Origin of the sequence: Brevibacillus sp. SIMBA_040, assembly GCF_046535075.1 — a bacterium.
Classification (GTDB): Bacteria; Bacillota; Bacilli; order Brevibacillales; family Brevibacillaceae; genus Brevibacillus.
The window spans coordinates 1-57671 of sequence record NZ_JAWRXI010000004.1 but is presented as its reverse complement, the minus strand read 5'-3'; the positions used below and the strand labels follow the sequence as shown (position 1 = coordinate 57671).

At 47.5% G+C, this 57671-nt stretch carries 64 protein-coding genes and 1 other RNA gene (1 of these 65 running past the window's edge); 46 read left to right on the top strand and 19 right to left on the bottom strand.

What is annotated here, in order from left to right; translation table 11 throughout:
* The 4 genes from SB752_RS08175 to yajC all read left to right on the top strand — a co-directional run.
* On the top strand, positions 1–781 hold the 3' end of the coding sequence (locus tag SB752_RS08175; RefSeq protein WP_410715193.1) for a SpoIID/LytB domain-containing protein. It extends 1166 nt beyond the left edge of the window; the window shows 781 of its 1947 coding nt (coding positions 1167–1947); its start codon lies beyond the left edge, outside the window; it ends in the stop codon at positions 779–781.
* Positions 782–822: 41 nt separating this feature from the next.
* Positions 823–1851 carry a tRNA preQ1(34) S-adenosylmethionine ribosyltransferase-isomerase QueA gene (gene queA / locus SB752_RS08170; RefSeq protein WP_410715192.1) on the top strand — a complete coding sequence of 343 codons (1029 nt, stop codon included), beginning with the start codon at positions 823–825 and terminating at the stop codon, positions 1849–1851.
* Between the two features lie 124 nt (positions 1852–1975).
* Positions 1976–3106, top strand: a complete 1131-nt coding sequence (tgt, locus tag SB752_RS08165) for a tRNA guanosine(34) transglycosylase Tgt (protein WP_410715191.1) — start codon at positions 1976–1978, stop codon at positions 3104–3106.
* A gap of 15 nt (positions 3107–3121) precedes the next feature.
* Entirely contained in the window at positions 3122–3445 is a 324-nt protein-coding gene (gene yajC / locus SB752_RS08160) for a preprotein translocase subunit YajC (RefSeq protein ID WP_410715190.1), read from the top strand.
* 51 nt (positions 3446–3496) lie between these two features.
* Here yajC and SB752_RS08155 read toward each other — a convergent pair whose 3' ends face one another.
* On the bottom strand, positions 3497–3898 hold the full coding sequence (locus tag SB752_RS08155; protein ID WP_212964796.1) for a TIGR04086 family membrane protein: 402 nt from the start codon (positions 3896–3898) through the stop codon (positions 3497–3499).
* 134 nt (positions 3899–4032) lie between these two features.
* Between SB752_RS08155 and corA the strand changes: the two genes are divergently transcribed.
* Entirely contained in the window at positions 4033–5010 is a 978-nt protein-coding gene (gene corA, locus SB752_RS08150) for a magnesium/cobalt transporter CorA (RefSeq protein ID WP_410715189.1), read from the top strand.
* A gap of 70 nt (positions 5011–5080) precedes the next feature.
* Positions 5081–5794 (top strand): DUF421 domain-containing protein, encoded by a 714-nt coding sequence (locus SB752_RS08145; protein WP_410715188.1) that lies wholly within the window; start codon positions 5081–5083, stop codon positions 5792–5794.
* Positions 5795–5796: 2 nt separating this feature from the next.
* On the opposite strand, the gene spoVB is transcribed toward SB752_RS08145, so the two are convergent.
* A complete protein-coding gene (gene spoVB / locus SB752_RS08140; protein ID WP_410715187.1) occupies positions 5797–7383 on the bottom strand; it encodes a stage V sporulation protein B in 1587 nt (528 codons plus the stop codon).
* Between the two features lie 86 nt (positions 7384–7469).
* On the opposite strand from spoVB, the gene SB752_RS08135 reads away from it, so the two are divergent.
* From SB752_RS08135 to SB752_RS08095, 9 genes are all read left to right on the top strand, one after another.
* Positions 7470–7706 (top strand): post-transcriptional regulator, encoded by a 237-nt coding sequence (locus SB752_RS08135; RefSeq protein WP_410715186.1) that lies wholly within the window; start codon positions 7470–7472, stop codon positions 7704–7706.
* Between the two features lie 199 nt (positions 7707–7905).
* Complete coding sequence (secD, locus tag SB752_RS08130) at positions 7906–9144, top strand: protein translocase subunit SecD (protein WP_410715185.1); 1239 nt, start codon at positions 7906–7908, stop codon at positions 9142–9144.
* The gene (gene secF, locus SB752_RS08125; protein ID WP_410715184.1) at positions 9134–10057 is read left to right on the top strand and encodes a protein translocase subunit SecF; all 924 of its coding nucleotides are present in this window, start codon (positions 9134–9136) and stop codon (positions 10055–10057) included. Before secD ends, secF begins: the two co-directional genes overlap by 11 nt.
* Positions 10058–10141: 84 nt before the next feature.
* Positions 10142–11023, top strand: coding sequence for a cation diffusion facilitator family transporter (locus SB752_RS08120; RefSeq protein ID WP_410715183.1), 882 nt, complete (start codon positions 10142–10144; stop codon positions 11021–11023).
* A 101-nt stretch (positions 11024–11124) separates the two neighbouring features.
* Positions 11125–13479, top strand: coding sequence for a single-stranded-DNA-specific exonuclease RecJ (gene recJ, locus SB752_RS08115; RefSeq protein WP_410715182.1), 2355 nt, complete (start codon positions 11125–11127; stop codon positions 13477–13479).
* A 13-nt stretch (positions 13480–13492) separates the two neighbouring features.
* Positions 13493–14005 carry an adenine phosphoribosyltransferase gene (locus SB752_RS08110; protein ID WP_410715181.1) on the top strand — a complete coding sequence of 171 codons (513 nt, stop codon included), beginning with the start codon at positions 13493–13495 and terminating at the stop codon, positions 14003–14005.
* Positions 14006–14464: 459 nt separating this feature from the next.
* Positions 14465–16633, top strand: coding sequence for a RelA/SpoT family protein (locus SB752_RS08105; protein ID WP_410715180.1), 2169 nt, complete (start codon positions 14465–14467; stop codon positions 16631–16633).
* Positions 16634–16704: 71 nt separating this feature from the next.
* Positions 16705–17142 carry a D-aminoacyl-tRNA deacylase gene (gene dtd / locus SB752_RS08100; protein WP_410715179.1) on the top strand — a complete coding sequence of 146 codons (438 nt, stop codon included), beginning with the start codon at positions 16705–16707 and terminating at the stop codon, positions 17140–17142.
* A gap of 22 nt (positions 17143–17164) precedes the next feature.
* A complete protein-coding gene (locus SB752_RS08095; protein ID WP_410715178.1) occupies positions 17165–17713 on the top strand; it encodes a short-chain dehydrogenase in 549 nt (182 codons plus the stop codon).
* A gap of 113 nt (positions 17714–17826) precedes the next feature.
* Here SB752_RS08095 and SB752_RS08090 read toward each other — a convergent pair whose 3' ends face one another.
* On the bottom strand, positions 17827–19686 hold the full coding sequence (locus SB752_RS08090; protein WP_410715177.1) for an N-acetylmuramoyl-L-alanine amidase family protein: 1860 nt from the start codon (positions 19684–19686) through the stop codon (positions 17827–17829).
* A gap of 241 nt (positions 19687–19927) precedes the next feature.
* Between SB752_RS08090 and SB752_RS08085 the strand changes: the two genes are divergently transcribed.
* The 7 genes from SB752_RS08085 to SB752_RS08055 all read left to right on the top strand — a co-directional run bounded on the left by SB752_RS08085 (position 19928) and on the right by SB752_RS08055 (position 27688).
* A complete protein-coding gene (locus SB752_RS08085; protein WP_289135424.1) occupies positions 19928–20098 on the top strand; it encodes a hypothetical protein in 171 nt (56 codons plus the stop codon).
* A 100-nt stretch (positions 20099–20198) separates the two neighbouring features.
* Positions 20199–21716, top strand: a complete 1518-nt coding sequence (locus tag SB752_RS08080) for a coproporphyrinogen III oxidase (RefSeq protein ID WP_410715452.1) — start codon at positions 20199–20201, stop codon at positions 21714–21716.
* 471 nt (positions 21717–22187) lie between these two features.
* Positions 22188–23468 carry a histidine--tRNA ligase gene (hisS, locus tag SB752_RS08075; protein ID WP_410715176.1) on the top strand — a complete coding sequence of 427 codons (1281 nt, stop codon included), beginning with the start codon at positions 22188–22190 and terminating at the stop codon, positions 23466–23468.
* 24 nt (positions 23469–23492) lie between these two features.
* Positions 23493–25283, top strand: a complete 1791-nt coding sequence (gene aspS / locus SB752_RS08070) for an aspartate--tRNA ligase (protein ID WP_410715175.1) — start codon at positions 23493–23495, stop codon at positions 25281–25283.
* A 52-nt stretch (positions 25284–25335) separates the two neighbouring features.
* Positions 25336–25517: non-coding RNA, 6S RNA (ssrS, locus tag SB752_RS08065), on the top strand.
* A gap of 68 nt (positions 25518–25585) precedes the next feature.
* On the top strand, positions 25586–26341 hold the full coding sequence (locus tag SB752_RS08060) for a tRNA threonylcarbamoyladenosine dehydratase (protein WP_410715174.1): 756 nt from the start codon (positions 25586–25588) through the stop codon (positions 26339–26341).
* A 6-nt stretch (positions 26342–26347) separates the two neighbouring features.
* Positions 26348–27688, top strand: a complete 1341-nt coding sequence (locus SB752_RS08055; RefSeq protein WP_410715173.1) for a replication-associated recombination protein A — start codon at positions 26348–26350, stop codon at positions 27686–27688.
* A 34-nt stretch (positions 27689–27722) separates the two neighbouring features.
* On the opposite strand, the gene SB752_RS08050 is transcribed toward SB752_RS08055, so the two are convergent.
* A complete protein-coding gene (locus SB752_RS08050) occupies positions 27723–27896 on the bottom strand; it encodes a hypothetical protein (RefSeq protein ID WP_410715172.1) in 174 nt (57 codons plus the stop codon).
* A 104-nt stretch (positions 27897–28000) separates the two neighbouring features.
* Between SB752_RS08050 and cymR the strand changes: the two genes are divergently transcribed.
* The 8 genes from cymR (at position 28001) to SB752_RS08010 (ending at position 35136) form a co-directional block, all read left to right on the top strand.
* The gene (cymR, locus tag SB752_RS08045) at positions 28001–28420 is read left to right on the top strand and encodes a cysteine metabolism transcriptional regulator CymR (protein ID WP_410715171.1); all 420 of its coding nucleotides are present in this window, start codon (positions 28001–28003) and stop codon (positions 28418–28420) included.
* A 41-nt stretch (positions 28421–28461) separates the two neighbouring features.
* The gene (locus SB752_RS08040; RefSeq protein WP_410715170.1) at positions 28462–29610 is read left to right on the top strand and encodes a cysteine desulfurase family protein; all 1149 of its coding nucleotides are present in this window, start codon (positions 28462–28464) and stop codon (positions 29608–29610) included.
* Positions 29611–29846: 236 nt separating this feature from the next.
* Positions 29847–29915: a DUF4183 domain-containing protein gene (locus SB752_RS08035; RefSeq protein WP_410715451.1), complete on the top strand. Its 69-nt coding sequence runs from the start codon at positions 29847–29849 to the stop codon at positions 29913–29915.
* A gap of 182 nt (positions 29916–30097) precedes the next feature.
* The gene (locus SB752_RS08030; protein ID WP_410715169.1) at positions 30098–31762 is read left to right on the top strand and encodes a methyl-accepting chemotaxis protein; all 1665 of its coding nucleotides are present in this window, start codon (positions 30098–30100) and stop codon (positions 31760–31762) included.
* Positions 31763–31846: 84 nt separating this feature from the next.
* Entirely contained in the window at positions 31847–34111 is a 2265-nt protein-coding gene (recD2, locus tag SB752_RS08025; protein WP_410715168.1) for an SF1B family DNA helicase RecD2, read from the top strand.
* Between the two features lie 81 nt (positions 34112–34192).
* Positions 34193–34681, top strand: a complete 489-nt coding sequence (locus SB752_RS08020) for a PRC-barrel domain-containing protein (RefSeq protein WP_410715167.1) — start codon at positions 34193–34195, stop codon at positions 34679–34681.
* 25 nt (positions 34682–34706) lie between these two features.
* Positions 34707–34913, top strand: a complete 207-nt coding sequence (locus SB752_RS08015; protein ID WP_049737968.1) for a hypothetical protein — start codon at positions 34707–34709, stop codon at positions 34911–34913.
* A gap of 28 nt (positions 34914–34941) precedes the next feature.
* Positions 34942–35136, top strand: coding sequence for a hypothetical protein (locus SB752_RS08010; protein WP_410715450.1), 195 nt, complete (start codon positions 34942–34944; stop codon positions 35134–35136).
* Positions 35137–35214: 78 nt separating this feature from the next.
* On the opposite strand, the gene SB752_RS08005 is transcribed toward SB752_RS08010, so the two are convergent.
* Positions 35215–35901, bottom strand: a complete 687-nt coding sequence (locus SB752_RS08005) for a TerC family protein (RefSeq protein ID WP_410715166.1) — start codon at positions 35899–35901, stop codon at positions 35215–35217.
* A gap of 375 nt (positions 35902–36276) precedes the next feature.
* Here SB752_RS08005 and SB752_RS08000 point away from each other — a divergent pair, with 375 nt between their 5' ends.
* The 10 genes from SB752_RS08000 (at position 36277) to SB752_RS07955 (ending at position 46023) form a co-directional block, all read left to right on the top strand.
* Positions 36277–37341 carry an AI-2E family transporter gene (locus SB752_RS08000; RefSeq protein WP_410715165.1) on the top strand — a complete coding sequence of 355 codons (1065 nt, stop codon included), beginning with the start codon at positions 36277–36279 and terminating at the stop codon, positions 37339–37341.
* A gap of 104 nt (positions 37342–37445) precedes the next feature.
* Positions 37446–37574, top strand: a complete 129-nt coding sequence (locus SB752_RS07995; protein ID WP_410715164.1) for a hypothetical protein — start codon at positions 37446–37448, stop codon at positions 37572–37574.
* A gap of 82 nt (positions 37575–37656) precedes the next feature.
* The gene (alaS, locus tag SB752_RS07990; RefSeq protein ID WP_410715163.1) at positions 37657–40305 is read left to right on the top strand and encodes an alanine--tRNA ligase; all 2649 of its coding nucleotides are present in this window, start codon (positions 37657–37659) and stop codon (positions 40303–40305) included.
* A 114-nt stretch (positions 40306–40419) separates the two neighbouring features.
* Positions 40420–40680 (top strand): IreB family regulatory phosphoprotein, encoded by a 261-nt coding sequence (locus tag SB752_RS07985; RefSeq protein ID WP_007727936.1) that lies wholly within the window; start codon positions 40420–40422, stop codon positions 40678–40680.
* 10 nt (positions 40681–40690) lie between these two features.
* Complete coding sequence (ruvX, locus tag SB752_RS07980) at positions 40691–41107, top strand: Holliday junction resolvase RuvX (RefSeq protein ID WP_410715162.1); 417 nt, start codon at positions 40691–40693, stop codon at positions 41105–41107.
* A 7-nt stretch (positions 41108–41114) separates the two neighbouring features.
* On the top strand, positions 41115–41405 hold the full coding sequence (locus SB752_RS07975) for a DUF1292 domain-containing protein (RefSeq protein WP_410715161.1): 291 nt from the start codon (positions 41115–41117) through the stop codon (positions 41403–41405).
* Positions 41406–41595: 190 nt separating this feature from the next.
* The gene (mltG, locus tag SB752_RS07970; RefSeq protein WP_410715160.1) at positions 41596–42696 is read left to right on the top strand and encodes an endolytic transglycosylase MltG; all 1101 of its coding nucleotides are present in this window, start codon (positions 41596–41598) and stop codon (positions 42694–42696) included.
* A gap of 70 nt (positions 42697–42766) precedes the next feature.
* On the top strand, positions 42767–43414 hold the full coding sequence (locus tag SB752_RS07965; protein ID WP_410715159.1) for an O-methyltransferase: 648 nt from the start codon (positions 42767–42769) through the stop codon (positions 43412–43414).
* Positions 43415–43452: 38 nt separating this feature from the next.
* Positions 43453–44094, top strand: a complete 642-nt coding sequence (gene udk, locus SB752_RS07960) for a uridine kinase (RefSeq protein ID WP_103110822.1) — start codon at positions 43453–43455, stop codon at positions 44092–44094.
* A gap of 99 nt (positions 44095–44193) precedes the next feature.
* On the top strand, positions 44194–46023 hold the full coding sequence (locus SB752_RS07955; protein WP_410715158.1) for a peptidoglycan D,D-transpeptidase FtsI family protein: 1830 nt from the start codon (positions 44194–44196) through the stop codon (positions 46021–46023).
* Here the strand turns inward: SB752_RS07955 and SB752_RS07950 are convergent.
* Complete coding sequence (locus SB752_RS07950; RefSeq protein ID WP_410715157.1) at positions 45935–46426, bottom strand: Mov34/MPN/PAD-1 family protein; 492 nt, start codon at positions 46424–46426, stop codon at positions 45935–45937. The genes SB752_RS07955 and SB752_RS07950 overlap by 89 nt on opposite strands.
* A 288-nt stretch (positions 46427–46714) precedes the next feature.
* Between SB752_RS07950 and SB752_RS07945 the strand changes: the two genes are divergently transcribed.
* From SB752_RS07945 to SB752_RS07930, 4 genes are all read left to right on the top strand, one after another.
* Positions 46715–47779, top strand: coding sequence for an HD-GYP domain-containing protein (locus SB752_RS07945; protein ID WP_410715156.1), 1065 nt, complete (start codon positions 46715–46717; stop codon positions 47777–47779).
* A gap of 202 nt (positions 47780–47981) precedes the next feature.
* A complete protein-coding gene (locus SB752_RS07940; protein ID WP_410715449.1) occupies positions 47982–48548 on the top strand; it encodes a GNAT family N-acetyltransferase in 567 nt (188 codons plus the stop codon).
* Between the two features lie 172 nt (positions 48549–48720).
* Positions 48721–49149 carry an immunity 22 family protein gene (locus tag SB752_RS07935; protein ID WP_410715155.1) on the top strand — a complete coding sequence of 143 codons (429 nt, stop codon included), beginning with the start codon at positions 48721–48723 and terminating at the stop codon, positions 49147–49149.
* An 83-nt stretch (positions 49150–49232) separates the two neighbouring features.
* On the top strand, positions 49233–49709 hold the full coding sequence (locus tag SB752_RS07930) for an SRPBCC family protein (protein WP_410715154.1): 477 nt from the start codon (positions 49233–49235) through the stop codon (positions 49707–49709).
* Positions 49710–49766: 57 nt separating this feature from the next.
* Here the strand turns inward: SB752_RS07930 and SB752_RS07925 are convergent, their stop codons facing one another.
* From SB752_RS07925 to SB752_RS07905, 5 genes are all read right to left on the bottom strand, one after another.
* Complete coding sequence (locus SB752_RS07925) at positions 49767–49967, bottom strand: hypothetical protein (protein WP_410715153.1); 201 nt, start codon at positions 49965–49967, stop codon at positions 49767–49769.
* 21 nt (positions 49968–49988) lie between these two features.
* A complete protein-coding gene (locus SB752_RS07920) occupies positions 49989–50354 on the bottom strand; it encodes a potassium channel family protein (protein WP_410715152.1) in 366 nt (121 codons plus the stop codon).
* A 118-nt stretch (positions 50355–50472) separates the two neighbouring features.
* On the bottom strand, positions 50473–50970 hold the full coding sequence (locus tag SB752_RS07915; RefSeq protein WP_410715151.1) for a hypothetical protein: 498 nt from the start codon (positions 50968–50970) through the stop codon (positions 50473–50475).
* 38 nt (positions 50971–51008) lie between these two features.
* Positions 51009–51419, bottom strand: coding sequence for a hypothetical protein (locus SB752_RS07910; protein ID WP_410715150.1), 411 nt, complete (start codon positions 51417–51419; stop codon positions 51009–51011).
* Between the two features lie 118 nt (positions 51420–51537).
* Positions 51538–51669: a hypothetical protein gene (locus SB752_RS07905; RefSeq protein WP_410715149.1), complete on the bottom strand. Its 132-nt coding sequence runs from the start codon at positions 51667–51669 to the stop codon at positions 51538–51540.
* Here SB752_RS07905 and SB752_RS07900 point away from each other — a divergent pair.
* A complete protein-coding gene (locus SB752_RS07900; protein WP_289135521.1) occupies positions 51668–52045 on the top strand; it encodes a sigma-70 family RNA polymerase sigma factor in 378 nt (125 codons plus the stop codon). The two genes, SB752_RS07905 and SB752_RS07900, sit on opposite strands and share 2 nt — an antisense overlap.
* Positions 52046–52071: 26 nt before the next feature.
* On the opposite strand, the gene SB752_RS07895 is transcribed toward SB752_RS07900, so the two are convergent.
* The 8 genes from SB752_RS07895 to SB752_RS07860 form a co-directional block, all read right to left on the bottom strand.
* Positions 52072–52203 carry a DUF5131 family protein gene (locus SB752_RS07895; protein WP_410715148.1) on the bottom strand — a complete coding sequence of 44 codons (132 nt, stop codon included), beginning with the start codon at positions 52201–52203 and terminating at the stop codon, positions 52072–52074.
* A gap of 23 nt (positions 52204–52226) precedes the next feature.
* Entirely contained in the window at positions 52227–52358 is a 132-nt protein-coding gene (locus SB752_RS07890; protein WP_410715147.1) for a DUF5131 family protein, read from the bottom strand.
* Positions 52359–52732: 374 nt separating this feature from the next.
* The gene (locus tag SB752_RS07885) at positions 52733–52816 is read right to left on the bottom strand and encodes a YjcZ family sporulation protein (RefSeq protein WP_410715448.1); all 84 of its coding nucleotides are present in this window, start codon (positions 52814–52816) and stop codon (positions 52733–52735) included.
* Between the two features lie 483 nt (positions 52817–53299).
* The gene (locus SB752_RS07880; RefSeq protein WP_410715146.1) at positions 53300–53503 is read right to left on the bottom strand and encodes a hypothetical protein; all 204 of its coding nucleotides are present in this window, start codon (positions 53501–53503) and stop codon (positions 53300–53302) included.
* 119 nt (positions 53504–53622) lie between these two features.
* A complete protein-coding gene (locus SB752_RS07875; RefSeq protein WP_410715145.1) occupies positions 53623–54507 on the bottom strand; it encodes an IS3 family transposase in 885 nt (294 codons plus the stop codon).
* On the bottom strand, positions 54447–54773 hold the full coding sequence (locus SB752_RS07870) for a helix-turn-helix domain-containing protein (RefSeq protein WP_410715144.1): 327 nt from the start codon (positions 54771–54773) through the stop codon (positions 54447–54449). The genes SB752_RS07875 and SB752_RS07870 overlap by 61 nt, the downstream gene beginning before the upstream one ends.
* A 261-nt stretch (positions 54774–55034) precedes the next feature.
* Positions 55035–56573, bottom strand: coding sequence for a multicopper oxidase family protein (locus tag SB752_RS07865; protein WP_410715143.1), 1539 nt, complete (start codon positions 56571–56573; stop codon positions 55035–55037).
* Positions 56574–56747: 174 nt separating this feature from the next.
* On the bottom strand, positions 56748–56942 hold the full coding sequence (locus SB752_RS07860; protein ID WP_410715142.1) for a hypothetical protein: 195 nt from the start codon (positions 56940–56942) through the stop codon (positions 56748–56750).
* A gap of 372 nt (positions 56943–57314) precedes the next feature.
* Here SB752_RS07860 and SB752_RS07855 point away from each other — a divergent pair.
* Positions 57315–57671, top strand: a 357-nt coding sequence (locus tag SB752_RS07855; RefSeq protein WP_410715141.1) for a transposase, incomplete at its 3' end; no start/stop codon positions are given.

Genomic DNA, 57671 nt, shown 5'->3' with positions numbered 1-57671 from the left:
GGGCAAGCCAGCCGAGTCTCTGTTTTACTCAAACGCAGGCGGTATGACGGCTGATGGCACAGAGGTCTGGGGGAATCCGGTTCCTTATTTGCGTCCTGTGACGAGCGATGATACATACCCAATGGAAAGAGCAAACGTGTGGTATCGCGTGGAGTTGTCGGATGGTTCAACCGGTTACGTACGAAATGATCTAGTATCAGTGACCGGTGCTGCAAATGGCAAAGGCCAACGCACAGCTGTCATTACAACAGCGAATACAAATTTGCGCTCAGGACCGAGCACCACGCTTCACCGTGTGTTGTCCACATTGCCAAATGGCGCTGAGGTTGCGATCCTCTCGGAAGAAGCAGAGGAAAATGCCTATTCTTGGACGCGAGGTCCTTATACCGTCGCAGAAATTACGGCAATGCTTAATGCGAGTCAGGATAAATACAAGGCTCCGCGTATTCCTGGGAGTGTCACAAGCCTGAAGGTTACAGCCCGAGGACCTTCTGGACGAGTGATCGCGATGGAGGCAAATGGAAAACCGATTGCTGCACCATCGCCGGATACATTCCGTTCGATATTCCAGCAGGGGAGCACTCCGCTTCGTAGCACGAAGTTCGATGTAGAGGTCGTCCAAAACAGCAATCAAACAGGCCCACTGTTTTTGTTCCGCGGTACAGGATATGGACATGGTCTGGGTGTATCGCAATATGGAGCTCGTGCAATGGCGGAGAATGGGTATGACTATAGGCAGATCTTGCAACACTATTACCAGGATGTGACAATCGAGAAATAAGTCCATTGCCACATGATCTGACATAAAGGGAGTAACGATTCGTGGACGTGCAACAATTTGATTTTGAACTGCCGGAGCATCTGATTGCCCAGCAACCTCTAGAAGATCGGACTTCATCCAGATTGCTTGTTTTGCAAAAGCAGACTGGAGATATCAAGCATCAGCGCTTTACCGATCTGATCGATCATCTAAAGCCTGGCGATGTACTTGTCATGAATGACAGTCGCGTATTACCGGCCAGATTGATTGGGGAAAAGGCTGAGACAGGGGCGAAAATTGAAATACTCCTGCTTAAATCTCTCGGGGACGATCGCTGGGAGACCTTGGTAAAGCCAGGAAAGCGTATGAAGCCAGGTACGGAAGTTGTTTTTGGAAATGGGCTATTACGCTGCGTGTGTGAAGAGGTAACAGAAACGGGGGGACGGATTGTTCGTTTTCTGTACGAGGGAATTTTTTATGAAATTCTTGATCAGTTAGGCTCGATGCCATTGCCCCCGTATATTCACGCACAGCTGGAGGACAGCGAGCGGTACCAAACGGTGTATGCACGGGAGAGAGGCTCGGCGGCCGCACCGACAGCAGGTCTTCATTTCACGAAGCCGTATTTGGAGAAAATCGCTGCCAAAGGAATTCAGCTCGCGTACGTGACACTGCATGTCGGTCTGGGGACTTTTCGCCCGGTAGCAGCAGACTCTGTTGAGGAGCATGTGATGCATGCAGAGTATTACGAGATTCCCGAAGAAACAGCCGAACTGGTGAACCGGGCAAAAGCAGAGGGAAGACGGGTCATCGCGGTTGGAACTACTTCGTGCCGGACATTGGAGACAGTCGGGCGTGCCCATGGAGGAAAGCTCGTCGCGACATCTGGCTGGACCGACATTTTCATTTATCCGGGGTATACCTTTTCCATCCTTGACGGGCTTTTGACGAATTTTCACTTGCCGAAGTCCACTCTTGTAATGCTGGTAAGTGCACTGGCTGGCAAAGATCATGTCATGACTGCCTACAAAACGGCAGTGCAGGAAGAATATCGCTTCTTTAGCTTCGGAGACGCGATGCTCATTCTTTAAATATTAAAAAATGTGAGCACCCACCTGTATAAGTGCATCCTTATGAGTCAGGTGGGTTTACTTCACCCGGAAGTTTTTCTATAATAGGAAAGACTTACATACATAGCTTGGGGAGTGCAATGATTTGGCTGTACGCTACGAATTAATCAAAACATGCAAGCAAACAGGTGCACGTCTCGGTAAACTACATACTCCTCACGGGACCATTGACACCCCTGTCTTTATGCCAGTAGGCACACAGGCAACGGTGAAAACGATGAGTCCAGAGGAACTGAAAGCAATCGGAGCGGGCATTATTCTCAGCAACACGTATCATCTGTTTCTTCGTCCTGGGCATGAAATTGTCAGAGAAGCGGGCGGTTTGCACGGATTTATGAATTGGGACCGTGCCATTCTGACTGACTCTGGCGGATTTCAAGTATTTAGCTTGAGTAACCTGCGCAAGATCACGGAGGAAGGCGTTTCTTTCCGTTCTCACCTTAACGGAGAAAAGCTGTTCATTGGTCCGGAAGAGGCTACACAGATTCAAAATGCACTAGGTGCGGATATCTTTATGGCGTTTGATGAGTGTGCTCCGTATCCAGCTGAATACGATTATGTGAAGCAATCTATGGAGCGGACGACGCGCTGGGCTGAGCGTTGCTTGAAGGCGCATTCACGCCCTGATGAGCAAGCTTTGTTCGGTATCGTCCAAGGTGGTATGTTTAACGATTTGCGTGCGCAAAGTGCCCGTGATCTTGTTTCTATGGATTTCCCTGGTTACGCCATTGGCGGACTCAGCGTAGGAGAACCATTTTCATTGATGTATGAGGTGCTGGAGCATACCGTACCACTGCTTCCAACGAACAAGCCTCGTTATTTGATGGGGGTAGGTTCTCCAGATGCACTGCTTGATGGGGCCATTCGGGGAATCGATATGTTTGACTGCGTACTGCCGACGCGCATTGCGCGAAACGGGACATGCATGACAAGCCAGGGCAGATTGGTTATTCGCAATGCCAAATACGCTCGTGATTTTACTCCGCTTGACCCGAATTGCGACTGCTACACCTGCAAGAACTACACACGTGCTTACATCCGACATCTGGTCAAGTCGGAGGAAACCTTTGGCATCCGTCTCACTACCTACCACAATTTGTACTTCCTGGTAAAGCTGATGGAACAGGTGCGTCAGGCAATTGCCGAAGACCGCTTGCAAGATTTCCGAGACCAGTTTTTCGCTCAATATGGATTGGGTGAAGATAGATCTTTTTAATCGAGGGGGATTTTCATGGATGGCTTGACAAATTTTTTACCGATTATCATCATGTTTGCGATTTTCTACTTCTTGCTGATTCGTCCGCAACAGAAAAAAGCAAAACAACGTAACGCCATGCTCGCTGCTATCAAAAAGGGCGACAAAATCGTTACAATCGGCGGCATGCACGGTATCATTCAAGAGCTGACAGACGATAGTGTAACACTTCGTATCGCTCACAATGTGAATGTAACCTTTGATCGCGGCGCTATCAACGGCGTGGTTTCCGCAAGCAGCGAACCAGCAACAAAAAGCGAGCCTGCAAAAATCGAAGAAGCAAAAGAAGAATCCAAATAATACAGGAAAGCAGGTGGGAATCTCCCGCCTGCTTTTTTTTGCCACAGCTCATTACCGCCGTGGTTTAATGCCCTTTGGTTTGTGACTGGAGTTGGCAGAGTTCACCCCCAGGATTCCCCCAATACCAGCAATTGCAAAGGCTGCAAGCAAATAGAGAAAGGTATTCCATTGCATCGGGGCATCAAAGCCGAGGAAACCGATTAATATGACAAGAATAAAATAGGAGAGTCCGGTGAGTCCTCCGTAATACCAGCCTTTGCCGCCGCATCGCCGTCCCGTAACAAAGCCTCCTGTCAAAAGACCTATGGCGTTGATGACGTAAGTAAAGTAAGGTAGAGAGCCTTCTCTCATGCTGGTAAAGCTCAGCAGTATGGTAGCCAGCAATGCTCCAATCAAGATGAGGCCAAGCGTATACAATAGTCCTGTCAATACAGAGGTGGATGCACTCCGCACGTTTGTTACCCCCCTCACTGCTCAAGTGTTTGTACCATCTATATGAGAGGCTTGGCAGACGTATTCATCTTCGCGTTGAACATTAAGGGGAATTTTCGTATGATGGATGAGGAACAAGACGGGGGTGAGGAAAGATGATCAAAACCTACTTTTACAACCACTCAGAACAGAAGATGTTTCATGATGTTGATCTTGCAACAAAGGATCAATGGCTGAAATCGCCGGAGGATCTTCTCTGGATAGATCTGTATGATGTGGGCAACAATGAGCTTCCTTATATAGCCAAGATCTTCGACTTTCACCAACTGGCAATTGAGGACTGTCTGCACGTCAGCCCGCGAGCCAAAGTCGATAAGTACGACGACTATTATTTCTTCGTCTTTCACGCCCTGCGTTACAACGAGGAGAGTGACGATGAGATTACCACAGTAGAACTGAACGTGTTTCTCGGCCCGAATTATATCGTCACGATTCATAAATCCCCAATGAATACAATCGGACGGATCGCAGCTATGTGCCATCGTAATAGTTCTTATTTAAATCGCGGTCCTGATTACCTGCTGTATGCCATTGTCGACGGGATTACCGATGAATACTTCCCAATCATTGACCGTATTAGTGTCCGGATTGACGAGCTCGAGGACGAGATATATGAGCACCAGATGGAGGAAATTACAGAAGAATTCCTCGCGCTGAAGCGAACTATTATTTTGATTCGTCGCGTCATTATGCCGCAAAAACGAATTTTCGCCAACGTCAACGGCCGCTATTCGTTCGACATTTCCGAGGAAAACGTTCCGTTCTACGGTGACTTGACAGACCACTTGGAGAGAATTTCCGATTCAACAGAAACCTTCCGCGATCTGGTAAACGGTACACTGGATACGTACTACACCATTATTAGTGCGAAGACAACTGAGACGATGCGTGTACTCACCATCATTTCGACGATTATCCTGCCTTTGACGTTTATCACTGGCTTGTTTGGAATGAATACCTTTGCCTGGTTAGGTGAAGAAGCAGAGCCCTATATGCTGGTAGTGGCACTCGTCATCATGCTCGGTATGACTTTTGCGATGCTCAAGATTTTCCGCAAGCGAAAGTGGCTGTAATTGGCGCTAATAGTTGGACGCCCCTTTGCTAAAGACTAGTAGTAAATGTTCTTTAGGGGGGCGTCGTGAAGTGGAAGAACTTTCAACAGCGTTGCTACGCACCCTGTTCTCGTATTTTTTTCTCCTGATCATTATGCGATTGATGGGGAAGCGCGAGTTGGGGAAGTTATCTGTTTTTGATGTTGTGATCTCGATTATGCTTGCAGAGATGGCCGCCATGGCAATTGAGGATGTTGACAAGCCGGCCATTCTTTATTACATACCCATGCTGCTGATCGGTTTGTTGGAAATTGGTCTGGCATATTTTGCCTTGAAAAGCAAGAAGTTCCGCGACGTCGTGGCAGGATCGGCGGACTTGATTATTGAAAACGGCGAAATCAGAGAGCATGCAATGCGGCGGAACCGGTTGAATATGGATGACCTCATGGTGCACTTGCGGCAAAAGGATGTAAAGAACATTGCGGATGTCGAATTTGCGGTTATGGAGCCTACTGGACAGATGAGTGTGTTTTTAAAGGAGCAGAAAGACACCGTAACGCGTGAAGACATGGGGATCGCAGATAGCAAGCCTGTCAGTTCTGTTTTTTACAAAGGACTTCCGATTCCGCTCATTCTGGATGGCAAGGTACGAGAAGAGGCGCTCAATAAAATAGGACAAAATCAGCTTTGGTTAAAACGAGAGATTCGCAAATACGGGATCAAGGATATACGTGAGATTTCGTTTTGCTCGATTGATGAACGGGGGATTATGTTTTTGGACAAAAAAGACAAGCCGCTGCAATAATGTCAGCGGCGTGGGAAAAATATGGCCAATTGCTCCCCGATCCACGGAATGCGCCGTACATCTTGCTTTCCGAGAACACGCATGGCGATTAACAGAACGAGGTATAGAAGTAGGCTCGCCATCGTGCTGATGAAGAGCAGACGGCCTATTGAAGCTTCGATGAACCAGTGATTGGCAATGTACGAGCCGGAGTAGCCCATAGCCAGCATAGCGGCTCCGATTTTTCCGAACTCCCACAGATCGATCGTAAAGCCGATTTTTTTAATAAGGCTGGCAAAATGCAGCAGTGTTCCCAAAGTAATCCCGATGTTCATCGCAATCACTGCGCCGTGAATCCCGAATGATGGATGGGCGGTAAACAAAAACATGGCTGCTGTTTTGACGATCGCGCTAATGAGGGTGTTGCGAAATACCACCTGAGCAAAGTCAAGTCCTTGCAGGGCTGCGGCGAGGGGAGCCTGGAAAAACAGAAAGACGGAGAACGGAGCAAGCTCTTTTAACAGTATACCTACCTCGGCGTACTGCTCCCCGTATAGAAGAGCACATAGCGGCTCTGCAAAAATGGTAAGCAAGACTGTGCACGGTGCTCCTATTACGAGTGTAATCCGCATTGCTTGATAAATGCGTCGATGCACGAGAGGAGCATTGTTTTGATACGCGGCTTCTGCGACGGCAGGAACCAGTGAAACGGACAAGGAATAGGTAAGGAACGTCGGAAACAGCAGCAAAGGGACAGCCATCCCGGCAAATTGACCGTAGAGACCGGTAGCGGCAGCAGTCGTATAACCGGCGATAACAAGGGCGAGCGGCACCAGCATCGGCTCCAGAACGTAGGCGATGGAGCCGATGACACGGCTTAGCGTCACAGGGAGCGCGACGTGAATCAATTGGGCAATGCTCGCCTTGCTTCTGGACACTGCTAAAAATAACGGTTTTTCAAAAATTTGGGCGGCTGTTTTTTTACTGCCCTTTCGGTATTGCCACAGGATGTACAAAAGTCCTGCTGCTTCCCCAAAAATAATGCTGGCGACAGCTCCGGCTGTGGCATACTCGATCCCGGAAGAGAGAAAGGTGATGGTCATTATGACGACCAAAGCCATTCTGACTACTTGTTCCAATAGCTGAGACACAGCAGTGGGCACCATGTTCTGTTTTCCTTGGAAGTACCCGCGCAGCACCAAGGAAATACTCGCGATAGGTATGATCGGGATAGCTGCGAGCATGACGATATGGGCGCGCTCGTCAGCAAATAGTGCTCCAGCGATCCAGTGCGAAAAGACAAACAGTACGGTGCAGATGAACAAGCTGATCCCACTGGCTATGGATAAAGCGAGTACCAGGAACTTACGGGTAAGGCGAGGATTGTTTGCCGCTTCTGTTTCTGCCACTTGTTTGGCGATGGCTACTGGGAGGCCAAACGTTGTCACAGTAATCAGAAAGTACAAAAGGGGTACAACCATCTGGTAAAGCCCCATTCCTTCCGCACCGATGATGCGCGAAAGAACGATCCTGTGAGCAAAACCAAACACCTTCGTAATGCCACCAGCAATGATGAGGATGACCGTTCCGTAAAAGAATGACTGTCTCATGGAAGGCTCCTTTGCAACAATAAATTCACTCAGTAAAGAATATGGACGTGCCGCTGTCGGCATGACTACTTTGAGGGGGAAACAGAATGGATCAAGCGCAAAAGCAGGAATGGTATGGGCAAGTAGCTAGTCTTTGCCAGAGCAAAGCGGAGGAATTTGCGATACTTGGCTACGAAAATGTGACTGCCGAAGAGGTGTGGGAATGTGTCGCGAGCGGCTATAAAGAGATTCCTCCCATGCACCGCCTTGTAAACGACATCCTCTCCCTGAAGCCCAATAAGTACATGAACTATTTGATGATTCAGATGTACAAAAACTCATAAACAAAGATAAAGAGATTTCATAGTGAAACTTTCTTTTTGCCCATTCGTATACGATTGTTACGCAGCGTAGACAAGGAGTGGGTTACCATGGTACGTCTTTCCAGCAATAATTGACACGTTTTTTCATACTTCGCTATAATGGGCATATTGGTTTCTCGTCTAGGACGGGACCCTGTAAGGAAAGAGGGGTATTACTGCTATGATAAAATGGGGAAGATTCCTCCTGTTCCTGGTCGTTGTAGGACTTTTGGGCACACTCGTGTCAACTACGATCACACAGGTGGCAAAGAACATCACACTCGGTCTGGACCTGCAGGGCGGGTTTGAGATTCTTTACGAGGTAGAGCCTCTTGAGGCTGGGCACAATGTCGATATTGAGCTTTTGAAGTCAACTGCACACATGATTGAGAAGCGGATTAACATTGGTGGTGTGGTAGAGCCTGTAATCGCTACAGAGCTTCCAAACCGGATTCGTGTACAAATCGCCTCACAATCGGCCGATCAGGATAAGCTTCGTGAATTGATCGGTAAACCTGCTTTGCTTACGTTCCGTGACGAAGCTGGCAAAATTCTTTTACAGGGAAGCGACTTGGCTCCCGGAGGGGCAGCTGTTGGATATGATGATCTGAAACGTCCATTGGTTACCTTGAAAATTTCAGATCCGAAAAAATTGGAAGACGTTACACGCGCAAACCTAGGAAAGCATATGTCCATCTTTTTGGATGAAAATATGCAAACCAACCCTACCATTCAAAGCGTAATCACAGGTGGCAGCGCGCAAATTACGGGTAACTACACACAAGAATCTGCACAAGAGCTGGTTGACCTGTTGAATTCAGGGGCGATGCCTGCGAAGCTGATTGAGAAACAGGTAACATCTGTTGGAGCTTCACTTGGTGCATTGGCATTGCAAAAAACCATTTATGCCGGATATATCGGTGCTGCATTGATTTTCGTGTTCATGCTGGTTGTGTACCGTATGCCAGGTATGATTGCTAACATCACTTTGGCTGGATTTACTTATTTCTGTATGGTTGTACTGGACTGGATGGATGCGACACTTACATTGCCAGGGATTGCCGGGTTTATCTTGGCTGTCGGTATTGCGGTTGACGCTAACATCATTACGTACGAGCGCATTCAAGAAGAGCTGCGTTCCGGTAAAACGGTTCTGTCTGCATTCCGTTCCGGTGAACGTCGTTCCCTGATTACGATTATTGATGCCCACGTTACGACGCTGATTGCAACAGGCGTGCTGTTCTTCTTTGGGACAAGCTCTGTTCAAGGCTTTGCGGTCGTACTCGCTATGACGATTATTGTCAGTATCATTACCAACGTGTTCGGGTCTCGCTTCCTCCTGTGGCTGGTGGTCCGTGCCAACATGTTTAAAAAGCCGTTTTGGTTCGGAGTAAAGGAGAGTGAGATCGGTGAGCTTTAATCAAGAGAACACAGTCGTAAGATTTGACATCGTAAAGAATCGCCGGAAGTATTTTATCGGCTCTTCTGCGATCATTATTCTCGGCTTATTGTTTATGCTGTTCCAAGGTCTTCACTTGGGTGTAGACTTCAAAGCAGGGACACGTCTGGACATCTTTGTGGGAAAAGAATTTAACACCGCAGATGTTGAAGCGGTGATTAAAGAACAAATTCCTGATGTTGTGTTTACAAAACTAACACCATATGGCCAAAACCAAGCATATACTCGTTTTGACCAAACGATTCCATCAGATACAATGATGAAGCTGGAAACGGCACTGAAGCAAAAGTTTGGAGATCAGGTGACTAAGCAGGTATCATCTGTTGACCCGACGATTGCCCGTGAAATGGTGAAAAAAGCGGCAATTGCCGTTGCGATTGCCGCGGTTGGTATCGTAATTTACATTGCCATTCGTTTCCAGTGGCTTTTCGGTATTGCGTGTGTGGCGGGACTTCTGCATGACGTCTTTATCCCGATCGCTCTTTTCTCGGTATTAGGACTGGAAGTAGATATTACCTTTATTGCAGCGATCCTCACGATTTTGGGTTACTCCATTAACGATAAGATCGTAATTTTTGACCGGATTCGGGAAAACCTAAGAACAATGAAGTCCAAAACGATTCCAGAGCTTGAGCATCTGGTAAACGTTTCTCTCTGGCAAACCATGCGTCGCTCTATCTACACTGTAGCTACTGTATTTTTCACAGCACTGGCTCTGGCTGTACTCGGTAGTGAGAGCATTCGCAACTTCTCTATGGCGCTGTTGTTTGGTTTGGTGAGTGGTACGTATTCCTCCATCTTTATTGCCGCACAAATTTGGGTAAACTTAAAAGAGCGGAATATGTTGAAAAAGAAAAAAGAAAAAGAAGCGTAATTGGACAAAAGATAAAGACCGCGGGGGTAACTCTCCGCGGTTTTCTACTCTCATGAGGGTGATTCCATTCGGGAGGGACGACATATGGTGGATGAGCGTCTGGCCAAAGCACAGTTTGCTGCGTGGGTAGGGATTATCGGAAACATAGCGCTGGCAGGGGTAAAGCTACTGATTGGTGTGATAGCCAAATCTCAAGCGTTGATTGCGGATTCTATTCACTCGGCATCTGATGTGATTGGGTCCGTCGCTGTCTTGATCGGATTACGTGCTGCAGAGCGTCCGCCAGATCAAGATCATCCATATGGTCATGGCAAAGCGGAGTCTGTTTCTGCAATTATCGTGTCCGTTCTACTTGCTGTCGTTGGATTTGAGATGGGTGTCTCCTCAATCAAATCTCTTTTCGTTCCTTTGGAAGCACCAGGGTTTCTTGCAGTTTGGGCAGCAATCGGCTCCATGATCGTAAAAGAGTGGATGTATCGATACAAATACAAATTAGGTAAAGAGCTCAAGAGTCAATCATTGATGGCAAACGCACTGGAGCATCGCTCAGACGTCTTCTCATCCTTTGCCGCACTGGTAGGGATTGGCGGAGCGATAGCAGGTGGATGGTTCGGTATTCCGTGGATGCTTTATTTAGACCCGGCCGCTGGTATTTTTGTCACCTTGCTCGTCTTGAAAATGGCGTACAGCATTTTGATGGAATCAATCCACAGTACACTTGACCACGTTTTGCATGAAGCTGATACGAAAGAGCTGCGCCAAGCAATACTAGAAGTTTCTGGGGTTATGCGCATTGATTCTTTGCGTGCCCGTGAACATGGTCACTACCAGATCGTTGATGTGAAAATAGGTGTGGATCCGCAAATTACAGTAGAAGAAGGTCATAGGATTGGGAAGCAAGTAAAGCATGAGCTGATGGAAAAATTTCCTGAAGTACGTGATGTTTTTGTCCACATCAATCCCTGAATGTGGCTAAGAGAAAGGCAATTGATTAAAGCTGTATGTTTTACGCAGTTGTCAGTCTCCTGCTCCATCCTCTATAATGAATGAGGATTGGAGGAACGCTCATGCTGAAAGCGAAAACTCGCTGGAAACTGGCCACGTACGATGAACAATTGGCTGCAACAATTGCAGATGAATGTCAGCTGACTCCGCTCGTATCCAAGCTGCTGGTCATTCGAGGTATTGAGTCATCGCAAAAGGCCCGAGATTTTCTTCAGGCAGGACCAGATTTATTTCATGATCCGTTCTTGCTAGATGGAATGGAACAAAGCGTGCGCCGTATTCAAAAGGCCATCAAAGATCGGGAGCCGATTTGTATTTACGGTGATTATGACGCGGATGGCGTAAGTTCTACATCACTCATGGTACATGTATTGCGCCAACTGGGCGCCGTGTTTGACTATTACATCCCAAACCGTTTTACCGAAGGGTATGGGTTACATAAAGACGCCTTGGCGCAGCTCCAGCAAAGCGGTTACAAGCTGATCATTACAGTAGATACCGGGATTAGTGCAGTCGAGCAGGTGGAGTATGCCAAACAGCTGGGTCTTGACGTAATTGTAACCGACCACCACGAACCTCCGGCAATCATCCCGGAGGCATTTGCTGTGATTAATCCCAAAAAACCTGGCTGTTCCTATCCGTTTGACATGCTGGCGGGAGTAGGGGTTGCTTTTAAACTAGGTCATGCTTTGCTCGGGGAGCCTCCTCTGCATCTGGCTGATCTGGCGGCTTTGGGTACGATTGCTGACCTGGTTCCGCTAGTTGACGAGAATCGTATTCTCGCACGAGAGGGACTGAAGCGCTTGAATCACACGAGGAATCTTGGACTGCAAGCGTTGATTCGTGTCTGTGGGCTCTCGGACAGTGATCTGTCAGCAGGACATGTAGGATTTGCTCTCGGACCGCGATTAAACGCGAGTGGGCGATTAGAGACTGCAGAATCAGCTGTCAAGCTGTTGACAACCGAGGACATGGATGAGGCAGAAGCATGTGCTCAGGCTCTGGACGATTTGAATCGCGATCGTCAGGATCTGGTTGCAGCCATGACCGAAGAAGCAGTGCAAATGGTTAGGGAGCTGTATCCGCCAGATGAGCACAATGTGCTGGTAGTGGCAAAGGAAGGGTGGAATGTAGGGGTCGTCGGAATTGTCGCCTCACGACTCGTGGAGACGTTTTACCGACCTACCATTGTCCTCGGGATTGATCCGGAAAAAGGAACGGCGAAAGGCTCTGCTCGCAGCATTGCCGGCTTTGACATGTATGAAGCCCTGACGGAGTGCAAGGAGTGGCTGCCTCATTACGGCGGACATACGATGGCAGCAGGGATGACTCTGCCGGTTGAGAACCTTGATTTTTTGCGCAAAAAACTGAATGAGCTCGCTGGTCAGTGGCTTTCTGCAGACGATTTTATCCCCTTGACCAAGGTGGATGTATCGATGGATATTACCCAAATCAGTCTCGAATCAGTCGAACAGCTGGAGCAGCTTGCTCCGTATGGGATGGGCAATCCAACTCCTTTGGTAATGCTAGAGGATGTAGAGACTGCAGGGATGCGTACGATTGGACGTGACGACAATCACTTGAAGTGCTCCTTGAGCAAATCCGGTACGACCGTCGATGCAATTGGTTTTAACTGGGCGCATGTGACGAAAAAGGTGACGCCAAAAGCACGCTTCCAAGTCTTGGGCGAGCTTTCCGTAAACGAATGGAACGGAAACCGCAAGCCGCAGCTGACGATACGGGATTTGTCGGTGCCGCATCAACAGATCTTTGACCTGCGGGGGAGCCGTGACAAAGCGCAAAAATGGCAGCAGCTCTCGGTGGAACCAGGCTCTATCACGGTGCTGTTCCACAAAGATAGCTACGACTTGCTTGCATCGCAGGCTACCGAGGAGCAGACAAAGACTCTGTTTGTATTTGGGCATGAAAATAGAGAAAGCGTTTTTACTTCTATCCAAAATGTCATTCTGTACGACCTGCCAAAACGTCGTGCTGATTTTGCTGCCATCCTTTCCCAGATAAAAGAGGCAGAGCGGATATACTGCATGTTTGGCGATCCAGATTTGGGAATGGAGCGGCTTTCCTGTCCAGGACGTCAACATTTCAAGGAGCTGTATCAGTTTTTCGTGCAGGTGCCTACCGTCAAGCATATTCATCTAGATGCGTTGGCACGCAAGCTAAAGTGGAAAAGACCCATGCTGGACGGCATGCTTGGAATTTTTCTTGAGCTTGAGTTTTTGGCAGAGGAGCCTGAGCAGTACCGTTTGCTTACTTCGACAGAAAAGCGGCCACTGGAAAGCTCTGCCCTCTATGCTGGGTGGCAAGAGGAATCACAGCTGGCTACAGATTTATTACTTTCATCTTCAGAAGCCTTGCTTCAATCGTTTCATCAGTTGGTGGAGCCTGCCACCGTTTAGGAGGAATTATTCAATGGATTTCAAACAATATATTCGCGTCATTCCTGATTACCCACAGCCTGGTATCCGTTTCAAGGATATTACCACCTTGTTGAAAGACGGTCCAGCCTATCGTGCTGCTATTCAAGAGCTGGCTGTGTTTGCCCGCGAAGTGCAGGCTGATGTGATTGCAGGTCCAGAAGCACGTGGTTTTGTAGTAGGTGCACCACTTTCTTATGAGATGGGCATTGGATTTGTTCCGATCCGCAAGTCGGGCAAGCTGCCTTATGAGTCTATTAAGGCGGACTATGACTTGGAGTATGGAAAAGACGCACTGGCTGTGCACGTGGATGCAATTCAGCCAGGTCAACGTGTACTGATTGCAGATGATTTGCTGGCAACTGGTGGAACGATCGAAACCACAATCAACCTGATCGAACAGTTGGGCGGTAAAGTAGTAGGGGCCGCTTTTCTTATCGAGCTGACCTACCTGGATGGCCGTCAAAAAATTGGGGAAAGACCGATTAAATCCCTGATTCAATACTAATCGACGAGAAAAAAGCGGGTGATATGCCCGTTTTTTTCTTTTTTCTTAGGCTGTACATACTTTACAGAGGAAAGCACCTTTACAATATGAACGACTTAAAAGATAATAGATGAAATACCATAGCCAAGTTTTCTTATTCGGATTAGCTCCATCAGAGCCCATGTTCTACCTGATGGTTCAGCAAGCTTGACGTTTCGAAAAAATGCACTTGCTAGCCAAGACCAGCCTCGATAGGGGCTTCATATCGTAATGGAGAGTTTGTGTACGTTTTCACTTTCTGAAGCGACTACAAATCTTCCGCAAATACGCGGTAGCACCTCCGTGAGCAGGCCTCTATTGAGGCTTTTTTATACAGATAGGAATCTAATTATTTCTATTTCGTATAAGTGCAACCGCGGCTGTTTGCCAAAGGGCAAGGCGTAGCCAGGTTTTCTAATGAGAGGATAAGGGAAGGGAACTATGATTACCGGCATTGATGAGGTAGTAAAAAAAGCAAGCACTTATTTATCCCAATCGGATTTGGACTTAATTACACGTGCTTATCAGCTTGCACACAAAGCTCATGAGGGCCAAGTGAGAAAGTCTGGTGTGCCTTATATCATGCACCCGATTGCAGTAGCGGGTATCCTTGCCAATTTGCATATGGATGCGGTAACGATTGCAGCCGGTTTTTTGCATGATGTTGTAGAGGACACTGAGATTACGCTGGATCATCTCCGCGAGCAGTTTGGGCCTGACGTGGCTCTGCTGGTTGACGGAGTGACTAAGCTGGAAAAAATCAAGTATAAGTCAAAAGAAGAGCAGCTTGCCGAAAACCACCGCAAGATGCTGGTTGCCATGGCGCAGGATATTCGGGTCATCATGATCAAGCTTGCTGACCGTCTGCACAACATGCGGACACTGCGGCATATGTCCGAAGAAAAACAGCGTGAGATATCTGACGAGACACTCGAAATCTTTGCCCCTCTCGCTCATCGACTGGGGATTGCTTCGGTTAAATGGGAGCTGGAGGATACCTCGCTTCGTTACCTGAACCCACAGCAATACTATCGAATCGTCAATCTGATGCAAAAGAAGCGGGTTGAGCGTGAAGCCTATTTGAATGAAGCCTCTGATACGATCAAGGAAAAGCTGGGCGAGCTGAACATTGAAGCAGAAATTTCGGGTCGACCGAAACATATATACAGCATCTTTAAAAAGATGACCAAGCAAAACAAACAGTTCAACGAGATTTATGATCTGTTGGCGCTGCGGATTATCGTGAACGACATTCGCGATTGCTATGCCGTTTTGGGGATCGTGCACACGTTGTGGAAGCCGATGCCGGGCCGTTTTAAAGACTATATCGCCATGCCGAAGACAAATATGTACCAGTCCCTGCATACTACCGTAATCGGACCTAAGGGAGAGCCGTTGGAAGTGCAGATCCGCACGTGGGATATGCATCAGACAGCGGAGATCGGGATTGCTGCTCACTGGGCATATAAAGAAGGCCAAAGTGTCGTCCAAGGATCTTTTGCTGAAAAGCTGGGCAGCTTGCGCGAAATTATTGAGGGTGGTTCTGAGGAAGCTCCCAATGCCCAGGAATTCATGGAGAGCCTCAAGCAGGATTTGTTCTCGGACACCGTATTTGTGTTTACGCCAAAAGGAGACGTGGTCGAGCTGCCAAAAGGCTCTGTACCTCTCGACTTCTCCTATCGCATTCACTCCGCAGTCGGGAATAGAACAATTGGTGCGAAAGTAAATGGCAAGATTGTTCCGCTCGATTACGCGATGAAAACGGGCGATATTATCGAAATCCTGACCTCGAAGCATTCGTACGGACCAAGTCAGGACTGGCTGAAAATGGCCAAGTCAGCACATGCCCGCAACAAAATTAAACAATGGTTTAAAAAGGAAAAGCGGGAAGAAAACGTTGCAAAAGGTCAGCAAATGGTGGAAACGGAGGTCAAGGCACGCAGCTTTGATGTGAAGGATGCCATGACCGATGCCAACCTCAAAGAAGCCGCAGCTCGCTTTAACTTCCAAGGGGCAGAAGACATGTTTGCCGCTGTCGGATACGGCGGGATTACGGCATCACAGATTGCCACACGTTTGGTTGACAAGCTGCGTCGCGAACGCGAAGAGCAGAATCCGACGATTCCAGAGGTCAAACCGAATCCAGCGCATCAGGCAAAAAGTGAATCAGGGGTCAAGGTCCGCGGCGTAGACAATCTCTTAGTACGTATTTCCCGTTGCTGTACGCCTGTCCCAGGTGACCAGATCATCGGCTTTATTACACGAGGCCGTGGGGTTTCGGTGCATCGTCTTGACTGTCCGAATGTGCTGGCGGATGAATGCTCGGAGCGTTTGATCGATGTTGAGTGGGACACGGACTTCAAGCACAATTTCAACGTGGAAATCGAGATTACGGGCAACGATCGGAGCGGGCTTTTAAACGATGTCCTGCAGGTAGTCGCAGAGACCAAAACAAATATTGCTGCCGTCAGCGGCAAAGCGGATAAAAATCGGGTTGCGACCATTCACATGACGATTTCGATCAGCAACGTGGATCATTTGCTAAAAGTAGTGGAGCGTATCAAGCGCATCAAAGATATTTATTCGGTTCGCCGGATATTGAGCACCTGATCCCAATGTGGATTGGGTGTTCTTGTTTTCAGTCGTTTCAATCGTAAGGCATGATAGGAGGATAATCATTCATGAGAGTAGTTGTACAGCGATCCAAAGAGGCAAGCGTAACAGTAGCAGGCGAGGTAGTTGGACAAATTCCCCATGGCTTGATGCTATTGGTAGGAATAACACATGAGGACAGCGAAAAGGACATTGAGTTCGTCGCGGACAAGATCGCCAATCTGCGTATTTTTGAAGATGAAGAGGGAAAAATGAATCATTCTGTTCTGGAAATGGGTGGTCAAATTTTGTCTGTATCTCAATTCACGCTCTACGGTGATTGCCGGAAAGGGAGACGCCCTAACTTCATGGCGGCAGCACGTCCGGAACAAGCTGAGCCACTGTACGAGCTGTTCAACAAGAAGCTGCGTGAAAAAGGGCTGCATGTGGAAACAGGGCGTTTCGGAGCAATGATGGATGTTGCCCTGATAAATGATGGACCTGTTACATTGATTGTAGAGTCGTAATGAATCAAGTCGATTAGGGGGGATGGTCGTGCGTGCATTGGTGGTCGGCGCTAGCGGGATGTTGACAGAAGTGGCACGTTGGCTAGCGGTGCAAGGCTATCAGGTAACCGTGGTCGGGAGAGATCAAGCTAGACTTGAGCGAGTGCGAGATGGTTCTGGCTATCCGCATTTATTTACGTTGCTTCCTCTCGATTACGGACAGACTGATCAACTGTGTGAAGCGATGGAACAGCTGATGGCCGAGCAAGAGCATATAGAGCTAGTAGTAGCCTGGATACATAGTACAGCTCCAGAGGCCATATCAACCATCCAACAAGTACTCTGCCGTCAGAAAAAGAAGTGGAGCCTCTATCACGTATGCGGAAGCCGAGCGTGGATACACCCTCCGCTTGTACAAGAAGTCGCGGGCTGTAGCTATCATCGCATTATTCTCGGATTCGTTTGCGAGGAAAAAGGCTCACGCTGGCTGACCAACGAGGAGATTGCACAGGGAGTCATCTCCGCCATCCAGTCAAAAGAGCCGCAAAACATAGTGGGTAGTGTGGAGCCTTGGGATAAGCGCCCCTCATAATTGATTGTGAGTCCGTTCGCCGCATACAAAAATAACCCCCAGTAGCAAGCACACACTAAAGTGATCGTAGTGATGTTTCTACTGGGGTTTTGTATTTCATTTCATAAGCAGCATTAGCCGCCCTGTGGGTTTAACGAATTGAAGTACTGAATAATCCCTTTGTATAAGCCCTCGGCAGCTAAATCCTGCTGTTTCTCCGAGCGAACCCGTATCTCATCATTGTAGTTGGAGAGGAATCCAATCTCCGCCAAAATCGATGGGACGGAGTTTTCCCGAAGGACAAAATAGTCGCCAAAGCGGGATTGCAAATCTTTGTAGCTCGTTGCTTTGACAAGCTCATTTTGAACCAGGGAAGCGAGCTTGCTGGAGTTGCCCTGATTGTAGAAAAAGACGATGGAGCCGTTTGTCGCTGTATTTGGATGCGTATTGTGGTGAACGCTGACAAATATATCTGCCTTGTTGTTAACTGCCACATCTACGCGCTGCTGAAGCGTCAGCTTGCGGTCGTCAGCGCGAGTCATAATGACATTTGCTCCCGAAGACTGCAGCTTGTTTCTGAGCAAGAGAGCGACCTGCAGGTTCACTGTTTTTTCCAAAGTAGAGAAGCTGGAGCCGGTTGCACCATTGTCGTTACCACCGTGGCCTGCATCGACAACGATGATTTTTCCAACAAGCTCATTGCCGCGGATAACCGCAGGTACACCACTTGCTGAAACGAGCCAACCAGCGATGTATCCGGATGAGCCGTCTGTGAACTTGACTTGGAACCATTCTCCTTCTTTGCCCTCAATGCTATATTTTTCGCCCGGTTGCACTCGCTTGAGAATTTCATGCTCGGTACTGGGGCCAGATCGTACATTCGTATCTGGATTGACGATTGTGACATACGGACCGCTTGGTGTCGGCATAGTCGGCTGCGATACGCTGATCAGCCAGCCTGCGACCCAGCCTGTTTGTCCTGCTGGTGTCTGGACGCGGTACCAGTCGCCCTGCTTCTCCAAAACAGTCAGACTGCTGCCGACTGCGAGCGTGGCCAAAATCGAGCTTGACGTATTGGCTTCGCTTCGCAAATTCAGTCCGTCTGTTTGCACGGTAGCTGTTTGCTTGGCCGGTGTAGTTGTTGAAGGCTGTCCCGGTTGTGCTCCCGAATTAACATCTGTCGGTGGTGTGCCAGGATCCAGCTCTGCGTTTGGATTCGGTGCTTGCTCGGTTGTGAACCATGCGTTTACACCATCGTATGGGAACTGAATCCAACCGTTTTGCTTCGTGATGACTTTTACTGTTTCCCCGGCATGGAGCTGTCCGATAGCGGGAGTAGTGGCATCTGGTGTTGCGTAAACATAGGGTGCGTATTGCAACGTCAGACTGGCACCTTGCACCGCGGGTGGCTTGGTTGCCTGAGTTCCGCCAGTGGATGGGGCAGTGGTTGTTGTACCGCCGCCAGATGGAGTATTCGGAGGCTTGGATGCTTGTCCAGATGAGCTTTCCTTAACTAACCAGGACGCTACCCAGCCTTTGCTTTGGGCAGTGAGCTGGATTTGAATCCATTCTCCGTTCTTCTGTACGATGTTGTAGCGAGTGCCAGGGTTGATGGTTCCTACAACCGCATTCGTTTGTCCGGGACCAGAGCGTACATTGAGATTGGTGGTCGTGCTTTCCACTTGTGCGGTAGCGGTAGGAGTAGAAGCTTGCTGCTGAGTCGTTACTAGCCAGTTTGCGACCCAACCTGTTTGACCATTTGGCAGCTTCACTTGAACCCAATCATTTTTGGTGGAGACCACAGACAATACAGTCTTGTTCGGCAGAGTGGTGACGACAGTGTCCTGAAGGCTTGGACCTGAACGGACATTGAGCTTGTCCACGGTAACCTGAACAGAACCAGCGGCCCAAGCTGTAGAGACGGGGATGGAGATGGCACATAGAAAAGTCAGGAGGGTCTTCAGGATCTTTTGACGAACAAACACGATAGACATCCTTTCACTTTAATTTCCTCGTGCGAACCAAAATATGTCTTAATGCGTGTTCAAAAAGTTGGCTTTTCAGCACCTTTTTTGAACAACTTCTCTTACATGTTTTTGGCAAAGTAATCACTTCTCCCTATATCCTGCTTTTTCCTGCATCATCCGACAAAGTTCCTCACTATTTTCCAGATTGCTTTTCCCAGTTGAAGGCAATAATAGAAGCAGTAGATAGAGCATTCAGGAGGAATTTTGCATGAGGCAGTCTAACAAAGAAACTTTTGCACAGGAAGTGAATCGAAAATTTTTCTCTGTCGATTTTCATGATTTTTTGGAAAAAGACGCTTCTTTAAACGATGTGGAGCTGTCAAAGGAATTTACACCAAGTGTCCGAGATGTTCAGCATTTGCGCAAAAAAAGGAAGTGATGGGAGAGCTTGCTTGTTGTCGTGCCACTTGGATAGTTGACCATGACTGTCGCCGTCAGCTAAGATGAGGAGTGGCATTTTGAAAAAGCAGGTGAACTCCATGATCCAAATTACATGCGTAGGACACGCGTTTGAGCGAGAGCTATCGCTGATTCTCGCCTTGTTTTACGAAGATCCGCAGCTTGTCTTTGTTCCAGAATGGACGAGTGAAGCTGACTTGAAAATAAAGCTCGCTTTGACGGTACAGGATGATGGCGTTTTGGCTACAGGAGAGCTGTTCGATGGTTCAAAACGTTTGTCTCATCAAGTAAATCGGTCGTATGTAGCTCGTGATGAAAAAGCGATGCGCAAAACAGCCAAGCAGGCGCTTTGCTATGCGCTCTTGTTGATGCTGGAGGAATATACAGGCATTGAGCAAGGTTGGGGCATTTTGACCGGAATACGCCCAACCAAGCTGCTTCATCAACTAAACGCTGCGGGTGTCCACAGAGAGGATGCCCATCGCCGCCTTCAGCAGGATGTGATTTTGCGTCCTTACAAGCTCAAGCTGCTGCAAGAGATCGTCGACAAGCAGCTTGCGGTTGTACCGGATTTGTATCAGATTGACCGTGAGCTGTCTGTCTATATTGGCATTCCTTTTTGTCCGACGAAGTGTGCGTACTGTACGTTTCCTGCGTACGCCATTCGAAGTCATACTGCGTCCGTAAATCCGTTTTTGGAAGGACTGCATTATGAGATCGAGCATATGGGCAAGTGGCTGCGGGAAAATAACCAGCGAATAACTTCCATTTATTTTGGTGGTGGGACACCAACGAGCATCACGGCCGATGATATGAACCGATTGTTCGAAACGATGCATGAAGCATTCCCTAACATGGCTGATGTGCGCGAATTGACCGTAGAAGCAGGTCGACCCGACACCATCACCAGGGAAAAGCTGGACGTGATGAAGCGCTGGGAGGTAGATCGCATTAGCATCAACCCTCAATCGTTTACGCAGGAAACCTTGCAAGCGATCGGTCGCCACCATACTGTCGAGGAGACAATCGAGAAGTATCATTTGGCCATGGAGATGGGTCTTTCCAATATCAATATGGATTTAATCATCGGTCTTCCGAATGAAGGTGTGGCAGAGCTTGCGCATAGCCTGCAAGAGGTGGAAAAGCTGATGCCAGCATCACTTACCGTTCATACGCTTTCGTTCAAGCGGGCTTCGGAAATGACGCAGAACAAAGAACGTTACAAGGTAGCCAGCCGCGAGGAGATCAGCAAGATGATGGACATGGCTTCGGCTTGGACTGCTGCTCACGGCTATGATCCGTACTACCTGTATCGCCAAAAAAACATCTTGGGTAACCTGGAGAATGTAGGTTATGCGAAGCCCGGGCAGGAAAGCATCTACAACATCATGATCATGGAAGAGGTTCAAACGATTTTGGGGCTGGGCTGTGGAGCAGTCTCCAAGCTGATGGCACCGGGAAGCGGCAAGCTGTCGCGTTTTCCGAATCCGAAGGACCCGAAGACATATAACGACACGTATAAGGTGCTCGTGGAAAATAAGCAGCGTGATCTGGATGAGATCTATTTCGGAAAACAGACGGTTTCACAGGATCAGTAAATCCAGTATAAAAAAAGTTTTATGGAGCGCCTGTTGACGCGTGCCTGCTGGTTTGCTATGATTCACAATAAGCTTTTTGAATAAGTATTGATCTGATGACGGGAACAAGTATCCAGGAACCGGATAACCAGAGAGAGAGCGCCGTGGCTGAGAGTGCTTTCGTATAACGGCTTGGTGAATGACATCCCCGAAGACCGCAGTGAACGGCAGAAGAGCATCTTCGCTGAGTAACTGGCAGGCGTGCGCCGGCGTTAACGGCTAATAAGTGGGATAGCCTTTCAGGAAACAACAGGCTATTCAAACAGGGTGGCACCACGGGAGTATATAACCAGTCTCTCGTCCCTGACATGCGGCGATTAGCTAAATGTCAGGAGACGGGGGACTTTTTTATTTGCTTGGATAAATGAGTCCTCTGATCCTGGAGGTTTGGCGTAGCCCAAGTTTTTCAAAAGACATGGAGGTTCGATGGGAATGACAAGAATTCAGATCCCCCGCGGTACACAGGATATTATGCCTGGAACGGTAGAGCTTTGGCACTACGTTGAGGCCAAAGCACGAGATCTTTGCCGCCGCTCCAACTATGCGGAGATTCGTACTCCGCTATTTGAGAGCACAGAGTTGTTCCAGCGCGGGGTAGGCGAAACGACGGATATCGTGGAAAAGGAGATGTACAGCGTAGCCAATCCACGGAGTACGGACGCTCTCACACTTCGCCCGGAAGGTACGGCTGGGGTAGTTCGTTCCTACGTCGAAAACAAATTGTACGGTGTGCCGAACCAACCGACAAAGCTGTACTATTTGGGTCCAATGTTTCGTCACGAACGTCCACAAGCGGGACGGTATCGTCAATTTGTTCAGTTTGGGGCAGAAGCAATTGGTTCAAGCGATCCAGCGATTGATGCGGAAGTCATTGGTCTGGCTATTCGTCTGTATCAGGAGCTGGGACTGACTGGACTAAGCGTGGAGCTGAACAGTGTAGGAACACTGGAAGACCGGGCTCGTCATCGCGAGCATTTGCTGGCTCACTTGAACGGGGTTCGCTCAGAGCTTTGCGAGGATTGCCAATCGCGTATTGACCGAAATCCGCTTCGCGTCCTCGATTGCAAAAATGAAAAATGCAAGTCGCTAACCAAAGATGCTCCGTCTATTCTCGATTATTTAAGCGAAGAGTCTGCGGCGCATTTTGAAGCGGTAAAAGGCTATTTGACAGCACTGGATATTCCATACCACGTCAATCCGCGTCTGGTGCGTGGTCTCGATTACTACACACTGACAGCGTTTGAGATCAAAATGGCAGAAATCGGTGCGGTGGAAACGCTGTGTGGCGGCGGTCGCTACAACGGACTGGTTGCAGAGCTGGGCGGAGACGATATGCCTGGCATCGGCTTTGCGCTCAGTATCGAGCGTTTGCTGCTCGCATTGGAAAAGCAAGGTGTACAGCTTCCGATTGCAGGAGGCATCGACTGCTTCGTAGTAGTGCAATCACCAGAGGCAAAAACCGCAGCATTCGTGCTGGTGGATCAGCTCCGCCAAGCAGGAATCGCAGCTGAGCTCGACTATCTGGATCGCAAAATGAAAGCACAGCTGAAGCAAGCCGATCGACTGTCTGCCCGTTTTACGGCAATCATTGGCGAAACAGAGCTGGCAAACGGCACTGTACTCTTAAAAGAAATGGGTACAGGTGAGCAGCAAGAGATCAAGCAAGATGAGCTTGTTGCCGCGCTGAATGAAAAAAGAAACCATACGAACTAAAACAATCGAGTGGGGGATATCAAAATGTCTTGGCAATATCGTACCGTAGAATGCGGAAAAGTAACAAAAGAACACGTAGGACAGGAAATTGTACTGAATGGTTGGGTACAAAAGCGTCGTGACCTCGGAGGTGTTATTTTCATTGACTTCCGCGACCGTACTGGTATCGTGCAAATCGTATTCAACCCGGAGCATGACAAAGCAGCATGGGAAAAGGCAGATAAAGTTCGCAGTGAATACGTTCTGGTTGTAAAAGGTAAAGTAGTAAACCGCGCACCAGAAGCGATTAATCCGAAGCTGGTAACAGGTGAAATCGAGGTTCACATCGATGACATCCAAATCTTGAACGAAGCGAAAACCCCTCCTTTCCAAATCGAAGACGATATCGATGTAGATGAGCAGGTTCGCTTGAAATACCGCTATCTCGACCTTCGCCGTCCGGAAATGCAGCGCAATCTGTTGCTCCGCAGCAAGGCATCTAAAGCATTCCGCGATTTCCTGGACGAAAACGACTTTGTGGAAGTAGAAACACCAATGCTGACAAAGAGCACACCTGAGGGTGCTCGTGACTATCTGGTTCCATCCCGCGTGCATCCAGGCGAATTCTACGCACTGCCGCAATCGCCACAGCAATTCAAGCAGCTTCTGATGGTATCCGGTTTAGAGCGTTATTATCAGATCGTACGCTGCTTCCGTGACGAAGACTTGCGCGCTGACCGTCAGCCTGAATTTACACAGGTGGACATCGAGACCTCTTTCCTGTCGATGGAAGAAATCTTGCCAATGATGGAAAAGATGGTCGCTCACGTATTCAAGCAAACACTCGGTGTGGATGTTCCAACTCCATTCCCGCGCCTGACTTACGCAGATGCGATGGGACGCTACGGCTCTGACAAACCAGATGTGCGCTTTGGCATGGAGCTGACAGATGTTGCAGACATCGTGGCAACTAGCGATTTCAAAGTTTTTGCAAGTGTGGTAGCAGGCGGCGGCCAAGTAAAAGCGATCAACGCAAAAGGCTGCGGTCATTACTCCCGTAAAGAGGCAGACGATCTGCAAAAATTCGCAGCTCGTTATGGTGCCAAAGGTCTCGCTTACATCGGCTTCAACGATGGCGAGGTAAAAGGACCAATCGCCAAGTTCTTTAAAGAAGAAGAAATCAACCAATTGAAACAACGCCTGGCTGTAGAAGACGGCGACCTGCTCCTGTTCGTAGCTGACAAACCAAAAGTAGTAGCTGACGCTTTGGGCGCGCTTCGCTCCAAGCTGGGTGCTGAGCTGGGTCTGATCGACCAAAGCAAATTCGCGTTCCTCTGGGTTGTGGACTTCCCGCTCTTGGAGTGGGATGAAGACGCAAAACGTTATGTAGCTTTGCACCATCCGTTCACTCGTCCAAAAGACGAAGACCTGCACCTGTTTGACACTGATCCAGGTCAAATCCGCGCTCAAGCGTATGATATGGTCCTGAACGGCTATGAGCTGGGTGGCGGCTCCATGCGGATTTACAAGCGCGACGTCCAAGAAAAAATGTTCGCGGCACTTGGCTTTACTCCAGAGGAAGCACGTGCACAATTTGGTCACCTGCTGGATGCATTCGAATACGGAACTCCTCCACATGGTGGTATCGCGCTCGGTCTGGACCGCTTGATCATGCTTTTGGCTGGACGCACGAACCTGCGCGAAGTCATTGCATTCCCGAAAACAGCAAGCGCTAGCGACCTGATGGTCAATGCACCAGATGTAGTTGCTCCAAAGCAATTGGAGGAGCTCTCCATCGCCACTACAGTAACAGAAGAAGAAAAGGTAGAAGCGTAATAGAACTTGCAGAGCTGCATTGCTCTTTGATACATTGGTAATACTTAAAGTCAAAGCCCTGCGATGTTCGTGACATCCGATAGTTTTGAGCCACAAAGTTTTTTTAGGGAGTTTTTCGTCCGTTATTGTAAAGGCATGCCTCCAGTGAGTGGACGTCTGTAACAGTTCGGCAAGACACCCACCTGCGATGAGCAGGTTCAAAACTAAGGAGCAACACGGCATAATGGGGCTCCTTTTTTCTCTTGAATCCTACTTTTCCGATTGACAATAATCTCGTGTATGAATGAAAGGTGAATTTTGCGATGCTTCATCAATTTTCCCGTTGTGAATTGGCCTTCGGTCCCGAAGGTTTGGAAAAAATGAAAAATAGCCGCGTTGCAGTTCTGGGAGTGGGCGGAGTCGGCTCCTTCACAGTAGAAGCTCTGGCACGGACTGGCGTGGGCAAGCTGGTTTTGGTAGACAAGGATGCCGTAGATATTACGAACATCAACCGTCAAATCCACGCGACCCTGAATACAGTTGGACAAAAAAAGGCAGAGCTGATGAAAGAACGCATTGCGTCGATTAATCCCGAGTGCGAGGTTGTCACACTAAACATGTTTTACAATGCGGAAACGGCTGATCAGTTTTTTGCACATGAGCTGGATTACATCGTAGATGCGATGGACACGATGTCTGCCAAGCTGCATTTGATCCAGGAAGCAAAACGACTGGGCATTCCTATTGTCTCAAGCATGGGTGCCGCGAACAAAATGGACCCGACGCGCTTCGAGGTGGCGGATATTTCACAGACGAGCTATGATCCGATTGCCAAGGTCATTCGTCGCGAGCTGCGTAAAAACGGTATTTATAAAGGCGTCAAGGTTGTTTACTCAAGAGAAATCCCGGTTACGGTGCGCTCAGATGTTCGTGAGCAAATCGTTTCCAACCCGGATTCACCGATTAGTAAAGTGAGGCAGCCTCCAGCGAGTAATGCTTTCGTTCCATCTGTTGCTGGATTGATACTAGCCAGCGTCGTGGTACGAGATTTGTTGGATTGGCAGCCGGCAAAAGGATAGTGAACCATGAATGATCTTTTTACGTTTGCCTACGACCAAGAGGGAGGCGGCAAACAGAAACCATTAGCTGCTCGGATGCGACCGAAGTCCATTCAGGAGGTCATAGGCCAGTCTCACATCTTGGCGCCTGGAATGCTGTTGCGCCGTGCGATTGAAGCCGATCAGGTGTCCTCTGTCATTTTTTACGGGCCTCCGGGAACCGGAAAAACGACGCTTGCAAAAGTGATTGCTCGCTCAACTCGAACGCATTTTTCAGAGTTAAATGCGGTAACGGCAGGCGTAGCGGACATTCGCAAGGTAGTGGACGCGGCCAAGGAAAGACTGGTCATGGACCAACAAAGAACAACCCTGTTTGTGGACGAGATTCATCGGTTTAACAAGTCCCAGCAGGATGCACTTCTTCCGTATGTGGAGGAAGGAACGATTACACTCATAGGCGCGACGACGGAAAATCCGTTTTTTGAGGTGAATCCTGCACTTTTATCTAGATCGCAAATTTTTTCCCTTCAGTCCCTCAACCATGAGGAATTGAAGCAGGTGCTGGATCGAGCCCTCGAGGATGAAGAAAACGGATTAGCTGAGCTGTCCGTTACGGTTGAACCAGAAGCGGCGGAGCATCTGATCCAATACGCGGAAGGTGACGCGCGCAGATTGCTCAATGCGTTGGAGCTGGCTGTGACTACGACAAGACAAGGCTCTGATGGTCACATCACAGTAACTCTGGATGTAGCAGTGGAGTCCATTCAGCGCAGAGCCGTCCGGTATGACAAAAGCGGGGATAACCATTACGATACGATTTCTGCTTTTATCAAATCGATTCGGGGATCTGATCCGGATGCCGCACTCTATTGGCTGGCAAGAATGATTGATGCGGGCGAGGATGCACGGTTCATTTCACGCAGACTGGTCATCTCAGCTTCCGAGGACATTGGAAATGCCGATCCGCAAGCCATCTCCGTGGCGATTTCGTGTTTTCAGGCAGTTGAGCTGGTAGGGATGCCAGAGGGACGAATTCCTTTGGCACAGGCAACCACGTATTTAGCTACCGCACCTAAAAGTAATGCAGCGTACAACGGCATCAATTCCGCCCTGGATCGCATTCGGACAGATGGTCACAAGCAGGTGCCGATCCATTTGCGCGACTCGGCTTACAAAGGGGCAGCAAAGCTGGGACACGGTCAGGGGTATCTGTATCCGCACAATTATCCGTATGGCTACGTGCCGCAACAGTATTTGCCTGACGGTGTAAACTATTCGTTCTACCAGCCAAAGGATCACGGCTATGAACGGCATATTCGCCGCTTTCAGGAAGAGCGCCAGAAGATGGATGGGCGTGGTTTGCCGTAGAAAAACTCCCCCGAATAATGGGGGAGTAAACAATTTAAGTACGCACATCTCCGCCTGGTTTGTTCGGCAAGTCGCCATTTTCGTTTGGCTGCTTGCTTTGCTCACTGGCTCCGTAGCGGGCTTTGTGGGCAATCGTGCCAGCCGGCTGGTCGTACAAGGTTTCGGACGGGTGATTACGTCCCCGTTCACGGCGTTTGTTCGTTGCCATTATGCTTTCACCCCCCTAAGATGCTAGTGTGTCCTTGCAGCGCCAAGTCATGTAGGCCTCGAAGGGAAGTGGGTAGAACGAAATAAAGAGGAGAGTTGTTAAACGTGAAGATTTCGACGAAAGGACGTTATGGGCTAACGATCATGATGGAGTTGGCCAATCGTTGCGGAGAAGGACCGACTTCATTGCGAAGCATCGCCCAGCGGCATGAATTATCCGAGCATTATCTGGAGCAGCTGATTGCACCACTGCGTAATGCAGGCTTGGTAAAAAGCATTCGCGGTGCATATGGCGGCTATGTTTTGGCAAAGCAGCCAGAAGAAATTTCCGCAGGAGATGTGATTCGCGTCTTGGAAGGACCGATTAGTCCAGTCGAATTTGCCGAGGAAGAAGATCCAGCGAAACGCCATCTATGGCTGCGTATTCGCGATAGCATTTCGGCAGTTTTGGACTCTACATCGTTGCAGGATTTAATCAACTTTGATGATGATGGACATGCCAATAACTACATGTTTTATATTTAGACTCCAGCAAGTACCTACAATGCTAGTAGAAGGTGAGACGAGTGTCTGACATGATGTATTTTGACCACGCTGCTACGACGCCTGTCCACCCCCGTGTCATCGAGGCCATGACGCCTTATTTGACACAAGTGTTCGGGAACCCATCCAGTGTACATGGTGCAGGCCGACAAGCACGCCAGGCACTTGAGCGAGCGAGAGATCAGATTGCTGCCTTTATGGACGCTGATCCGCAATCGCTTATTTTCACAAGTGGTGGGACAGAGGCAGACAATATGGCGATTATTGGCGGAGCGATGGCACAAAAAGAGCGTGGCCAACATATCATTACTTCGCAGATCGAGCACCATGCTGTCTTGCATGCGTGTGAATATTTGGAGCAAGTCGGTTTTGAAGTGACATATTTGCCTGTCGATGAGACGGGGATGGTTCGTCTGGCTGACCTGAAGCAAGCTGTACGGGAAGATACCGTCTTGGTGTCGATTATGTATGGCAACAACGAAGTAGGTACCATTCAACCGATTGAAGAAATCGGTACATTTTTGCAAGAGCGCGGCATTATTTTTCATACGGATGCTGTTCAGGCTTTTGGTGTGCTTCCTGTTCATGCAAGAGCGCTGCCTGTGGACATGCTTTCCGTTTCAGCCCATAAAATTAATGGGCCAAAAGGAGTAGGTGCCCTTTATTTGGCGAAAAAGGTACCAATATCACCAATTGTGCATGGCGGCTCCCAAGAACGAAAACGCCGTGCTGGCACTGAGAATTTGGCTGGGATTGTCGGGTTTGCCGAAGCAACCAAAGTTGTTGCCGAGGAAGTGGACGAGCGTAATTCCAAGTACAACGAGATGCGAGAAGCGATGCTTGCTGTTTGGCAGGAGGAAGGTATTCGCTATCATGTGAACGGGCATCCTGAGCAGATAATGCCCCACATTTTGAACGTCAGCTTTCCTGGTATTCATACTGAGACGATGCTGATGAACCTAGATTTGGTTCAGGTTGCTGCAGCCAGTGGATCGGCGTGCACGTCAGGATCACTGGAGCTATCTCACGTTCTGCAAGCGATGCACTTGGAGGACGAGATCGCTCACTCGGCTATTCGCTTCAGCTTTGGAATTACCAATACGGTGGAAGAAGCCAAAAAGGCTGCGCAATCAGTAGCCAAAATCGTACAGCGACTGGTTCGTGATCGCTAGTTTCATCCAAAATAGAAAATAAACCGCTTGGTTTGTCGCCTTGACGAGCTAAGCGGTTTTTGCATAAAAAGCCTTCTATTATAACGCGGTCGCTGATCGAAGAGTTGCCAAGGTGTGCTCGATAGAGGCTTATTTCCTGAAAGGAAGTAGGTAGATGTCCAAGACCGATTTCGTCATGGATACATACCATATTCGTATGACATCCGCTAAGGTGAGAGCATGTATAGACAAAGTCCCTGATCAATCTATATATCAATGGCATGATTCAGCCCCCGATTTTATATGAGGTTACCGTTACGGGCTAAATGAACATCTGAAAATTTAGTGAAGAAACAGTCAGATTGCTAGTGTTATAGCAATCTGCTTTTATTTAGGAGTTGTTTTTCTTACACTTTTATGGTTAATTTTGGTGATAGGGTGAAATAGTTCCTCAGAACTAAATATAGAGAGCCGTTTGGTACGGTCCAGCATAAAGGGGAAGAGATACATGTTTTCCAGACGCTTTTCAATTCGGTACAAGCTTGTCTTAACGATTTTAATTCTCACGATGCTACCGCTTATGATTGTGGGGTTCATCCAGTTCGAAAATGCTCGAAGCGCAGTGTACGAGCTGACAGTATCTGATTTGCAATACATAACGGATATGAAAGCAAGAGAGTTATTTGCGTATACACAGGATGAGGCCCAAGCCGAACAAAATAAACAAAAAATTGATGAAATAATCCGGGAGGTAGCTGAGCGCTATTACCAACCGAATGGGATGACCGGCTATGCATATATTTTGGACAAGGACGGGATAGCGATTTTTCATCCTGATCCAACTGTTCATAATACATCGCTTGCGCATGAAGGTTTCACACAGGAGATGCTGGCAAAGAAAAACGGCTGGATCGAATATGTGTTTCAGGATGCCACAAAGGTTGCTGCCTACAAGCAGCTGCAAAATGGCTGGACACTCGTGATTGGCAGCTATCAGGACGACCTGTTGACATCCATTGAAAGCAGCAGACCACTGATGTTTCTCCTCAACCTGATCAGTGCGATTGTAGCTCTTACGTGCGGGATTTTCATCGTAAACAAGCTGGTACGGCCGCTAAAAGAGATCGTAACCGTCATGAAATCGGCAGAGTCGGGCAATTTGACTCCGAGAGTAGAGGTTCGATCGAGAGACGAGCTTGGCGAGCTGTCTGCCATGTACAACGAAATGATGGATGTCTTTAGTAAAATGCTAAGCGAGGTACAGCACGTCTCTGAACAAGTGGCTGCATCGTCAGAGGAACTGACTGCTAGTGCCGCAGAAAGTGCTCGCGCTTCTGAGCAGATTTCTATCGCCTCCACTGAAATTGCCAGCGGATCCGAGCAACAGAAACAGACAGTCTTAGAAACAACGAGTTTCCTGCAGCGAATAGGCAAAGACATCCAGCAGGTTGCATCCTCCACTGACCGAGTAAATGCAGATGCTACGCAAGCATTCGGACTGGCTCAGGATGGAGGGGGCAAGCTGAAGGAGCTGGTGGAGGAAATGGATCAGATCGCAAAAGATGCCCATCAGACCGAATTGGTCGTACGCGATTTAGGCGCGCAGTCTGAGCAGATCATGGGGATCATTTCGATTATTCGGCAAATTTCCGATCAGACCAATCTACTCGCCCTAAATGCAGCGATTGAGGCTGCGCGGGCAGGTGAACAAGGGCGAGGCTTCGCTGTCGTCGCTCAGGAGGTGCGCAAGCTGGCAGAGCAATCAGGGCAAGCAGCAGAGGAGATTGCCAATTTGATTCACTCCATCCATCGAGACATTCAGGATGCCGTAGAGGCGATTGGTTCGACCACAGGCTCCGTCCACGAGGGAAGGGACGGTGTTGCGATGGCAGGCGCGAGCTTTCAACAAATTTTGGTTGCTGTCCAGGATGTCAGCCAACAGGTGCATCGAATGAACGAAGCGGCACAGACCATTCATCAGGATACTCAGCGGTTGGTCGTTAATGCAGACTTGATATCGGAGCTGGCAGAAACCGCAGCAAATGACACGCAGGAGGTAGCAGCTGCCTCGGAGGAACAATCAGCAACAACGGAGGAAATGACAGCAGCAGCTGAAACCTTGGCCCAAATGGCAGAACGGTTGTCAGAACAAGTAAAACGATTTACAATTTAAGACGTGTGCGCAATCGTGAAATCCACTTTGACGTAAAAGTGGATTTTTCTTTTCCATGCAAGGTTCTAGTTAGGAGGCGGTAGGATGGAGGAGCAGCAACAGACGATCTCCCTGTTTGCCGAGACGTATATACGCGGCTTTATCGCACAAGAAATTTTTTACAATGAAGAAACGTGGTACGGAGTTATCCGTCTTAAAATAGAAGAGACTACCGAATCCATCAAAGAATCGGAAGTGGTCGTTGTCGGGAATTTCCCCCGTCCGCATCCTGATGAGCTCTATACGTTCTACGGGGAATGGAAGACACACGCGCGCTTTGGACAACAATACGTAGCCAGACGGTACGAAAGAGAAACCCCGAAGACATTGGCTGGGGTAGAGCGGTATTTGGCGAGTGGGTTGTTCCAGGGCATCGGAAAAAAGATGGCAAAAAGAATCGTTGAGCACCTAGGGGTCGATGCGTTAACTGTGATTGCAGATTACCCTGAGCGCTTGGCGGAGATACAGGGAATTTCCGAGTCGCGTGCCAAAATCATCTATGAATCGGTTATCGAGCATCGTTCTCTCGAGAGTGCGATGGTATTTTTGTACGACTTCGGCATTGGGGTCAACATGGCGCTGCGTATTTATCAGACCTACAAGCTAGAGACAATGACAGTACTCACGGAAGAACCGTATCGCCTGATTGAAGACATCGTCGGTATCGGCTTCAAGCGAGCGGATGACATCGCCCGTGCGACAGGGATTGCCGCTTCGTCCGAGGAGCGGGTCAAGGCAGCTGCCCTGTTCATATTGCAGGAAGCCTCCTATTCAGAGGGGCATGTCTACTTGCCGGTGGAGGACCTTTGTGAAAAAACACTGCAACTTTTGGAAGAATGCGGGGGTCATGTGTTTTCTAGCGAAGATATCACACTCGCTGTGGAAGCCATGTTTGTCGCCAGCAAAATCGCTTGGGAAGATGAAAGAGTGTATTTGCCCTCCCTGTTTTTTGCTGAGCTTGGGCTCGCCAAGCGACTCCGCCATTTTTCGCAAAGGGATTCTTTTGCGTCTTTTCCAGCCTCAGAGTTTTATCATGCGCTGGGAGCTGTTGAGGACGAATTGGCCATCACGTATGCCCAGACACAGCGTGATGCTATTGAACAGGCGATCAAATCCGGGTTGATGCTGTTAACAGGTGGACCTGGTACAGGAAAAACAACGGTGATTCGCGGGATTTGCCGTGTGTTTTCGCAGCTCCACGGGCTTTCTCTTGATCTCAAAAAGTACGATGAAGAAAATCCGTTTCCGATTGTGCTGGTGGCTCCAACGGGGCGTGCGGCCAAACGAATGACAGAGACTACGGGCTTGCCCGCGATGACGATTCATCGCTTGCTTGGGTACAAAGGAGAGAGTTTTGAGCATGACGCTGAGCATCCCATTCGCGGTCGGCTGCTGATTGTAGATGAAATGTCGATGGTCGATATTTGGCTTGCGAACCAGCTTTTCCGTGCTGTTCCCGATGACATGCAAATTATCATGGTGGGGGACCCGGATCAGCTTCCTTCCGTAGGGCCAGGTAACGTTCTTCTCGATATGATTCGCTCCGGACTTTTGCCTCTGGCACAACTGACAGAGATTTACCGGCAGGCAGTAGAGTCTACGATTATTCGTCTGGCGCATGATGTGCGTAAAGGCACAGTACCCGCAGATTTGCTGCATACAACTCCGGATCGCCGATTTTTCACAAGTTCGCCACAAGATGTTCCGGAAGCAGTGAAACAAATTTGCTCCGGAGCCGTAAAAAAAGGGTATACGGCAAAAGATGTACAGGTTTTAGCACCTATCTATAAAGGCAGTGCCGGAGTTAATCGGTTGAATGAGGAACTGCAGGAGCTGTTTAATCCAAAAACAGCCGGAAAGCGTGAAGTTAAATTCGGTGAAATGGCTTTTCGGACAGGCGACAAGGTCTTGCAATTAGTAAATAATGCCGAGGAACAGGTTTTCAACGGTGACATGGGTGAGATAGCGGCCATTTTTTTCCCGAACGAAAATGCCGAGAATGAAGAGATGCTGGTCGTTGCTTTTGACAACCGGGAAGTGGTGTACAAGCGTTCGAATTATCATCAGCTGACGCTTGCCTATTGCTGTTCGGTACATAAATCGCAAGGTAGCGAATTTCCGATTGTGGTCATGCCGTTTGTCAAAAGCTATTATCGGATGCTCAGACGCAAGCTAGTCTATACGGGGATAACCCGGAGCAAATCCTTCCTGATCATGTGCGGAGAGCCTGATGCCTTCCGTGCAGCTGTCGAAACAGATGAAGAAGGAATCAGATACAGCTATTTGGAGGAACGGCTGAAGCAGGAGTAAGGACAATGGTTGGAACCATTTGCGCCGAATGGACAAATCCTTTTCGCCCGATACTAAATGAGCGGAAGGGGGATGTCCCACATGCGCAAGGCAATGGATGCAGTCGGTTTGCCCGTCGTATGCCTGCAGACAGGAGAGACGATTGGTACCGTTCGTGACATTCTTTGCGACTCCACTTGGCATGTACGAGGAGTCTTGCTGAGCGAACAGGGTTGGTTCCATCCAGGTACCTATATCCCTACCGAACAAATTCATGCGGTAGGGGAGACCTGCCTTACCGTTACGGGAAAAGACGCCATCACGCCCTTACCTCATCTCGCCGTTTCGGAACCTGTCGGCATCGTGACGGGAAAGACAAAACTTAAAGGAAAAGCGGTTATAACCGCTTCCGGAACACTCCTGGGCAGATTGGAAGATGTTTACTTTTCTGCAAACTGGGAGAAACTAGTAGGGTACGAACTATCCAATGGATGGTTAGCGGATCTCACCGAGGGGCGCAAGCGCTTGTCCGCACCATCAGCTGTCATTGTCGGGGAAGAAAACCTGATCGTGCCGGATTTTTGTTCGTAGCCAGGCGTGAAAGGGAGGATTCGTGATGCGTGTCATTTGCCCGAATTGCAGTTCCAAGGATGTAGGCAAGATTGGAACCAATCAGTACTACTGCTGGAACTGCTTCATAGAAATGAGCGTAACAAATGAGCAGATTGCTTCTGTCTATCAGGTAGAGGAAGATGGCTCATTGCATTCGCTCAATGATCTGTTTATTGAAGATCAAACGGTTTCCGCTCAGTTAAACATGTAATTCATGTGAGCGGCAAAAACAATTGGAGGTGGCACGCTTGTTCATTCGAAGCCTGTTGCGCGTTCTTGCCACAAGCGGTATTGTGGCTGTCATCGGTTATCTGATGGCTCCTCGCCGTCGCAGTCGGTTTTCACTGAATTTGAATCGCTTGCCGTTTTCGATGCGTGATGTACGGCGTATGTTGAAGACGAGCCGCAAGGTCCTGCGTGCTGTTACCCGTTAATTCGTAAATGCCCGCTTAGCGGAACATAAATAAACGCCCGAACGTATGATAGTTCGGGCGCCTTTTTTGTCTCTGTTATTAAGATTGTTCTGCGAGTCGTTTTTGCCCGCGGCTTTTCATTCGACCGATTAAAAGGACTCCAACGACTACCGCAACGATGAACAGCCATTTCACCCATGGATAAGTAGTGAAGAACGGGACCAGGAACTTCTCGGTTGTTACCATGCTCGCAGCTGTATAGGCAAGAACAGCAGAACCGATATAAATCACAACCGGATAACGTTCCATCACTTTCAAAATCAATGTGCTTCCCCAAACCATGATCGGAACACTGATGACGAGTCCGATGACGACTAGCAAGAAGTCACCGTGTGCAGCACCGGCTACTGCAATTACGTTATCCAGTCCCATTACCGTATCGGCAACGATAATCGTCCAAATGGCAGCACCAAGGCTTCCACTAGCCTTCATGGTGTCGTGACCCTCATCTTGTACCAGCAATTTGAGGGAAATCCAGATCAGAATCAATCCACCGACCAAGAGCAGACCAGGTATTTTCAACAACCAGACAACGGCTAGGGTTGCCAAAGCACGGATGACGATCGCTCCAACGGTTCCCAAAATGATGGCCTTTTTTTGTTGATGGGCAGGCAAGTTGCGTGCTGCCATCCCGATGACAATTGCGTTGTCACCGGCCAACACTAAATCAATTACGATGATGGCAAGTAGTGCTGACCAAAACTCAGGGGTTAACAATAGTTCCATTTCTTTTCCTCCTCCTCGTCCTTTGGAAGTGAATAATCCACTGGCCGTTTTCTTCATACCGCCTACTTTAGTTTGTCTGAAGTGGGAAAAAGAAAACGACCTTTCCCTGGGCAGGTAAAGGTCGTTAGAAACCAAAAATAGACCTTTACCTGTTAGGCAAAGGTCTTGCTTACAACATTAGAAAAACATGTTGCCAACATAGCCGGGGATAAATCCCGTAATGACGACTATGTTGCGTAAAAGCTACTCCCCTTTGGAGATATTCTCTTGTATTTCCATACTACTTCGATGTTTCTGATGTGTCAATAGGGTACATGATTTTTGTGTAACTGTGACAACCTATCCATTATGGAAACGGAAGGGAGGGGTGGCAAAGTGGATGATCTTAGGCGTAGTCGCTTGTTTGCTGCGGCTATTTGGCTCATCATCCTGCTAGTCATCGGCAATCTCCTGTGGCTGCTCCGCCCTGTCGTAGCACAGGTCTTTCTTTTTTTAGAGGAAGTATTCGTCCCTGTTTTGGTAGGGCTCGTCATTGCCTATTTGCTGCATCCAATCGTGCAGATGCTGGAAAATCGAAGAGTTCCTCGCTTGATTGCGGTACTTCTCATTTATGGATCGTTTGTATTGGTGATTACCATTGCAGTAGTCAATGCGATACCGATCTTCACGACGCAGCTGGTGGAACTGTCCGATGACCTGCCCAGGCTGACTGACTGGTATTACAAGTGGATGAGTGAATGGGAAGCACATAAATATTTTTTGCCAGATAGCATATCGCATGGTGTAGATCGCGTAATTATCCAGTCTCAGGAGGGCATGTCACATACGGTGACAAAGCTGGTCAACAATGCCCGGAATTCGCTTGGAAAGGTTCTAGCATTTGCTGTTGTTCCATTCATCGCCTTTTATTTTTTGAAAGATATGAAAGAATTGCATCAAACGGGAATGCTCATTGTCCCTCGAGCTTATCGCAAGCAGGTTCTTGTTGTTCTTCGTGACATCAACGAATCGCTTGGAAATTACATACATGGACAAATGACGGTCGCCCTCATCGTTGGGGTGTTTGCATACCTCGGCTATTGGTGGATCGGAATGCCGTACCCTTTTGTGTTGGCCGCATTTGTTTGCTTGACGAATATCATCCCGTACATTGGGCCTTTGATTGGGGCTGCGCCTGCAGTTGTAGTAGCATTGACGATTTCTACAAAGACACTTTTGCTGGTGATCGCTGTCAATCTGATCATTCAAATAGTAGAAGGGAATATTTTGTCACCGAATATCGTCGGGCGTTCGCTGCATCTCCATCCCTTGCTTATTATCATGGCACTTCTGGCTGGAGAAGCGATCGGTGGCATTATCGGGTTGATTATTGCAGTCCCTGTTCTTGCCGTGTGCAAGGTCATTGCGACTCGAATCGCAGTGATGATGCATGAAAGTTGACAGTGATCGCCAAAAAAATTTATAATACGAACAAAGCAATAGTGGCATTGATCAATGAGGGAACGAGTAAGTTGCAGACCTTCTACAGAGAGGACGCTCCACGGTTGAGAGGGCGACCAGAAGAAGTGCAGCTGAAGGCTACTCCTAAGACCCGGCAAAAACCGGCGGCATGGCACCGTTATTCGCCGTTAAAGCGACAGGCACGAGCGCAGATTGGTGTAGCGAGCCTGTAAGCAGGGTGGTACCGCGAGAAAAAACAGTTCTCGTCCCTGAGGGGATGGGGGCTTTTTTCATTTTTAGAAGAGGAGAATGTAGATGAAAAAGCTGACAGGTAATCAAATTCGTCAGATGTTCCTTGACTTTTTTGTGGAAAAAGGACATCGCATCGAGCCAAGTGCTCCCTTGGTTCCCATCGACGATCCATCCCTGTTGTGGATTAACAGCGGTGTTGCAACCCTCAAAAAATATTTTGATGGACGCATCATCCCGGATAACCCACGTATCACCAACTCCCAAAAATCAATTCGCACCAACGATATCGAAAACGTAGGGCGGACTGCTCGTCACCATACGTTCTTCGAAATGCTCGGTAATTTCTCTATTGGGGAGTACTTCAAAGAAGAAGCAATTGAGTGGGCATGGGAATTTTTGACCAGTCCAAAATGGATCGGCTTTGATCCTGAACTTCTTTCCGTTACGATTCACCCAGAGGACGAAGAGGCATATGAGCTGTGGAGCAAAAAAATCGGTGTTCCTGAAGAGCGCATTATTCGTTTGGAAGGAAACTTCTGGGATATCGGAGAAGGTCCAAGCGGTCCAAACACGGAAATCTTCTACGATCGTGGCGAGTCCTTCGGCAACGATCCGAATGATCCTGAGCTGTATCCAGGTGGCGAGAATGAACGTTATTTGGAAGTGTGGAACCTGGTATTCTCCCAGTTTAACCACAACCCAGACGGAACGTACACGCCACTGCCGAAGAAGAACATTGATACCGGAATGGGTCTGGAGCGTATGGCTTCGGTCATTCAAGGTGTGGACAACAACTTTGAAACAGATTTGCTGTTCCCTCTGATTGAGAAAACAACAGAGATTTCTGGCGTGAAATACAAAGAAAGTGCGGAAATGGACGTAGCGCTGAAAGTCATTGCCGACCATGCTCGTACCGTTGTATTTGCGATTGGGGATGGTGCGCTTCCTTCCAACGAAGGCCGCGGTTATGTCATCCGCCGCTTGCTTCGTCGTGCTGTTCGCATGGGTAAAAAGCTGGGCGTGGAAAAACCGTTCCTGTACAGCTTGACCGAAACTGTGGGAACCATGATGGGCGAGTTCTATCCAGAGGTTATTTCGAAACGCCCGTTTATTGAAAAAGTAATCCGTGCCGAGGAAGAGCGCTTCCACGAAACACTGAACGATGGACTGGCGATTCTCGCTGAAATGGTGAAGGCAGCGAAGGCAAAAGGTGAAACACAGCTGTCCGGCCAAGATGTCTTCAAAATGTATGACACCTATGGATTCCCTGTAGATTTGACAGAAGACTTTGCCGCTGAGCAAGGACTGTCCGTTGACCGTGATGGCTTCGATCAGGCGATGGAAGAACAGCGCGAGCGTGCCCGTGCAGCTCGTCAAGATGTGGACAGCATGCAAATCCAGGGTGGTCCATTATCCGATTTGACGGTTACGAGCCAATTTGTTGGTTATAATGAATTGGTAGCAACAGGAAAAGTAGAAGCTATCATTTGGGACAACCAGCTGACGGATGAAGCACAGGAAGGTCAAACTGTTCAAGTGATCCTGGATCAAACGCCTTTCTATGCGGAGAGCGGTGGACAGATCAATGACGAGGGTTATCTGGTCTCTGACTCTGTCAAAGCTCGCGTGTTGGACGTACAAAAAGGACCGATGGGTCAAAACGTACATTCCGTACTCGTGGAAGCAGGTACACTTCTCAAAGGTGAGGAAGTACGCGCAGAAGTAAATCGCGAATCCCGCCTCGCAATCACGAAAAACCATACAGCTACACACCTTTTGCATCAGGCGTTGAAGGATGTCCTGGGAACACACGTGAATCAGGCAGGTTCTTTGGTATCTCCAGAGCGACTGCGCTTTGACTTCACACACATTAGTGCGATTACACCAGAAGAGCTGGAGCAAATCGAAGCGATTGTGAATGAAAAAGTGTGGGAGAACCTGGCTGTCGATATTTCCAACAAGGCATTGGCTGAAGCAAAAGCGATGGGTGCGATGGCCTTGTTCGGTGAAAAATACGGCGATGTTGTACGTGTCGTAAAAGTTGGCGATTACAGCCTGGAGCTTTGTGGTGGCTGCCATGTCAGCAACACAGCTGAAATCGGTTTGTTCAAGCTGGTTAGCGAAAGCGGTATCGGTGCAGGTACTCGCCGTATCGAAGCCGTAACCGGAAAAGGTGCTTACCAATTCCTGAACCAACAATTCTCTACACTCAAAGAAGTAGCGCAAGCACTCAAAGCACCTGTGCTGGCAGAAGCGCCTGCTCGTGTAGAAGGACTGCAGCAGCAACTGAAAGAATTAGGGCGCGAAAACGAGTCCCTGCGTGCGAAGTTGGGCAATATCGAAGCAGCTTCTCTGACTGATCAGCTGAAGCAGGTAGATGGCATGAATGTGCTGGCAGCCCGCGTTTCCGCAGTAGATATGGACAACCTGCGTGGCATGGTGGACGAGCTGAAAAACAAGCTTGGCTCCGCTGTCATCGTACTTGGGGCTGTAGACGGCGACAAGGTAAACCTGGTAGCAGGTGTAACCAAGGACCTGATGGATCAAGGTATTCATGCAGGCAAAATCATCAAAGATGTAGCAACCCGTTGCGGCGGGGGCGGCGGAGGCCGTCCTGACATGGCGCAAGCTGGTGGTAAAGACCCATCTAAGCTTCAAGAAGCGCTGGATGCGGTAGCGGATTTGGTGAAGAGTCAAGCAGTTGCAAAATAATGATTTCTCGCGAGAAATTTGCAAGATCGACAGGAAAGAGTCGACGTAAGTCGAATACAGTTGTTAACAAGTAACCTTTTCTTATACGTTTAAAAGGAAATCGAGGTGTTGATTGTGAGTTCGTTGGATAATACCATGAAATTCACGGTGCCCAAGGAAGCGAATGCGGCGGATGTGCAAGAGACGTTGACAGAGGTGTACAAGGCCCTGCAGGAAAAAGGATACAACCCGATCACCCAGATCGTAGGTTATTTGCTTTCTGGCGACCCGGCGTTTATCCCACGCCACAACAACGCACGCAGCCTGATTGGCAAATTGGAACGGGACAAAATCATAGAAGAGTTGGTGACCGTTTACTTGTCCGAGCGCAAGTAGACCTGATAACATGACACGATTCTTGGGATTGGATGTTGGTGACAAGACGATTGGAGTTGCGGTCAGTGATGAGCTGGGATGGACTGCCCAAGGGGTAGAAACCATCAAACGGCAATCCAAGGAAAAAGATCTTGCTCGCTTAAATGAATTAATTGCCCAGTACGGCGTGGGTGGATTTGTAGTAGGTTTGCCGAAAAACATGAATGGCACAATCGGCCCGAGGGCTGAAATATGCCAGGCATTCGGCAAGTTTTTGGAGGAACGCACATCTCTTCCGGTCCACATGTGGGACGAACGTTTGACGACCATGGCAGCCCAGCGGATGTTGATCTCCGCGGATGTCAGTCGTCAAAAAAGAAAGACGGTAATAGACAAAATGGCGGCCACTTTAATCCTGCAGGGATATTTGGACGCGAAATCGAGGTGACCCATACGTGAGTGAAGAGATGACCACAGAATTTGAAGTGGGCGATGTGATTGCCCTAACAGAAGAAGGTACAGAAGAGCCGCGCGACTTCCGAATCATGTACATTTTTGATATTGAAGATCGTAGCTATTTGGTACTGGTGCCAGTAGACCAGGAAGAAGAAGAGGAGTACGAGGTACACTTCCTGCGTTATGACGGTACAGATATGCTGGCGCCGATCGAGGACGATGAAGAGTGGGAGCAAGTTGAGGCCACTTTTGAAACATTGATCTCTGATTTGGAAAAAGACGGTATTTAATAAGCTCAGGCTGTAAAAGAGGACTTTCGGACAGAAGGTCCTCTTTTTTCGTGCCGTTCATACTCATGCTGGAAAAAAACGCTAGGATTCGCTTGGATTCGGCAGAATATCCTATACGGTGACAGCAAGAGACAGCTCTAGTATAATGAATGGGATGGAGAGAAGAGACCCTAAAGGGAGGATTTCTAGCTTGAAACCAAAGTCACAGTTGCCTGATTTCGAGGCGGTACGACCAGTTGTAAGACGGCGTAGAAGAGGCGGACGAGTCCTGTTGTGGATCATTGCCTTGTTCTTGCTGATCATCCTGGCTGCCGGGGGAGCAGCATGGTATGTCTATCAGCAATTACAACCGGTAGCGGGTAGTCCGACTACGAAAAACGTTACAATCCCGTCAGGCTCATCAGCCCGGGAAATTGGTCGATTATTAGAAGAACAAGCCCTTATACGAAATGCTGACATGTTCAACTACTATGTGAAGTATAAAGGAGTTGCCCCACAGCTGAAGGCAGGCGAGTACCAGTTTACGACGGGACAAACCATAGACGACTTGCTTGCAGCCATGACGGAAGGGAAAACGGTCATCAATTCAGAGCGTTTTACCATCCCGGAAGGCTGGAATGTGGAGCAGATTGCCGATCATCTAGCAAAAGAAGGAATAGTAGAGAAAGAAGCATTTTTGAAAGAAGTAAATGAAGGCGAGTTTCCGGAATTTCCGTTTGTAGCAGCGATTCCAAAATCAGCAGAGCGGAAAAACCGACTAGAGGGATACTTGTTCCCGGAAACGTATGAGGTCAAAAAGGATTCTACGGCTCATGAAGTCGTTTCACGTATGCTGGCTCAATTCCAAAAAGAATGGAAGCCTGAGTGGGACGAGCAATTGAAAAAGCACGATTTGACACAGGATCAAGCGATCACTCTGGCGTCGATCGTAGAACGGGAAGTCACAGTAGATATGGAGCGTCCAACCGTCGCAGGCGTTTATTTCAATCGAATTCGGGATAAATGGCCGCTTCAGGCAGATGCTACCGTCCAATTTATTTTGGGCAAGCAGCGGGATCGGTTGACCTATGATGACTTGAAAGTAAAGAGTCCTTATAATACGTACACCAATCCAGGGCTGCCACCTGGACCGATCGCGAGCCCGGGGAGATTATCCATCGAGGCAGTTGTGAATCCAGAGCAACATGACTACTTTTTCTACGTAACTAAAAAAGATGGAACGTCAGAACATTACTTTTCGAAAACATTGCAGGAGCATAATGCGAATAACGCAAAAAGCAGGGGAAACTAACCAGGTTTCCTCTGTTTTTTTACATGAGGTATGCTATAATTATGCGGTTGTAAAGTAGAGGAGTGAAGGCATGATTACCAATCCGGCGATAGATGATTACGTGTCCGGCCTGGTTCCCGAACGTTCCCCGCTGTTGATGCGTTTGGAGAAGGAGGCTGCTGAGGAAAATATTCCCATCGTTCAGCTCGCGTCTGCTCAAGTGATGCGGATGCTGCTGTTGCTTCATCGCCCGAAGTCAATTCTTGAAGTGGGAACTGCAATCGGTTATTCCACCATTTGGCTTGCGGAGGCTGCTCCTGAGGCGCAGATCGTAACCATGGATATAGACGAAGACAGACTTGTTCGTGCACGTGCAAATATCGAAGAGGCAGGCTGTGCCAGCCGCGTCGAAATATTATCGAGAGATGCGACGCTGGGGCTTCCGGATACGTATCAATTTGACTGTCTGTTTATTGATGCGGCCAAAGGACAGTATCGCACGTTTCTCGATCGATATTTACCGCTTTTGCGAGACGGTGGACTGGTGATTAGCGACAATATTTTATTCCGCGGTTTGGTAGCGACTCCTGATGAAGCAGGAAAGCGCCAGCGTCCGATGGTAGACAAGCTTCTTGCTTTTAATACACACTTGAAAGAACGACCTGATCTGGAGACGACCTTTATTCCGGTAGGGGATGGTCTTGCTGTCAGCCTCAAGAAAAGTGTTTCCGGTGCGTAATAACAGCTTTGATGATTGCATGAAGGGAGAAATGAAGCATGGGTAACCCCGTACTGATAGGGGTAGCAGGAGGCAGTGGATCAGGTAAGACCACTGTAGCAAAGGAGCTTTTTCGTCAGTTCCAGAATGATAGCGTCACCATGATTGAACAGGACTCTTATTATAAAGATCAAAGTCATCTCAGTGCCGATGAGCGCGCGCTAACAAACTACGATCATCCGTTTGCTTTTGATAACGACTTGCTGCTTGCTCATTTGCAGGAGCTCCTGGCAGGAAGAGCAATTGAAAAGCCGATCTATGATTTCAAGCTGCACAATCGCAAGGAAGAAAAAGTGAAGGTTGACCCAAAGGATGTCATCATTTTAGAGGGCATGCTGATTCTAGAAGATACCCGGATTCGTGATTTGATGGATATTAAAGTATTTGTAGATACTGATGCAGACGTACGAATTATCCGCCGTATCGCCCGTGATATTGAAGAGCGTGGCCGCTCACTCGATTCCGTCGTCAACCAGTATCTGAATGTAGTTCGTCCCATGCATTTGCAGTTCATCGAGCCGACGAAGCGTTATGCAGACGTCATTATTCCTGAGGGTGGCTACAACCGGGTTGCGCTTGATCTTTTATCCACGAAAATTAGTAACATTTTATTGGAAAAACAGCAGCCCGCTCATTCATAGACGAAGCAAACACGCCAGAAGCTAGGCGTGTTTTTTGTTTGTTCCCCGTTTCCCTCCTTTGTATTCAGGTAATACTGGGGAAGTGGGGAGGTGACCGTAATGCAGCTGGAAAAGCGGATAAAAAGACGGCATTTTTTGGTGCTGCTAGCCATGACCTTCGTATGGCTGGGCTTGATCATAAGATTGTGGTGGATTCAAATTGGATCGCCTCATCGCTTTTCTCGCCGAGGAATTGATTTGGTCAAAAACGCGGTGAAACAAAGGCAACAAAGTATTGTCCTGCATAGTGGACGTGGCGATATTGTAGATCGAAATGGATACGCCTTTACTGGTGAGGAGCACTTGGCATTGATCTTATTTCCACTTGCACGTGGGAGCCTAGAAGGAACAGACGGTCTGGCACGCTTGTCGGAAATCGTTGGCGATTCAGAAGAGAGACTGGCTGCGATCATGGAAAAAGCAAAAGCCCCACTCCTTCTGCGCAAGGAGTCAGGGAGGCTGCTGGTCCTGACTGAGCGGCAAACCGAAAAAATTAATGCACTTGCCATTCCGGGAATTGTCGCATTGGCTGTAACGGAGCGCTATCGGACAGATGAGGTTGCCAAGCACGTGATTGGCTTCATTCATAAAAATCCAACTATGGTAGAATCGCTTTATCCCGAAGAAGTGAAAAGTGGCAAGATGAATGCGGAAAGTACGCTGGGAGCGACTGGCCTGGAGCGCAGCTTTGACCGCTTTTTACAAGGAGTGGAGCCATCTGTTTTGTCCTATTATGTGGATGGACAAGGGAAGCCACTGCGCGGACTGGATATTCGCTATACGAAGCAGTCCAATGACTATTATCCGTTGTCACTCACAACCACGCTGGATGTGGAAATCCAGAGGAAAATGGAGCGAGTGGCTGATCGGGTTGGCCTTCGTGAAGGAAGTATTGTTGTCCTGGACGTAAAGAATGGCGATATTCTCTCAAGCGTCAGTCGTCCAAGCTATGACCAAACGAAGGTAACAAGTAATGGTAATGAATGGAAAAATCGGGTCGTCAAGCAAATTCCGCCTGGCTCCATTTTTAAAACGGTCGTAGCAGCTGCGGCTCTGGCAGAGGGTGTCGTTTCACCAACAGATCGCTTCACATGTACGGGTGATTACGGCAAATATCATTTTTCCTGCTGGAAGAAAGAAGGACACGGCAGTGTGACGATGGAGGAAGCCTACGCTCAGTCTTGCAATATTGCATTTGCTGAAATAGCCAAGCGGGTAGGCGGAGAAAAGCTGGAGGAGTATGCGCGAAAATTGGGCTTGTCTGAACCAGTAGGGCATATGACGGCACATTTGTTCAAGCTGGATGGCTTCAAGCAGCTGGATGGTGAGGAGCGAGGGAATGTGTTTGCCGAGGGAGTATCCCGCCGTGATGAAGGAGTGCTGATCCAGACTGCAATCGGCCAGCGGGATGTGAGAGTAACTCCACTGCAGGCGGCTAATATGATGGTGACTATTTTGAGTGGCTCTACGCCTAATCAAGTACGGCTCGTCAGTGAGATTGAATATCGAAATGGGCAGACGTTTTACCGTTTTCCACCGCAAAAGCTGTCGGCACCAGGAATTGATTACGTAACTGCCAGTAAACTGCGGAAAATGATGCGCAAGGTTGTCACAGAGGGGACGGGACAGACTCTAAAGGATGCAGCATGGGAAGTTGCCGGAAAGAGTGGAACCGCTCAGTTAGGCGGCGAGAATCAATCCAAAAACCATTTATGGTTTGTAGGATACACTCCGGTAGAGGATCCCCGCTATGCAATTTGCATCGTCTCCGAAAATCAGCCCAGCCTGGGAAAAAACCAGGCTATGGAGCTTTTTCGCCTCGCTGTCGATGAGCTTTCCGATCAAACAGCTCAATCTTTCCGACCTCTCTCAGGGTATTCCCAAGAATAAACCCTCTTGCCTGGATCTGGTTCTGCTTGCCGAGACCGACGATCAGCATCAAAGGCGAGGAGGACATATACATGGACTGCGTAGCCTTCGTCCAGATCGTCCGTTTATCTCCCTTGCTGGGGGAAAGGCGTTTGATCGTATGACTGTGCCAATCGCCGATATATTGCCATTGGCGACTTTTGCTTAATTTTCGAACCAGCTTGCGTAAATGACTGTCGTCAAAAAAGATCGAATGGGGCTGGTGGATTGCCTTGGGACCAGGCTCACTTGCATACGTCACGACCCATTTATCTTCGCCAAGCGAATAACCCATCATCACCCCTCCTGTCTCCAGCGAGGGTTTTTTTCTTACCGCCTGTTCAATCTGCTTCCACGCTTTGGGAGTGATGTATAGTGTCGTCATCTCAACATATGTCCCTCCTTAAAAATCACCACGAGCATTCGCTCTACATCATATGTAACCTGATAAGGGAAGGTCCACGATATAAGGAAGTTAGGAACTGTTAAGAAAACCTCTATCGAGGAGGCCTCCTCAAGGAGGAGCGACCGCGTTTTAGCGGAAGGTTATTCATGCTAAATCAGGATGTAGATACGTGAAGTTAATACTTTCTGATTTAGTTAAAAAAACATTGTAACTCTGACCCTTTCTTTCTATAATTTAGAAAATGACTAGATTGGAAGGTTGATTTTAATGCCTCAGGCACCTGTTGACTTCTCATTGATCGGCCGTGTACTTGCGGAAGATGTTTTTGCGGATACAGGAATTTTACTACTCGGTAAAAATACGACGATTGCAGCCGCACATGTCCCGATCCTACTCAAGCAACGAATACGAGAAGTAAATGTCGTCCAGGTCCTGTCTGAAGGAACTGGAGAGCTCATTTCAAACCAGCTGTCTCAAATGGAAGCAGACGAAGAAATCGTAGCCACATATGTGAAAGCCTTGGACAAAACGAGAGAGCTTTTCGACCAAATCAGTCATGACGGAGCGCCACAGCTCGAAGAATTTTCAGATCTTTTTTTTGAAATGGCAGAACAATCGACAAAAAATTTGGGCTTTTTCCGTTCCTTATATGTACTGGAGGGGGCTGACAGCTATACATATCGCCACTCCCTGAACGTAGGCATCCTCTGTTCGCTAATCGCCCGTTTGTTGAAATGGGATGAAGAGCGAGTCGCATTTATGGGGACCGCTGGCTTTTTACATGATGTTGGTAAAATGCGGGTTCCAAAAGAAATATTGTTAAAACCTGGAAAACTGACAGATGAAGAATTTACGATCATGAAAAAACATACCGAATACGGATACGAGATGATAAAAAGCATGGAGGGAAGCTCGGAACTGCTGGCCTTGTGTGCACTGCTGCATCATGAAAGGCTGGATGGGACAGGCTACCCAGAACAGCGAAAAGGAGACGAGATTCCAAAAGAGTGTCAAATACTTGCGGTAGCGGATATGTTTGATGCCATTTGCTCGGACCGCGTCTACAAGGGAAGAACATCACCTTTTGAAGCGGCACAGCTATTGTGGAAGGAAGCGTGTGATGGAGCGCTAAATATTGAGATCGTCGCTCAGTTTGTTCGTTACATTGCCTTATTGTACATCGGTGCAAAAGCGCGATTAAACAACGGCGAGGAAGTCGAAGTCATATTGATTCACTCAGATGAGCCGATGAGACCACTGGTACGTCGGAGTGAGGAATTTGTAGATTTACGTTTTGAACGAATGCTGACGATAGAGAAAATGATTGTCTAATGATGTGAGAAAAGTGACTAAAACCGCTCTTATTTTTGAGAGCGGTTTCATTTTTAAGGATCTGTGAACGATGTCTCAGATGGCTCGACCCTTTTCGCTGATTGTGACAAAATAAGTAGGTGCACCCTAACAAAGGATGAAAAAGGGGCGTATCTATCGTTTTTTTACATCATGATACGCAGCGACTAGGAGGAGTAGCATGATCATAAGAAAAGCAGAGCCGACGGATGCAGTATTTGCAGCACCGCTGATTTATGAGGCGATTGGAGATATCGCAAATATGCTGACTGGGGCACAGGAAGCTGACGAAGCCATATGCATGATGGGCGAATTTTTTGCCCAGAAAAATAATCGATTGAGCTACGAAAATGCGCTGATTGCTATGGATGAAGGTGTGCCAGTGGGCTTGGCGCTGTTTTATCATGGCAGTCAAACTGAGGCGATGGACCAGCCGTTCGTCGATCATGTACAGCGATTGACAGGGAAAGCTCCGCGCCTTGTAAAAGAGGCCAAAGACGATGAGTTTTATTTGGATACAGTCGTGGTGAGCGATGCATGCAGAGGCAAAGGCATCGGGAAAAAGCTGCTGGAGGCTTTCGAAAAAGAAGGAGAGCGTCGAGGGCACGATCGGGTAGCATTGCTGGTCGATGAAGAAAACGGTCGCGCACGTCAGCTCTATGAATCCATTGGCTATCGCCAGGATGGTACGATCATGTTGAACGGTCATTTGTTCAGTCATATGGTTAAAGAATTAACGGTTCTTGTGTAAAGGAAAAACGTTTCCAAGGAATGGCGCTATCTGCTGCCTCTTGGAGACGTTTTTTGGTTTGGACGGAATAGATATTGTAAATGATATGGATAAATTTGGTTCTTTAGTCTGATAAAAAATGCGCGATTTCATCCGATCATATAGAAAAAGGAACGGAAATGGGGGAAGACAGGTGAGACATGTAGTCACGATTTGGGGGACGAATTTGCAAACAGAGATAGAGCTCCAGGAGTTTATAGAACCGATTTTTGACGAAAATGGAGATGTAACCCCATCCGGTTTTCATAAGGCAACGGGCTTGGATTGGATTGACGAGGATTTTTTCGAGGTTCACCCTTTAGAGGAAGAGGAGGTAAGAAGTGAGTTTTGGACATATCTAAAAGAAGAGTATGCGCCTGAAGGGGAGGCTTTTTCTCTGCAGCTGTCCGATGACCTGAAGGCAAGGCTGGAGGATTATCCCGCTGTCATCTTGCTGTACGGCAACGAATCCCCATACGGCAGCATTAATGAACAGCTGTTTCAGCTAACGGAAAAGGGATCAGAGCAAGGCTCGCCTATCGTGCTGCTTGCTAAAGTTATTTATGAAACGGATGAACGCTAACTATATATTCCCAGTGGCAGGAATGAAGAGGTTATGCTCGAATTATTGAGAGGACTTGATCACGGAAAAGCAGGAGGGATCACATGCTCGCTGACATTCAAAAAGCGGATGAAGGGTTCACAGCTAGGTTTGACCGTCATTTGAAGCATTCGGTAGAAAGTGTGTGGGCTTATTTGACGGAAAATGAAAAGCTCGCCAAATGGTTTTCCGAGCTGTCAGTAGATGACCTGCGTGAGGGCGGGAGTATCAAGTTTGACATGCAGGATGGCACCTTCGAGGAGATGAAGATAACCGCTCTGGAAACATGCTCCGTGCTCGAGTATACATGGGGAGAAGACCTGGTTCGCTTTGAGCTGTATTCAGAAGCAGAGGGCTGTTTGTTCGTGTTGAAAGAGTATATCACTAAGCTGACGAGCCATACACCGAGAGATCTAGCGGGCTGGCATGTTTGTCTCGATGTCATCGCAGCGCTATTGGACGAGAGGGAAATTGCCTCACGTCAGGAAGAATGGAAAAAATGGTATGAGCAATACGTAAAAGCTCTTGAAACAATTGCGTAAAAAGTTGTTGATTCCGATGTATGACAAAAGAAGCGCTCCAAGCCACTGAACTATGAGTTATGGCTTGGGGCGCTTTGTCTCTTTTTCCAGTGCTTCGATGCGTTTTTCCAGGTCCTCAATGTGGCTCTGTTTACTTTTTGATCTGCTTCTAACGATGCCAATACAACCGAGAACGAGCAGAATAGGGAACAAAATAAAGATCAACAGCTGCATAATCATCGTGTGCCATTCGATCGAAATACCTCCAAAATCGAGCATAGGGCTCTCCTTCCTTTCTGTTTATGTTGACCGCCTTTTACTCACTTCCTGTTTGTCAACTTCTTTATCTTTATGAGAGAAAATCCCATAGGCGATACGGATAACGACACCAAAGGTCAATCCTGTTCCGGCGAAAATGTAAAATATCGTAAAGATCTTTCCCATGTTCGTACCGGGAACAAAGCCTGCCCCCCCAACAGTTGTAAGTGTTGTCACACTGAAATAGAGAGCATCGAGAATCGAAAGACCCTCTTCAGAATGATAAAAAATGGTGCCCGACAGTAAGAGGAACAACGTGATGAGGAAGATCGCTTGAAATTTCTTGTCCTTGAATGCATGCCAAAGCCCTTGGGCCAATCGTCTAACCGTTAACAGAAGAGAAATCATATTCCGCGCCCCAATCAGAGGTAGTGGTTGCTTTTTGCAGGTAACTGTTGGTATTTGGAATAGTATGGGCTGGCACAAAGGATTTCATGAGAAAACGGGGTGAAATAGCTTATTTCCTTTACATATCGAGATCGCCTGCCCTGATGGACTCCCAGTAGCGATCTATTTTCCACTTGTCTCCGTCTTGCAGGATGGTTACTTGAGCAGGAAGTTCATTGGTGATCACCTTTTTATTATCGCTGGAAGTGATTTCGACAACCAAGGTGTAATCGATGCTATACGATCCTTTGACTTCAGCAGCAACGAGCTCCTTGATGCGAATTTCTTTGATTCGAATCTTATGATTCAGCTTTGCGGATGCGACGATGTAATAGCCATCTCTATTCCGAAAGAAGCTGTTTTGAAAAGCCTTTTCTGTTAAATACGGCTTGACCCTTTCTTCTATGAGCGGATATAAATCGTCCTTATTTTCAATAGCCAGATCTTCTTGGGTAAGTTCGAATCGGGCTTTTTGGTAAGCCATAATAATCTCCACTGCCTTGTCTTCTGTGGAAACGGAGCTGCAGCCAATAAGAAAGAAGAGTCCTCCCACGAAAAACAAAAACAATCCACGCATGGGTAGTGCCTCCTTTACTTTTATTTTTTTCGGAATCGTTAATTGCTTATTAATGTGATCGGAGGATTGGAGTCAGGGACCTTAAAAAAGACATGTTGGTTTGACCAAGTTTGAGAGGTGATTACAACCTTTTCGCTCCCCTGTTCAAAAAAGTAGCCAGCGCCTTCTTGCTGTACAAACGACCAGCCGTCCTTTTTCATCGCAGATAGAAGGCTATCAATCTCTCTTCCTTGATCAGCTTTTGCCCCATACCATGTATATCCATCCTCCACTGTGAGTTTTGTTAGTGGAGTGGGAGAATCCTTGATTAATGAGATAACAGATTGCTTGGAAAGAGATTGAAAGGGAAGCTTGCCATAGAGAAAAGAAGGGGGATCATTCACGATCATGATTCCACCAAAAACAACAAGGACAAGGGCAAGGACGTATAGCATTAGCTTTTTCATCATAAATGTTCTCCTGTTATTATTATGCGATATCCAAATGTTACCATAATATTGCGTCGAAGGACACGATTATGTTTATCAAAAGGATGGAAGGAATGACTTGGTGGAAACTGCCTGCATATCATGATCGTGGCATCGGCTCCCGTCCGGGCAAGCTTTGCATTTCGATGTTTTTCAGGCGTACATGCACGCGTGGGCATCTGCCCACATAAGCATAGGAGTAAGCTAATCCAGACGTGGAGGTGGCAGCCATGTCCAGCATCCTTGCAGCGCTATCGCTGGTATTTAAAGAGCTTCTGATGTTTGTGGCTTATGTCAAAAACAACGCATTTCCGCAACCTCTTCCCGACACGGAAGAAGAAAAGTTCCTCAGACTTATGGCAAAAGGCGATCCGTATGCGCGCAACAAGCTGATCGAGCATAACTTGCGGCTGGTCGCCCATATCGTAAAGAAATTTGAAAACACCGGTGAGGACAGCGAAGATTTGATTTCCATCGGTACGATTGGCCTGATTAAGGCGATCGAGAGCTACCAGGTGGAGAAGGGGACGAAGCTGGCTACGTATGCGGCTCGTTGTATTGAGAATGAGATACTAATGTCAAAAGGAGTGCTGTTGGGCACAGTGTAACGAAAAGGGGGACCACAAAGGGCACCTTAAACTGTTACCAGATGATTTGGGTATTCGTCATATGTCCGTCCATCGATCATCCTACCATGTCGGTGTTTTTGGACACCACCCCATTGCTTAAAGAAGAATGGAACATTTTGATCACTACATTGTTGCATAATACTCCGAACTCACTCTTCTTTCATTGGACGAGCTCCTGGTCAGATTCTCCACCGACAATAACCCAGTGGATACCTTCAAGATTGAGATCATCAATTAGTCCAATAAGAGGTTCTACTGAAAGAAATCTTGTGTATGCTGGAACTTGACGCAAGTCATTGATCCTTCAGCTGTTTTTTATAGAGCTCAATGATACTATCTTCAAGCCGTATAATTTTGTCATCAAAAACCTGAATGTCTGTATCAGAAAATTTATTAATTTAGACTTCGTACTTTTTCAAATTCTCCTAAGTAATTTTTAATTTGAGTTGAATAGTTAGAGGTATGTACGATTTGTTGCAATTGATTATGTTAGTGTTCATTTAGCTCAACTGTATGGATGTTAAATCTTATAGAGGTGTTATAGTTTTGCTGGAATGCCCTCCGGATTGAGAAGAGTAATTCCGGAGAACTCTTGGCCATCATCAAACTTCCCTTTTCCTGTTTAAAAAAGGGCAGCTTAAAAAGCCGCCCATAAACATTGGAAAATTATTCGCAACTGCAAGTAACAATTACTAACAGGACGAAGAGAACCAAAATTAAAGAAAAGTCATCAAAAAAGCCAGCGCTCATTAATGTCACTCCTTAATTGTGATTGAGGATAATCCCAAAATTAAGGTATGTCAGAAAGCGAACTATGTAAGGGCGAAAGCGTACAAAATAAAAGCTTTGGGTTTAAAACATGATTCTCAGATTGCATAAAAATGATACCGTCCAAATTATTAATTCGAACGGTATCGGGCTAACTCTACTCAAAAGAAGCGGCGACGACGTCGGCGGCGAAAGAAAAATCGACGGCGCCTACGAAAAAAGAAACCAGACATTACTCCACCTCCTCAACATTCCATACCATATATGTAATCAAAAAGAGTAGAAAATGATTGGACGAACCTACATGGAAATACATCTGTTTCCACGATTATGTGCTATTCCCTAAAAACTCTTTAATCAAGTGAAGGAAGGGTCTAAATACAGAGAAATGCGTATTTAACAAAATATTTCATGTGTCTAGTAATAGGGACTGATGCCCCATTAAGGAGCACCAGCCTAGCGGTTCTAGCTGTCTAGTTGTGACGATCCATCTGCACTGAACAATTGTTTCAAGATAGCATGATTCGTGCCGGAAACGCGCTCGAAAACAAACGCAACCTGATCGGCATGTGGCTGTAGATAGTAATTCCTATAGCCAAGCTCAGTTAGTTCCCGATTGAGCCGGAGTGCATCTTCGAAACTTACGTAGAAATACAGATGTTTAGTCATGTTAATCACCTCCTTCCGCACCTAACCGTAGCAGAAGGGGAGTAGGGAAAAAAAGAAAAAGCCCCCAGCCGGGAGTGGTCAAGACCCCAATATGTAGACATTGAGAAAAACCCCGGCCTTTAGGCCGATAGCTGACGCCTGAATTCTACGGGCGTCAGCTTTTTTAATTTTCTTTGCGGCCGATTATGGTTGTAAAATTGGATATACTCTTCAATTCGTCTTTGTGCTTCATCCACGCTTCGGATATCATAAGGGTAGAGCCCTTCCGTTTTAAGATGGGAGAAGAAGCTCTCCATTGAGGCGTTATCATAACAATTGCCTCTTCGAGACATGCTGATTTGGGCGCCAACCTTTGGCAGCATGTCGTGGTAAGCGTGGGACGTGTACTGGAATCCTTGATCGCTATGAACGATCAGTCCAGTCACGTCTTTCGTCTTTTCAAAGGCTTTCTGGAAGGTCCGTAGGACCAGCTGATTGTCATTGCGAGCTCCCATGTGATAGGCCACAATTTCATTATTAAACAAATCCTTAATGGCAGACAGGTAGAGCCAAGTATCCGCAACACGATACTGTGTGACATCCGTTACCCACTTTTTATTAGGTGCATCTGCATGAAATTCACGTTGAAGGACATTCTCGGCAACTCGTCCCCCTATGGATGAAACAGAATGGCTTCGATACTTGCGGCGTATTCGAGAACGGAGTCTCATATCTTGCATAAGACGTAGTACCTTCTTATGGTTGATCCACACTCCATGGTCTTGCAGTAGAAATAGTTGGATTTGTCTATATCCATATTTACTATCGTACTTCTTATAAACTGCCTTAATTAGGTCTTTCACAAGCTTGTCCCGATCTGTTGCTTTTCGTTTCAAATATGCGTAGTATCCACTTCTTGAGACTCCAAATAGCTTGCAAAGCTCACTGATGGTATACTCACCAGCTACCTGTTTGATCGCTGTATACTTACGGGTTGCACCTCCTGCATCCAGATTTTTAAACACTTTTTTAGCATAGAGTTCTCTCGTTTGAGCTTTTGAACATATCGGTCTTGATCAATATATTCTTCACGTCTCCCTCGCTGATCCATAAGTCCAAATTCACCTAATTGCTTGTATTTTTTCATCCATACTTTAAGCCTGTGTCGATCTGGAATCCCCAGATGTTCCATGATTCGGCGGTATGTCCAACCTTCCTCAATATGTAGTCGTATGGCTTCTTTTTTTAATTCATACGGATAATTTCTAAACTTCTGTCCCTTTTTCACCATAAAAAATACACCCCTTAGATTTCATCGGATAAACCAGGGGCTTAATCCAATGTCTATTCTAAGGGGTGCACTTCAGGAGCTCGAATATGTGTTCGTCAAACCATATTATACCACGGGCTTACCGCGAGGGGGAATTAGAAGATGAGCGCACAGATACAAGAACAATTGTCTTTTCTGCAACCAGTAAATGAGACAGACATCAGAAAGGCTCGTGAACGGTACTGTACTGACTATCGTGTTTTGAATTGTTATCTACACCAGTCACCTTCTTCTCCTAACGACTTCAAAAGGTCGCATCATTTCATAATCCTCATGTTCCAACATGTGACAATGCCACACATAGCGACCGGTATACGGGCCGAATCGGGCGATAATTGAAGTAACGTATCCAAAGGGAGTCTGAACAGTATCCTTTAATCCCAATTCATTCGGTGCTGGGGGAAAGGCAGGACCAGTAAATTTTAGTTGCCCTGTACGTTGAAATTGTGCAACGTCAAAAGGCTGACGTTCAAGAACTTGAAAATCGACCAAATGTACATGGATTGGGTGAGGGGCATCATCTATCACATTTATTAATCGCCATATCTCAACGGTACCTGCCTCGATTACCTCCGATATTCGATCATGCCACATTTTACCCGCCAATAAGTTCAAGGATCGACCATATTGATCCTTTAATCTAATTAGTGGTAAATCTCTTGTTCTCATGGCCATGCTTCTCGATAGTCGGTTTATTTTTCCTAAATAAACAGGAAGGGAGCTGAAGTCTTTGCCTCTTAACGGAACGGTTACTCTAAATTGCATGACATCGGTTGTTTCAGGGGATGCACTTTTCGTGACATTTTTAAGAGTAATGATCTGACTGGTGTACCTGGAGAAATCAATAATGACATCAGCGCGTTCAGCGGAACCTAGAACGATTTCATTCATTTTCACTGGTTGCTCAAGAAAGCCGCCGTCTGATCCAATTTGGTTAAGGGGCTCCCCTGAGTCAAGTTTGATAGTAAGGATTCGGCTGTTGCAACCATTTAAAATACGAAATCGATATTTTCTTGGTTCAACTTCCATATAAGGCCATACTTTACCGTTAACCAGAATGATATCCGCATCAAAAGGGGGAACTAGCGAAGGATAAGGAGTACAAACATCCTTATTGTCTGGACAGCTTGGGTAGTAAAGTGAACCGTCTGGCTTAAACGAGCGATCTTGGATTAATAGTGGAACCTCATATCTATCAGTCGGAAGATTAAGGGATTCCTCATGTTTGTCGCGTATCAGATAGAATCCCGCAAGTCCCGCATAGATGTTCAATCTTGTAATTCCGATCGTGTGATCGTGGTACCATAATGTCGTAGCTTGATCGATGTTGGGATAGGTATATATTTCTCTTTCAAATAATGGTCCCGTTTGCTCAAAATTTCTCGTGAACCAGGCTTCGGGGTACCCATCGCTGTGAGACGGTGTAGCGGCTCCATGTAAATGGACAACGCTTCTTCCCTCGGGCATAGTCATCTCAGAACCGTGAATGGTCGTGTCGATGGGGAGAAAATGCTTATTGGGAAGATCGTTTATCCATTTAACGAATACCGTTTCTTTCTGCATGACGTCGAAAGTCGGACCAGGGTATATTCCCTCATATCCCCATAAGCGGGTAGGTGCGAGGTCCCTATGGAGTTTTTGGGTAAATTCCTTCATTGTTACTTCGTAATAAGTCCAGTCATTACTTCGTTTTATGGGGGATAATATCTTGGGAATTGGCAGTTCATCGACAAATTTTTGCAACTTTATCTTGTCGGGCATAAGGATGGAAAACCTCCCCGCTGTTATGATCGACTAAGTTACTTTATGAACGGGAACTTGTTCGTTATGTACTGAGCTTACGTTAGTGCAGCATATCACATTTCCGGCAGCCTAGGTTATTGGGCTCAAGTATGTGTTAACTGGCGTTCTTCGACAATGCAATCGTAATAGCAATTAGTTTTTCAAGTAAGCAGGTTGTTTAGAATCGTTTAGTTCTACATTGGCTTCAATTTTTAGAAGCAATTCCAGGTTCAAAGCAGCTATTTCTTCAAGTGCGTTTAAAAAACATGAATCATATTTAGTCCGATCAATTCCTTTTATACTATTGCTTACTTGCTCAGCTACTTTATGAAGAGATGAAACGTTCATCGAAAAATACCCCCTATAGTTAGATTCAGATAAAAAGGGATTTAACGCAAGATTGAGAACCTCAAGTAAACATAAAATGAATTTTCGTTCGACTTTATGATTAATAATGGTTCAAGTTGTCTTAGTAAAGATAATGAAAGCTGAATATAGCAGTGCCAGAAACCACCTCATAGGTGGTTTTTTTGGTTGAAGATTAAAAAGTAAAGTGTTTCTTGTTAAATGGCCTCTATAAAAAGAAGGACAAAGTCCCGACAAAATACGGGACAAAACCCGGACAAGGGAAAAGCCATGTTTCCGAGAGTCTGTAAAATAATTTGTGTAAACTCTCAACCTCTAAACTACAATTAGTATTAGAAAGGTTGGGAGATTTTTATGATGTCAAAAGAGCAGATCAAGCAATGGATCAAGGAGAAAAACATGAAGTCGGTGGACGACGTGCAATCAGCGTTAAAGGATCTATTTGCAGACACGATTCAAGAAATGCTGGAAGCTGAAATCGAGTCCTCTCTTGGATACGCCAAGCATGACATGAAAAACAAGCGGACAACCAATAGCCGAAATGGGTATAGCAAGAAAACCGTCCGATCTGAGTACGGAGATGTTGACATCCAGATACCTCGAGATCGAGAAGGTGATTTTGAACCGACTATTATAAAGAAACATCAGTCCAATGTTACAGGGATCGAAGATCAAATCCTTGCGCTCTATGCCAAAGGTGTTTCTACGCGT

Coding starts and splice junctions, on each gene's coding strand:
- yajC (WP_410715190.1), top strand. CDS start 3,122: ATGGATGGCTTGACAAATTTTTTACCGATTATCATCATGTTTGCGATT.
- corA (WP_410715189.1), top strand. CDS start 4,033: ATGATCAAAACCTACTTTTACAACCACTCAGAACAGAAGATGTTTCAT.
- spoVB (WP_410715187.1), bottom strand. CDS start 7,383: ATGAGACAGTCATTCTTTTACGGAACGGTCATCCTCATCATTGCTGGT.
- SB752_RS08135 (WP_410715186.1), top strand. CDS start 7,470: ATGGATCAAGCGCAAAAGCAGGAATGGTATGGGCAAGTAGCTAGTCTT.
- secD (WP_410715185.1), top strand. CDS start 7,906: ATGATAAAATGGGGAAGATTCCTCCTGTTCCTGGTCGTTGTAGGACTT.
- SB752_RS08120 (WP_410715183.1), top strand. CDS start 10,142: ATGGTGGATGAGCGTCTGGCCAAAGCACAGTTTGCTGCGTGGGTAGGG.
- recJ (WP_410715182.1), top strand. CDS start 11,125: ATGCTGAAAGCGAAAACTCGCTGGAAACTGGCCACGTACGATGAACAA.
- SB752_RS08110 (WP_410715181.1), top strand. CDS start 13,493: ATGGATTTCAAACAATATATTCGCGTCATTCCTGATTACCCACAGCCT.
- SB752_RS08105 (WP_410715180.1), top strand. CDS start 14,465: ATGATTACCGGCATTGATGAGGTAGTAAAAAAAGCAAGCACTTATTTA.
- dtd (WP_410715179.1), top strand. CDS start 16,705: ATGAGAGTAGTTGTACAGCGATCCAAAGAGGCAAGCGTAACAGTAGCA.
- SB752_RS08095 (WP_410715178.1), top strand. CDS start 17,165: ATGGTCGTGCGTGCATTGGTGGTCGGCGCTAGCGGGATGTTGACAGAA.
- SB752_RS08090 (WP_410715177.1), bottom strand. CDS start 19,686: ATGTCTATCGTGTTTGTTCGTCAAAAGATCCTGAAGACCCTCCTGACT.
- SB752_RS08085 (WP_289135424.1), top strand. CDS start 19,928: ATGAGGCAGTCTAACAAAGAAACTTTTGCACAGGAAGTGAATCGAAAA.
- SB752_RS08080 (WP_410715452.1), top strand. CDS start 20,199: ATGATCCAAATTACATGCGTAGGACACGCGTTTGAGCGAGAGCTATCG.
- hisS (WP_410715176.1), top strand. CDS start 22,188: ATGACAAGAATTCAGATCCCCCGCGGTACACAGGATATTATGCCTGGA.
- aspS (WP_410715175.1), top strand. CDS start 23,493: ATGTCTTGGCAATATCGTACCGTAGAATGCGGAAAAGTAACAAAAGAA.
- SB752_RS08060 (WP_410715174.1), top strand. CDS start 25,586: ATGCTTCATCAATTTTCCCGTTGTGAATTGGCCTTCGGTCCCGAAGGT.
- SB752_RS08055 (WP_410715173.1), top strand. CDS start 26,348: ATGAATGATCTTTTTACGTTTGCCTACGACCAAGAGGGAGGCGGCAAA.
- SB752_RS08050 (WP_410715172.1), bottom strand. CDS start 27,896: ATGGCAACGAACAAACGCCGTGAACGGGGACGTAATCACCCGTCCGAA.
- SB752_RS08030 (WP_410715169.1), top strand. CDS start 30,098: ATGTTTTCCAGACGCTTTTCAATTCGGTACAAGCTTGTCTTAACGATT.
- recD2 (WP_410715168.1), top strand. CDS start 31,847: ATGGAGGAGCAGCAACAGACGATCTCCCTGTTTGCCGAGACGTATATA.
- SB752_RS08020 (WP_410715167.1), top strand. CDS start 34,193: ATGCGCAAGGCAATGGATGCAGTCGGTTTGCCCGTCGTATGCCTGCAG.
- SB752_RS08015 (WP_049737968.1), top strand. CDS start 34,707: ATGCGTGTCATTTGCCCGAATTGCAGTTCCAAGGATGTAGGCAAGATT.
- SB752_RS08005 (WP_410715166.1), bottom strand. CDS start 35,901: ATGGAACTATTGTTAACCCCTGAGTTTTGGTCAGCACTACTTGCCATC.
- alaS (WP_410715163.1), top strand. CDS start 37,657: ATGAAAAAGCTGACAGGTAATCAAATTCGTCAGATGTTCCTTGACTTT.
- ruvX (WP_410715162.1), top strand. CDS start 40,691: ATGACACGATTCTTGGGATTGGATGTTGGTGACAAGACGATTGGAGTT.
- SB752_RS07965 (WP_410715159.1), top strand. CDS start 42,767: ATGATTACCAATCCGGCGATAGATGATTACGTGTCCGGCCTGGTTCCC.
- udk (WP_103110822.1), top strand. CDS start 43,453: ATGGGTAACCCCGTACTGATAGGGGTAGCAGGAGGCAGTGGATCAGGT.
- SB752_RS07955 (WP_410715158.1), top strand. CDS start 44,194: ATGCAGCTGGAAAAGCGGATAAAAAGACGGCATTTTTTGGTGCTGCTA.
- SB752_RS07950 (WP_410715157.1), bottom strand. CDS start 46,426: ATGACGACACTATACATCACTCCCAAAGCGTGGAAGCAGATTGAACAG.
- SB752_RS07945 (WP_410715156.1), top strand. CDS start 46,715: ATGCCTCAGGCACCTGTTGACTTCTCATTGATCGGCCGTGTACTTGCG.
- SB752_RS07930 (WP_410715154.1), top strand. CDS start 49,233: ATGCTCGCTGACATTCAAAAAGCGGATGAAGGGTTCACAGCTAGGTTT.
- SB752_RS07925 (WP_410715153.1), bottom strand. CDS start 49,967: ATGCTCGATTTTGGAGGTATTTCGATCGAATGGCACACGATGATTATG.
- SB752_RS07920 (WP_410715152.1), bottom strand. CDS start 50,354: ATGATTTCTCTTCTGTTAACGGTTAGACGATTGGCCCAAGGGCTTTGG.
- SB752_RS07915 (WP_410715151.1), bottom strand. CDS start 50,970: ATGCGTGGATTGTTTTTGTTTTTCGTGGGAGGACTCTTCTTTCTTATT.
- SB752_RS07910 (WP_410715150.1), bottom strand. CDS start 51,419: ATGATGAAAAAGCTAATGCTATACGTCCTTGCCCTTGTCCTTGTTGTT.
- SB752_RS07900 (WP_289135521.1), top strand. CDS start 51,668: ATGTCCAGCATCCTTGCAGCGCTATCGCTGGTATTTAAAGAGCTTCTG.
- SB752_RS07905 (WP_410715149.1), bottom strand. CDS start 51,669: ATGGCTGCCACCTCCACGTCTGGATTAGCTTACTCCTATGCTTATGTG.
- SB752_RS07895 (WP_410715148.1), bottom strand. CDS start 52,203: ATGCAACAATGTAGTGATCAAAATGTTCCATTCTTCTTTAAGCAATGG.
- SB752_RS07885 (WP_410715448.1), bottom strand. CDS start 52,816: ATGAGCGCTGGCTTTTTTGATGACTTTTCTTTAATTTTGGTTCTCTTC.
- SB752_RS07880 (WP_410715146.1), bottom strand. CDS start 53,503: ATGACTAAACATCTGTATTTCTACGTAAGTTTCGAAGATGCACTCCGG.
- SB752_RS07870 (WP_410715144.1), bottom strand. CDS start 54,773: ATGGTGAAAAAGGGACAGAAGTTTAGAAATTATCCGTATGAATTAAAA.
- SB752_RS07865 (WP_410715143.1), bottom strand. CDS start 56,573: ATGCCCGACAAGATAAAGTTGCAAAAATTTGTCGATGAACTGCCAATT.
- SB752_RS07860 (WP_410715142.1), bottom strand. CDS start 56,942: ATGAACGTTTCATCTCTTCATAAAGTAGCTGAGCAAGTAAGCAATAGT.